This is a genomic window from Alkalihalobacillus sp. MEB130, assembly GCF_032335535.1.
GTDB lineage: Bacteria > Bacillota > Bacilli > Bacillales > Bacillaceae_D > Halalkalibacter.
Genome location: NZ_JAOANA010000003.1, coordinates 1 through 57,671 on the forward strand (window position 1 = coordinate 1; position 57,671 = coordinate 57,671).

Sequence of the window (57,671 nt, forward strand, 5' to 3'; positions counted from 1 at the left end):
TGGCAATGGCTCCACGCGCCGTGCGCCTTTTTGAGAAGAGCACTCAAAAAGGCTTAAAACATAACGGCGGCTCCGCCTATGCTTAAAAGCATGTACAAAAAAAGAAGGGCTATCTCTCGTAAAAAGAACGAACCAAGTGGCAATGGCTCCACGCGCCGTGCGCCTTTTTGAGAAGAGCACTCAAAAAGGCTTAAAACATAACGGCGGCTCCGCCTATGCTTCAAAGCATGTACAAAAAAGGAAGGGCTATATCTCGCAAAAAGAGTGAACCAAGTGGCAATGGCTCCACGCGCCGTGCGCCTTTTTGAGAAGAGCACTCAAAAAGGCTTAAAACATAACGGCGGCTCCGCCTATGCTTAAAAGCATGTACAAAAAAAGAAGGGCTATCTCTCGTAAAAAGAGCGAACCAAGTGGCAATGGCTCCACGCGCCGTGCGCCTTTTTGAGAAGAGCACTCAAAAAGGCTTAAAACATAACGGCGGCTCCGCTCATTGCTTAGAGCATATGCAAAAAGGGAAGTTCGCCTTTTTGCATATGCTCTAAAAGTGTTTCAATAGTTTTTGTTCGAGGTATTCAACCGCTTTGTACATAATCGTTGCGAGGATGGCGATAACGAGTAAGCTCATTAAAACAAGGGTGAAATTGAAAACTTGGAAACCGTAGATGATTAAATAACCAAGTCCTTGTTTGGATACTAAGAATTCACCTACAATGACCCCAACCCATGCTAAGCCGACATTGACTTTTAAAGTGGAGATAATCGTTGGTAAAGAAGCTGGAAAAATGACGTAGCGGAATGTTTGCCTTTTGGAAGCACCGAATGTGCTCATCACTTTTAAGTAGTTGCCATCTACTTCTCGGAAAGCAGTAAAGACAACCATGGTTGTGATGACGACCGACACAAGAGCGCCCATCGCAATAATGGAAGTGAAACCTGGACCAAGTCCTACAATTAATATGGGACCAAGGGCAACCTTTGGCATGGAATTTAAGACGACCAGATATGGATCTAGCACCTTTGAGATAAATCGTGACCACCATAAGATGGCGGCTAGCAACGTACCTATTCCAGTTCCTAATATAAAGCCAAATATTGTTTCAAACATGGTCACAGAAGCATGTGTAAACAAAGAACCATCACTTATTCGTGTGATCAGTAAATCCCATATTCTAGATGGCATACTAAAAAGTAAAGGATCAATCCAACGTTGTCTAGCAGCCACTTCCCAAAAAATGAAAAATGAGAGAAGAATGCCAAGCTGAACAACGAGGACCTGTCTATTTTCCCTTTTAAGGGAAGCGAGATACTTTTTGTGCAATGAGTCAAGATGTTGATGCAAGGCTCTCCATCTCCTTCCATATCATTTGAAATTGATCGTTATAATCCTGGTGTTGTCTCGCTGCAAAAGGTAAAGCTTTCGCTATATCACGTGGAATCGTAAATATCTGATGAATCCGACCGGGTCTTGGTGAAAGGAGTATAACCCTGTCTGACATCGCAATCGCTTCACCGATATCATGCGTTACAAGGATCGCCGTTTTGTTTTCGCTTTTTAACGTGTCAAATACCAAGTCCTCTAGTTTGAGTTTCGTTTGATAGTCAAGTGCGGAAAAAGGTTCATCCAATAGCATGAGAGACGGATTGGTTGCGAGCATCCTTACTAAAGCGACGCGTTGACGCATGCCTCCAGAGAGTTGATTTGGATATAAATGCTTTTTATCTGAAAGACCTAATTGTTGTAACCAATCTAACGTTGCAGCTCTTGTTTTTTCTGTATACACTCCTTTTATCTTTAAGCCTAATGTGATGTTATCTTCGATTGTACGCCAAGGAAAAAGATAATCTTGTTGCAGCATGTAACCGATCTGAATGGTTGAATCATTATTTTGTTTATTTCCTACTATCACTTGACCACTCGTTGGTTTGAGAAGTCCGGCTATAATTGAGAGCAATGTCGTTTTTCCACAGCCGCTAGGGCCGAGAATGGAGATGAACTCTCCATCCTCAACAGAAAAAGAAATCGACTCTAGAGCCAATGTTGCTTCACGTTTTGTCAAATAACCTAAGGAAACATCTTGTATTTGTAACGCCGACATTTGAATCAGCCTCCTAGTTAGTCGCGCTTTCTGCAATAGACGTATTCACTAACTCGTCGTAGTCGACTTGTTGAGGGAGTTCGCCTGCTTCATCCATAATTAATTGTAAATTGTCCCAAGCTTCAGGTTGAAGCAGTGGTGAAGTTGCATACGATCCTTGTGAGCGGTACCTTTCTACAACTTGAGCAATTAGTTCTACATCCGTATCTTCAAAAAAGGAAACAATCGCTTCTGCTACTACATCGACAGGTTGCTCATCTACCCAAGTTTGAGCTTTGTACAATGCGCGAGTGAAAGCTTCTAGTTTTTCTTTTTCCTCTCCCATATAACTTTGCTTAGCCATAAAAACCGTGTAAGGGACACTTCCTGATTCTGTTCCAAACGAGGCAACAATGTGCCCAATTCCTTCATTTTCAAATAACGAAGCTTGAGGTTCAAATAACTGTACGAAATCACCTGTTCCCGATGCGAAAGCACTAGGTATGTTACCAAAGTCAATATTCTGAATGAGTTGTAAGTCATTGTGCGGATCAATGCCATGTTGTCTCAAAACGTGTTCTCCTACCATTTGAGGCATCCCGCCTGTTCTTTGTCCAAGGAAGGTACTTCCTTTTAAGTCCTCCCACTCAAATGAATCAAGCTGTTCGCGTGAGACAAGAAATGTTCCATCCGATTGTGTTAGTTGTGCAAAGTTAATAGCTGGGTCTGTTGCTCCTTGTGCGTACACATAAATAGAAGTCTCTGCACCAACAAGTGCGATATCAGCGCCGTCCGAAAGCAGAGATGTCATCGTATTGTCGCCACCCCAAGTGGTTGTCAGTTCAAGGTCAATTCCTTCTTCTTCAAAGAAGCCTTGAGAAATGGCTGCATAAAAAGGGGCATAGAAGATGGAACGTGTAACTTCAGAAACGCGAATTGTATCTTTGCTACTACCGAAAGAGCAAGCTGAAATAGAAATGAGCAATACAACAGATAAGAGCAATAGAGCAGCCTTCTTAATGACGTTCATGACAGTCATCTCCTTAAAATGGAATCGTAATTGTGATAGTGTATGTGAAGAAGAGAAATTGTGTGTTTGCCCAAATTGAAATTTATTGTCACATTTTTTAACGGTGAAGATTGAAAGTGAACAGTGAATACAGTTTACCTAGAAAAGGAAGGAACATCCTATGATTGTAAACAAAACAAAAATTCCATCACCTCATCCTAAAATCACTCTTTATGTAATTACATATGTAAGCTCTGGGTTAAAGGTAAAAGGGTATTTGGCTATTCCGAAATGGAGTCATCAATTTCCAGGACTTTTGTATTTACGTGGAGGCATTAAAACAGTCGGCATGGTTCGAATTCAACGAGTGATTCAATGGGCTGCGGAAGGAATGGTTGTAGTTGCACCATTTTATCGTGGAAATAAGGGAGGCGAAGGGCAGGAGGACTTTTGTGGAGATGACCGAAATGATGCTTACTCTGCTTTTGATTTAATGAAAAGCCTCCCGGAAGTAAATTCGAACTCTCTTCATATTTTAGGTTTTTCAAGGGGGGGAGTGATGGCTTTGTTAACGGGTATCCATAGACCTGAAACAACATCGGTTACTTGTTGGAATGGGGTATCTGATATGGTGCTTACGTATGAAGAGCGAATCGATTTGCGAAAGATGATGAAACGCGTCATAGGAGGAACACCAAATAAATACCCGGAAAGATACGCTTGGCGTACACCGTTACATATGTTGAGAGAGCTACAGGCGAACGTATTAATTATTCATGGGGAAAAAGATGAACATGTATCAATTGAGCACGCCTATCGTTTAGAAGAAGGATGTCGATTAGCAAGAATCAACATGGAAACGTGGTATTACCCACTGTTTTCTCATCATTTTCCATCTGAATCGCAGCGTCAAATCTTATCTGAGGCAGCGAACTGGATGAAAAAACAATCGTAAAAGGTTTAACTACGTATGTCCGGAAAAGAGTTAACAAATAATACCTTTAAAAACATGTAATGGAGTGTTTAAAGGTGTCTATGGACGAAGTAATGAAGGATACAATTCCGATCGCTGGGTTAAAGGTTTACTGCGAGTATGTTCTAAATGGAAAACCACCGATTTTACTCATTCATGGTTTTGTTTCATCAACCTATACTTTTCATCGACTCATTCCACTCTTAAAGAAGAATTTCTCAGTAATAGCAATTGACTTACCTGGGTTTGGTAGAAGTGAGAAGTCGAAGACGTTTATATATTCATTTGAAAATTATGCAAATTTTGTTTCAGGTTGTATTGATTACTTCGATCTTGAGGGTGTTACACTCGTAGGTCACTCAATGGGAGGTCAAATTGCACTTTATACAGCAAAAAGGTTTCCAACAAAAATAACAAAACTTATATTAGTGTGTAGTTCAGGTTATTTAAAACCGGCAAAAAAGGCACACATTTATTGTTCCTATATCCCTTTTTTTCGATTGGCAGTAGAGAGATACATTCGAAGAAAAGATGTAAAGAAGAGTTTAGAGAATGTATTTTATAACCAATCTCTTATTAACGAGGAAATGATGGAGGAGTTTGCAAGGCCTTTATCGGAAAAAGATTTTTATGTGTCACTAATTAGGCTTTTACGCTATCGAGAGGGAGACCTATCTAGTAAGGAATTAAGGGAAATTGCGGTTCCAACATTAATCGTTTGGGGAGAAGAAGACAAGGTAGTCCCCTTAGCAATTGGGAAACGATTAGTTGAAGATCTACCCAATGCCAAACTAATTACGTATGAAAAGACAGGTCACTTAGTTACGGAAGAACGAACGGACGAGCTTTATCGACACATTCTTTCTTATACGTCGTAAATTGAAGACCGAAACCACAAGTACACTTATTCCCAAAGGTCCAATTTAGGGGGCACATCAAAGATGTTTACTTTTTCAGTGCCCTCTTTATTTGGTCCTTTGGGGTTTTACTAGTTATACCAATATGAAGAAAACAGCTAGAATGGAACTGATGGCACCGAGGAAGGCACCGATTAGACAGTCAGTTGGGTAATGTAACCCAACATACATGCGAGATAAAGCAACAATCATCGCTAAAGGGATGACAGTAAATGCGAGAATTGGGGAGTGAAGAGAGAAAACAATTGCAATAGAAAAGGCCGCTGCTGTATGACCCGACGGGAAAGAAAAATCTTTCAATGGGTTTGCAACCGTAATGACATTAGGTAAATTAAGATAAGGACGTTTTCGACCGAATATTTTCTTAATAATTTGCACCGCAATAAAACTTAAACTTAAAGAAATTAAGGCATCGATAGCCCAGTAGCGAACGTCATTAGAAAATATAAGCATCAAGGTCAATAGCACGGACAAAGTAAACGTAGCTCCACCTAGATGAGTGATTTTTGGTAAGAGAAGATCAAGAGGTTTACATCGCCACTGTTGATTGACAACTAGAAACATCTTAGTATCGTTTGTAGAGAGCCAGTCAAAAATTCGATTCATATGAACAACTCCATTTGAAAAATCTACATTCTTGTATTTATTATACTATCATTTTTTTTAGAGATTGTTAGATTTGTGTGTGGTTTTTTAACAAATCTTCAAAATGAATTTACTATATCTTTGTAAAGTAGAACTCATTTCTAGAGTAAAGTTAAAGTAACAACTTGACACTAGGAGGGGAAAGAATGGAAATGCGAATAGCCATTTTCACTGATACGTATACACCTGAAATAAACGGTGTAGCGAAAACGCTACAAAGGCTTACCATGTATTTAGAGGAAAATCGAATTCCTTTTAAAGTGTTTGCTCCCGAAAGCAAAACGTCGGTTCCTGTTGTACCGCAAATTGAGCGGTTTGCAAGCCTGCCTTTGCTATTTTATCCAGAGTGTAGAATAGCCCTTCCCAATCCTGTACAAATGAAACAAACGCTAGAGCAATTTAATCCAACCTTCATTCATATAGCCACTCCATTAAACTTAGGACTGTATGGTCTTCTCTACGGAAAGAAACATCGGATTCCGATGGTTGCCTCTTATCATACCCACTTTGATGATTACTTACAATATTATCACATTCCTTTTTTACAGAAATGGTTATGGAAATATATGGTGTGGTTTCATCGGTCTTTTGAGAGAGTATATGTTCCATCTCAAAGCACAATGGAGAAGCTAAAACAGCATACGTTTCATCATGATTTAGAAATATGGGGAAGAGGGATTGACCATTTATATTATACTCCACAAAATAAAACAGATGAAATTAAAAAAAAGTACCAAATTACACAACCGAAAATACTGCTTTATGTCGGCAGAATTGCACCTGAAAAGGAAATAGATATCGCATTGCAAACGTATCACTCTCTCCCGGTTCACATAAAAGAAGAGACTCATTTTTTAATTGTTGGTGATGGGCCGCAGTTTAAATTGTTATCTGAGATAAGTAATGACCACATTACATTTACCGGGTTTCTAGAAGGAGAAGAATTAGCAAACATTTATGCATCGAGTGATTTATTTCTATTTCCCTCTTCGACTGAAACATTTGGGAATGTTGTTCTAGAAGCAATGGCTTCCGGTTTACCAGTTGTTGGTGCAAACGCTGGAGGAGTTCAACATTTAATTCACCACGGTGAAACGGGCTTTTTATGCGAACCAAGAAATGTAAGGGATTTTGCGAATTATACATCTATGTTATTGGAGGATGGGAATTTACGTGGTCATTTTTCTCAAGAGGCACGTCAGATTGCTTTAACTAGGTCTTGGGATAAAATCTTCTCCAATCTATTTGATAGTTATCGTGAAATATTTAAAAGAAAATCACACCTATATTCTGCATGATCTCAATTGTTACTCAGTATGATTTTTCAAAAAACGCAAAAAGTAAGGAGGATTATAAAACAAAGGAGTACGGAATAAGTGAAGGCATGGAAAGTCTTGATATTTATTATTTCAACAATGGTCATTATTATCATTACGTTTTCTTTCGTCGAGTTTGAATATGGTTATGTACCAGATGATAATCAAGTAATAAATAAACATGTTGCTAATTTTAATGAACAAGTGGAATATGACGTAATTGGTCAATTCATTAGTCCGGAAGATGTAGAAAGGTTAAAAGTGGAGAAACGTCATGATGAAATACTTTCAGCTGACAATGGAGCAGTTAGAATAGACGATGAATTAATCAATTTGGGAAAGGAGCTCTTTTACACAGAGACATTTGGGAACGAAGTGTTTTTAACAGATATTCTTGGATTTATTGATGGACCATTAGGTATACCTAATATCATGAAAGCTATTTTATCTCTAAAGGGGGAACCTACAACCAATTTGCGCGTAGAGCTTTCAGAAGACGTGACCATTGGAAAAAAAAGCTGGAAAAAGGGAGAGAAGATTGATACAGGATTAGATGTGGCAAAGGGAGCAATTACACCTTTAGGAATCCCTATTTCTTATTCAAAGGGAAGAGTAAGAGCTGGATTAAGCTGTGCAGCTTGTCATGCAAGCGTTGATTTGGAAACAGGTAAAGTATTGCAAGGAGTGCCAAATGTTGATTTTGACAGTGGAATGCTTGTAGCTTTATCTACGAATTCTGCCGCTTTTTTCCCAACAGCGGAAATTGAGGGAATTCAAGATTATATTCGAGATACCAATCGTACAATAACGAACTCAAAAGGAGAAAAAGCAGTCCTTCCTGATCCGGTTGCTATAGAAGAAGTTGTAGATAAAACCTTTAGTAAATGGCCTAAAGGTAACTTTGATACAAGTGCAGACTTAACGCCCAACCCAACGCAAACACCTGATGTTTTTACATTAGGGGACCATCCATATAGCTGGAATGGTTTTTCGATTATTGGTCCGTTTAAAGGGTTAAGTACCTTTAATAATAAGGTGCATTCTTTTAATTCAGATACCCTTTCATTATCTGAACATAGCGAGGTTCTCTTAGATATAGATAAGGAGATATTTATCGGAACAATTTTACAAAATGCAGCTAATAAAAAATACCGATATAACACTGAGTCAGGGATGAAACCTTCAGAATTTCTAAAAACGGTTGATACGACCCCTAATGTACCAGGGATAAACGAAGGAGTTAAACCAGCTACATTTCCAAAATTATCGATGGTGGCACCGAATGGTTCGATTGTTACTTCAATTGGATCGGAAGTAGGGAAGGAAAACAATGCTCTTTCAGCCTTCCAAAATTCTTTAGTCCCACCTGTCTATAAACCAAAGGTTAATAGTGAAACAAAAGCCCAAGGACGCGAGGTGTTTTCTAGAGCAGGGTGTATTTCTTGTCATTCAGGAAGATCGTATACGAATAATAAAATTATTCCAGTTGAAGAGATCAAAACTGAACCCACGAGAGCTAAATCAATGAAAGGGATTGACAAAGCATTTGGTGATCCTCTAATGTATGCTCCGAACACGCCGACGCCACTGCCACCAAACCCAAAGGTCTTACGGGTACCTATTGAGCAGGTTGAAGAAGAGCAAAGAAATTTAGCTTTTGCGATAGATTCAAATGGGGGTTATAAAGTTAAAGGGTTAATTGGACTGGCTTTTACAGCACCTTATCTCCATGATGGTGGAGTCGCTGTAGGTAAAAATGGAGAACTGGGCATACCTGGTACAGTGATGAAAGGAATTCTTCCTGATCCTTATAATAGCTTAAAGGCTTTAATTGACAAGGATCTGAGACAGGACGTAATTGATGCCAACAAATCTGTTTCGGAATTAACAGATGTTCATGTTGAAGGAATTGGTCATGAATTTTGGGTTGATAGGTCGACCGGATTCACAGAAGAGGAACAAGCTGCTTTACTAGATTACTTACTCTCTAGCACGAGCCCGGAAGAATAAACAAAAAGGGATGTTTCCTATTCGATGGAGACATCCCTTTCTTACTATCTGTACTGATTTACTTAGGACCGGCTTCTTTTATTCGATCATTTATAGAATTAAATTTTTGAAAGTTTTTCTTGAAGTTCTCTGCAAGTTCTTTAGCTTTAGCATCATATGCCTTTTTATCCTGCCATGTCTCTCGTGGTTGTAGAACATGGTCTGGTACCCCTGGGCAATGAGCGGGACTATGGAGGCCAAAGATGCTATCTGTGATTGTTTCGGTAGAGCTCAATTCACCAGTCAATGCAGCTTGCACCATAGCGCGCGTATATTTTAATTTCATCCGTTCTCCGACCCCGTACTCACCGCCAGACCAGCCTGTGTTTACAAGGTATACATCTACATTATGTTGATCAATTTTATCGCCTAGCATTTCAGCATAACGAATCGCTGGTAATGGCAGGAAAGGAGCACCAAAGCATGTGGAGAAGGTCGCTTCAGGTGAAGTGATGCCTCGTTCTGTTCCAGCTAATTTGCTTGTGTAACCTGATAAAAAATGGTACATTGCTTGCTCTTTTGTTAATTTACTAATAGGAGGTAGGACACCGAACGCATCTGCTGTTAAGAAGATAATTGTATTAGGGTGACCTGCCACACTTGGAACAAGAGCATTGGGGATTGATTCAAGTGGATAAGCGGCTCTTGTGTTTTCGGTTAAAGACGTGTCATCGTAATCTGCTTTTCCAGTATGAGGGTGAACAACTACATTCTCAAGGACGGCTCCAAATCGAATGGCATCCCAAATTTGGGGCTCTTTTTCTTCAGATAAATGAATGCACTTAGCATAGCAACCACCTTCAATATTAAATACTCCATTATTAGACCATCCGTGTTCATCATCACCTATTAATGAACGGTGAGGGTCAGCAGATAAGGTGGTTTTTCCTGTTCCTGATAGACCGAAAAACAGTGCAACGTCTCCTTCATTTCCTGTATTAGCTGAACAATGCATAGATAATACATCTTGTTCAGGTAAAAGAAAGTTCATAATTGAGAAAATGGATTTTTTCATCTCACCCGCATATTCTGTACCACCAATTAACACAACGCGTTCTTCGAAAGAAATAAGAACAAAGGCTTCTGAGTTTGTGCCATCTAAGATCGGGTCAGCCTTAAAAGTTGGTGCTGAAATAACGGTGAATGCATCGTGTCCTGATGATTGGATTGGTTCCTGTTCTTCAGTAGGGCGAATAAATAGCTGTCTCGCAAAAACTTGATGCCATGCAAATTCGTTAATTACTTTTAAAGGAATTTGGTACTTCTGATCAGCACCGGCATATCCATCGGAGACAAACAATTCATCTTGCAAGCTTAAGTGCTCCATCACTTTGTGGTACAAAGAAGTGAAAACACATTTCTCAATTGGCTGATTAACAGTTCCCCATTCGATTACATTTTCGACACTAGGTTCTTTGACAATGAATTTGTCTTTAGGGGAACGGCCTGTGTAAGCACCTGTTTCAACAGTGAGTGCACCTGTAGACGATAATTTTCCTTCACCGCGCATAATTGATTTCTCAATCAAGGACGAAATAGGTAAATTAACGTGTACGTGATCTAAAGTTATTAATTTAGCTAATTCGGATTGTAGACTAATTGTGTTCATTGTCGCAAAACCCTTTCTATATGTTTTTAATTACCATTTACTACTAAACTTGTTTATTAGTATAACACATTAACTTTAATAGTCTATACTATTAATGATTTTTTTCAATTGTGATACATTTTCTTGAAAATGTGTCTTTTCTTTTATGGAATAGACAAGTTGAAAAGGTTCCTAAACAAAATTGGGCGGCATAGGATATAGGTAAAAGAGAAAAAGGAGGCGTTCTGCTTGCAAGAAGTTTCCATGATGGACCTGGCTACGGTTTCAGCAGTCGTAGCAGCACTTGTAACGGTGATTGGCAATGCATTTGGGGTTGAAAAGCAGTACCGTGCCCTTTTAGCAATTGGGATAGCGGGGATACTTTGGTTTATCCCAAGAGAGTGGGGAGAGCAAGTCCTTATGGCGCTAATAATTGGCTTAACGGCAAGTGGGGTATATAGCCAAGTGAAACCTCGAGATAATGAAAATGAATTGATGCGAATGCAATTAAGAGAGGAATTTCGGAGAGAACAGGAAATAGAAAGAGAACAAGAAGATAGACGACAGCGACTGACGCAGAATGAAGAACGTCAAGATAGACAAGAAAGAAGAGATGATACTCCTTATTAGAAAGGGGCTATGCGGGCACTGAGGGGCGTGTGCCTTTTCGGTGTCCTTTTCTGATTTGCTGCTTTTTATGAAATAGGGGTTGATTGTTATGTTCTTGCTAGCATAGTATTTGCTTATTGGAGCACAATAAAAACAAATAAAAAAGTTGAAAAGGTAGCTCTTCTAGGTGTTGCCCTAATTATAGATAGGTCGTATATGTTGACAGTATACAAGCATGTGCGATATGATATGCGTCGAACGGATACTCTTATCCTGAGTAGGCGGAGGGACAGGCCCGAAGAAGCCCAGCAACCAACACTCTAAAGCCATGAGTGAAAAGGTGCTAACCTGCAAGACATGATGTCTTGGACGATAAGAGGCTAAAGGTAAACACTCAACCCTTTTCCTCTATTTTGGAAAGGGTTTTTTTATCGTTTATACGTCTTTACAGGTAGGTATTTCCCATTCGGTGGGGGCATGAGTGCCGTCTCAAAGAAAAACACATGCTAAGGACAGCAGTGTTTAAAGGAGGAAATTAATAATGGCAGAAGTAAGAAGTAGACGTTTGTTTACGTCAGAATCAGTAACAGAAGGGCATCCAGACAAAATTTGTGATCAAATTTCTGATGCGATCCTTGATGCGATTTTAACAAATGATCCGAATGCACGTGTCGCTTGCGAAACATCCGTTACGACTGGATTAGTGTTAGTAGCGGGTGAAATTACAACGAGTACATATGTCGATATCCCCAAAATTGTTCGTGAAACAATCAAAGGAATTGGCTATACCCGAGCAAAGTACGGCTTTGATTATGAAACATGCGCGGTTCTAACATCGATTGATGAGCAGTCTGCTGATATTGCTCAAGGTGTAGATAAAGCACTAGAAGCTCGTGAAGGTCAAATGACAGATGAAGAAATTGAAGCAATTGGTGCGGGAGATCAAGGGTTAATGTTTGGGTATGCGAACAATGAAACGAAGGAATTAATGCCTCTTCCTATATCATTAAGCCACAAAATCGCTCGTCGTTTAACAGAAGTTCGAAAAGATGAAATCCTTCCTTACCTTCGTCCGGATGGGAAAACACAAGTAACTGTGGAATATGATGAAAATGGAAAACCAGCACGTATTGATACGATTGTTATTTCTACTCAACATCATCCAGAAGTTACACTTGAACAAATTCAACGTAACCTAAAAGAATACGTTATTAACCCGGTCGTTCCACAAGAATTAATTGATGAGGAAACGAAATACTTTATCAATCCAACAGGACGTTTCGTCATCGGTGGTCCTCAAGGTGACGCTGGTTTAACTGGACGTAAGATCATCGTTGATACATACGGTGGTTACGCGCGTCACGGTGGAGGAGCTTTCTCCGGAAAAGACGCAACAAAAGTAGATCGTTCTGGAGCATATGCAGCTCGTTATGTTGCTAAAAATATCGTTGCTGCTGGTCTAGCTGATAAATGTGAAGTTCAACTTGCTTATGCGATTGGAGTGGCTCAACCTGTTTCCATTTCTATTGATACATTTGGGACAGGGAAAGTGTCAGAGGAAGCATTAGTTACGCTCGTTCGTAATAACTTCGATCTTCGCCCAGCAGGAATTATTAAAATGCTTGATTTGCGTCGTCCGATCTACAAGCAAACAGCGGCATATGGACATTTTGGTCGTACAGACGTAGAACTACCTTGGGAACAAACAGATAAAGTAGCTGCTTTGAAAGAGCAAGCAGGAATATAATAAATGCTTAGAGATCGACTCCTTGTGAGGCGATCTTTTTCTTTTTTGCTTGTTTTTGATGATGGTAGTTGGTGGGATTCTTAAATTAAGTGGAATCGCCAAAGTTCAGGAAGCAAAGGGGATTATGGTTCCCGAAAAGAGAGGACCCGCGATAGTTCAGGAAGCAAAGGGGATTATGGTTCCCGAAACGAGAGGAACCACCAAAGTTTCAGGAAGCAAAAGGGATTATGATTCCCGAAAAGAGAGGAACTGCGAAAGTTCAGGAAGCAAAAGGGATTATGGTTCCCGAAACGAGAGGAACCACGAAAGTTCAGGAAGCAAAAGGGATTATGGTTCCCGAAAAGAGAGGAACCGCGAAAGTTCTGGAAGCAAAAGGGATTATGGTTCCCGAAAAGAGAGGAACCGCGATAGTTCAGGAAGCAAAAGGGAAGTTGATTCCCGAAAAGAGAGGACTCGCGAAAGTTCAGGAAGCAAAAGGGATTATGATTCCCGAAACGAGAGAAACCACCAAAGTTTTAGGAAGCAAAAGGGATTATGATTCCCGAAACGAGAGGAACCGCGAAAGTTCAGGAAGCAAAAGGGATTATGGTTCCCGAAACGAGAGGAACCACCAAAGTTTTAGGAAGCAAAAGGGATTATGATTCCCAAAACGAGAGGACTTGCGAAAGTTCAGGAAGCAAAAGGGATTATGGTTCCCAAAACAAAACGAACCACCAAAGTTCAGGAAGCAAAAGGGATTATGGTTCCTGAAACAAAACGAACCACCAAAGTTCAGGAAACAAAAGGGAAGATGCTACCCGAAACAAGAGAACTCCACCCCCAAAAAAAAACCAAACCCTCATTCTACACAAAAGAGCGTAATCGTAGTATTTCTTACAGTGATTTTGGTCAAAATGAAGGGTGAGGGGGGTGACGAAAATGGCACAAGATGTATTATGTGAAGTTAATAACTGTGTATACTGGGCTCATGGTAACCAGTGTGAAGCTGACAGAATTTATGTTGTAAGTCATACCGGTAAAGAAGCTGAAAAACAAGAGGAAACAGATTGCAAAACATTTGAACCACAACATTAATCGATTAGATGAAAAGAGCGATGGCCTTCGCTCTTTTCATTTTTTATTATTGATAATAATAATCAATCTTATTCACTTAAATCAAATTCATTTGTTTTTTTCTTCCTGTAGGACGATTTTGTAATGTTGACCTTTTTCAACATATTCACGCCGAATACGAGCCATATCAATAAGATCTTCTTCCACGAGTTCACGCACTACTTTAGCAGGTCTACCAAAAGCTAATGAATTCGGGGGGATCTTTTTTCCTGGAGGAACGAGACTTCCAGCGCCAATAAACGCACCTTCGCCTATTTCTGCGCCATCTAACACAATGGAGCCCATCCCGATTAGAGCATTTTTTCGAATCGTACAACTATGGAGCATAACCTGATGGCCAACTGTGACATCGTCTTCAATAATTAAAGGATATTTTGGGCTTTGATGGAGCATAGACTGATCTTGAATGTTTACCCTATTTCCGATGCGGGTAGGGGAGACATCGCCGCGGATTACCGTTTGGAACCAGATGCTTGTTTCCTCACCAACGGTTACATCACCTGTAATGGTCACGCCATCTGCAATAAAAGCACTTTCAGAAATTGTCGGAAATTTGTCTTGATATCGATAAATCATTAGCTCACATCCTTTTCGTTTTATAAAAAAATCGCTATACTTATTTTAACGTATAAACGAAAGGTCATGGTCCTTTTTTCAAATATCGTCGAGGAGGAGTGCATTATGTGGAAATGGGAAGTGGCAGACCCAAGAGGGGTTATCGTAATGGTTCACGGTGCAGGAGAGCATCATGGACGATATTTATGGCTTGCTAAAAAATGGAACGAACATGGATTTGATGTGATTATGGGCGATCTTCCAGGCCAGGGGAAAACAAGAGGAAAACGTGGACATATCCAATCATTTAACCAATACCTGGATTCAGTGGAGGAATGGTTGGATGAGGCTAGATTAAAGGGGGTTCCAATATTCTTGCTCGGCCATAGCATGGGGGGACTTGTGGTTATCAGAACGCTGATGGAACGAAGTACAGCTATGATTGAAGGAATTCTCTTATCCTCGCCGTGCTTAGGTTTAAGTGAACCACCAGCCAAGACAAAGGAATTTGCGACGAAAATCCTTCATCGGATTGCGCCTTCTTTCAGTCAAAATGCAGGAATTCGTTCTGAGTTAGCAACAAGAAATGAAGCGATTCGAGAAGAGTATATAAAAGATGAGCTTCGTGTAACGAAAGTATCTGCTAGGTGGTATCAAGAATTATCAAAAGCGATGAGATTGGCTCATCGGTATCCAGAAAAGTTCCCTAATTTACCGCTACTCGTTCTACAATCAGGTGAAGATTATATTGTAAATAAATATGATGTACGACAATGGTTTGACCAGCTGTCTTTATCAGAAAAATATTATAAAGAGTGGGAAGGCTTTTATCATGAAGTGTTTAATGAGCCTGAGCGCGACAACGTTTTCCGCCATGCTATTGGTTTTGTCAATTTGTTAACACCTTGAGCAATAAGGAGGTTCTTGATTGTGTGAACCCAATGATTGTGCTAAGGTTTTAGAAGGAAAATTGACAGGAGGAATCTCGGTTGACTGCACCAACAAAACCTATCCCGTTACTTATGAACATCTACAAAGAGGTTATTCCAACGGTTCATAAATACTTTGATCCCTGGATTGAAAAAGCTTCTGCTATCCCTGATCCTGAGCTGCGATCGCAAGCACTTGATGCACTGAAAAAGAAGAAATTTCATTGTGAAGGCGGCGGTGTTTACGGTTTAGTAGCTAAGGATCGCTTTGATGATTTGTTGCAATTTATCATCGCGTATCAAATTGCTTGTGATTATTTAGATAACTTATGTGACCAAAGTCCATCACTTGATCCCAATGATTTTCGTTCGCTACATCAGTCTTTATTAGATGCCTTAACACCAGGTGCGACGTTAAAGAACTATTATCAATACCGCCAAGAGCAAAATGATGGAGGATATTTACATTCCATTGTGAAAACATGCCAAGATATTCTCTCGACTTTTCCTTCTTTTGAAAAAGTCCAAGCTGGCATGCTAGAGTTAAGCGGCTATTATGGGGATTTACAAGTACATAAGCATGTTATTAAAGAAGAGCGAATTCCTCGTTTGGAAAAATGGTTTGATGAACATCGCCATAAAGTTCCGAAAATGACGTGGTATGAGTTTTCTGCTTGTGCAGGATCAACTTTAGGCATTTATACGCTTGCTACGTATGCAACGAAACCTGATTTAACCGAAGAAACAGCAACAGTATTAAAAGAAGGATATTACCCTTGGCTCCAAGGTGTACATATACTGTTAGATTATTTTATTGATCAAGAAGAGGACATCGCTGATGATGAGTTAAATTTTCTTTTTTATTATAAAGATGAGAAAGAGATGATTGAACGGTTTCGTCTCTTTGTGACGAAAGCAGAAGAGTACATTGCTAAATTACCAGACCCGAAGTTCCATCGAATGATTATTCGGGGCGTGATTGCCATCTATATTTCGGATGAAAAGGTCCAAAAAGACAAAGAGCTGAAAAAGAAATCAAAGAAAATGGTTAAAATGGGCGGGTTACCAACCTTTTTGTTTTTATTAAATAGCTGGATGTATAGAAGAGAGCGTTAACGGCATCATCGCTCCTTTTGTCATGAATAAAAAACAGGTCTGATTCCTTAATTGTAAGGATCAGACCTGTTCGCTTTCTGCTACCGTTTCAGGTGCTTCTTGATATCCGTCTATTATGATGTCTAACTTACCGGTATCAGGACAGATGACAAGTCCATGAACAGTGACGTCTTTTGGAAGCAGTGGGTGGTTTGTGATCATATGGACACTATTTTTTACATTGTCCTCTACTTTGTCAAAGCCGGTTAAAAATCCTTGAATGTCAACTCCAGAAAACTCAAGCATTTCGATTGTCTCTCGATTAACGCCTCGGTCTTGCGCTTTCTCTAAAATGCTTGCTGGAGTTAACCCTATCATGCCGCAGCCATGATGCCCGACAACCATCACCTCATCTGCGCCTAGTTCGTAGATTGCTACTAAAATACTTCTCATAATGCTACCAAAAGGATGAGAAATGACAGCTCCAGCATTTTTAATAATTTTGGCATCCCCATTTTTTATGTTCATCGCAAAAGGAAGCAGTTCCAATAGTCTTGTGTCCATGCACGTCACTATGACGACTTTTTTATTAGGAAATTTCGTCGTTTGAAACCGTTCATATTGCTTGCTTTGAACAAATTGCTCGTTATGAGCTAATACTGTTTCCAATAAGGTCATTTTTTTTCTCCTCAAAAACGCTCTATTATCTATATTTTCAAACTATTAGTTCGTTTTGTCAACAATTACCTTTTTTCAATAGCAACAACAAAAGGAGGATTGTTAGCTTGGTTAATAAATTCATATTTAAGAATATGAGCGAGGCGTTGGTCATATTGTTCTAAAAATGAAAGAATGGTTTCTTTTTCGACTTTTCCTTCTTCATGGCCGTGATAAATAACAAGAACAATCGTACCACCTAAAGGCATCATCTCTAGCAATGCACTGATTGCAGCCATGGTTGAAGTAGGTCGAGTTACAATAGTCTTGTCGCCACCAGGGAGGTAGCCAAGATTAAAAATAGCTCCCTTTAATTTGGAGTGAACGTCCTTGGGGATGAGAGAACGTACTTCTTCATGCCCTGTTTGAAACAAAGTAACTCTCTCATGAACTTCATGAGTGGTTAGTTTTTCTGTTGCTTTTTCAATGGCTTGCTCCTGGACATCAAAGCCGTAGACATGCCCGTTCTCTCCTACGACATTTGCTAAAAACAACGTATCGTGTCCATTGCCAACCGTACAGTCAACGGCAATATCGCCTTCAGATAACGCATTCTCTAATAATAATCGTGCGAAAGGTAAGACACCGAGTACTTTCATCCTAATGACATCCTTTCTTCTTGATAGTGTTTTCCTTGCCAGCTATTTCTACGTACAAGTTCTGCTTCAATTCCATTTAAGACACTCCACTTATTCATGCTCCACATCGGTCCAATCATAATATCAGCAGGTCCATCACCCGTTAATCGATGAATGACCATAGAAGGCGGCAAGATCTCAAGTTGATCAACTACAAGGTTAATGTAATCTTCTTGACTCATGAATTGAACGAGACCTTTTTCATACTGTTTCACCATCGCTGTTTTTTGTAATAAATGAAGAAGGTGAATCTTAATTCCTTGTACGTCTAGTTTTGCTACTTCTTTGGCTGTTTCCATCATCATGTCATATGATTCGAGTGGGAGGCCATTAATGATATGAGCGCAAACGTTAATTCCGTGTTTTCTTAGTTTCTCCACACCTTCTACGTAACAGCTATAATCATGCGCCCTGTTAATAAGCAATGCCGTTCGTTCATGAACGGTTTGTAAGCCTAATTCAACCCATAAAAATGTCCGCTTGTTTAGTTCAGCTAAATACTCTACCACATCATCTGGCAAGCAGTCTGGTCTTGTTGCGATGGAAAGGCCCACCACACCATCTTGATTCAAAATTTCTTCAAAATACTCACGTAACGTCTCTACTGGAGCGTACGTGTTTGTGTATGCTTGAAAGTATCCAATGTATTTTCCACTTTTCCATTTTTTGTGCATTTTTTCTTTAATGGTATGAAATTGAGTAACAAGGTCATCCTTGCGATCACCAGCAAAATCCCCTGAGCCACGTTCACTACAAAATGTGCAACCTCCGTGGGCTACATTTCCATCACGATTCGGACAGTCAAATCCAGCATCTAAAGGGATTTTAAACACTTTTTCACCAAAATGCTCTTTTAAATAGTAATTCCAAGAATAGTATCGTTTATCTCCGTAGTAATGAGTCGTCATTGTATCACCTTTCTTGTTCCTATACATTCTAACTCCTTCTATCCTATTTTAGCTGTAAAATTGCAATCACAGCAAATGCCAATTAAAAAAGATTGCATTTCCGAAGAAGATCACCTAAGATGGCTTAGGGATTAATGGAAGGAGGGGCTAAATATTATGCCAAAATCACTTTGGTTTTTAATTGTGGCGATGGCGATTAATGTAACTGGAGCCTCTTTTTTATGGCCGTTAAATGCGATTATCATCCATCAAGAGTTAGGAAAATCGTTAACAGCAGCAGGGTTTGTTCTTATGTTAAATGCTGGTGCGGGTGTGATAGGAAGCTTACTAGGTGGTAGACTATTCGATAAAATTGGTGCGTACCAAACGATGATATTTGGTCTTGTCGTAACAACAGTAAGTGCGGTGATATTAGTATTTTATCATAGTTATTATTTTTATATGATCTTACTTATTGGATTAGGTTTTGGGTCAGGTGTGATCTTCCCAGCGATGTATGCATTAGCAGGCAGTTTATGGCCTGAGGGTGGGCGCAAACCATTTAATGCGATGTACATTGCACAAAATGTAGGGGTCGCTCTCGGAACTGCTTTAGTTGGCGTAGTGGCGAGTATCCAACTTACTGCTGTATTTTCAGCTAACGCTATTATGTATGCATTTCTTACATTATTTGTAGCTTTTTTCTTTAAAGAGATTGGGGCAAAGGCTCATCATGCCAACACATCAAATGTTTTTGAACAAAAAACATCGATTCGAAGCAATTATCGGATGCACTCGCTAGTATTGTTATCTATTGCGTTTTTTATTTGTTGGGTAGCTTATACGCAATGGCAAGCAAATGTTTCGGTACATACACAATCCTTAGGAATTTCTCTTCAACATTATAGTTTTTTGTGGACGATTAATGGCTTAATGATTGTGTTTGCACAGCCACTTGTTTCGTGGATGATTAAAAAGTGGGTTCACACATTAAAACAGCAGATGATTGTGGGGGTCCTGATTTTTATTTTGTCATATACGGTCCTCTTACAAGCAAGTGTTTTCTCGATGTTTTTAGTTGCGATGATTGTTCTAACAATTGGAGAAATGTTTGTTTGGCCAGCTGTACCAACAATTGCGAGTCAGTTAGCGCCTAAAAATAAAGAAGGCTATTACCAGGGGATCATTAATAGTGTGGCGACAGGCGGAAGAATGATTGGGCCTTTGCTTGGTGGGTTGATGGTCGATTTCTTCTCCATGTCGATGCTTATTATGGTGTTGCTGTTTTTGTTTGTGATCGCTATTTTCATTTTGCTCGTGTATGACGTTCCGTTAAAACGAGTCATGGAGACGAAACAACAGGAAGTAGAGGCATCCAGTTAAAAAAAAGAGGCCAAGGAAAATGGAAGCCACTGAAAAAGTTCCTTTTAGCAGATTCGGGGGAGTGCAATGGCTTCGCACGTTGCGCGCCTGCTATGAGAAACCCACTCATAGCAGGCTTAAAAGAAGGCAACGGCTCCGCTCATTGCTTCAAGGGCACTGAAAAAGGTGAAAGTCATTACCTTTTTCAGTGCCCTTGAAAAACGCCCTTTTCCTTGGTCTCTTGCTTGACATGAGCGTTATGAATTCATACAATACATATAAGTTCATATGTTGACGTTGATAAGGAGTAGTAATCATAGTTGGGATGTTAGAGAGCTGACGGGTGGTGCAAGTCAGTCGAACAAGTATGATGAACTCGCCTTTGAGTTTTGAAAGCGAATAAAAGTAGCTTTTGACGGGTCACGACCGTTATTTGTGTAGAGCGAATGAAGGATGTATATTCATTAATGTGGGTGGTACCGCGGGAAGTATAAATAACTCTCGTCCCTAACAAATTGTTAGGGATGGGGGTTTTTTCTATATAGGCTCGGAAATCCCTTTTTGAACAATCTTAAAGCTCGAACCATCACACGTTTGAACAAGCTAATTTAGGAGGAAAATAGGATGTCGTTTTCACATGAGCAAATTGAGAAAAAGTGGCAAAAGTATTGGGAAGAAAACAAAACATTTAAAACAATAGAGGAGCCCGATAAACCAAAGTTTTATGCGTTAGATATGTTCCCTTATCCTTCAGGAGCTGGTCTTCATGTTGGTCACCCTGAAGGCTATACGGCTACCGATATTTTATCGAGAATGAAACGAATGCAAGGATATAACGTTCTTCATCCAATGGGATGGGATGCATTCGGTCTTCCTGCAGAGCAGTATGCTCTTGATACAGGGAATGACCCTGCGATTTTTACTGAACAAAACATTAATACATTTCGCCGTCAAATCAAATCATTAGGTTTTTCCTATGATTGGGATCGTGAAATCAATACGACGGACCCTGATTATTATAAATGGACACAATGGATTTTTACAAAACTTCATGAAAAAGGCTTAGCTTATATTGATGAAGTGGCTGTTAACTGGTGCCCTGCACTAGGGACGGTATTAGCGAATGAAGAGGTTATTGATGGCAAGAGTGAACGCGGTGATCATCCAGTCGAGCGTCGTCCGATGAAGCAGTGGATGCTGAAAATTACCGCTTACGCTGATCGCTTACTTGAAGACTTAGAAGAACTTGATTGGCCTGAGAGCATTAAAGATATGCAACGTAACTGGATCGGACGCTCTGAAGGAGCAGAAGTTACGTTTAATGTTGATGGACATGAAGGGGAAGAGGTCAAAGTCTTTACAACGCGTCCTGATACATTATTTGGAGCAACGTATATGGTGCTATCACCTGAGCATAAGCTTGTTGATGTTATTACAACTGCTGAGCAACAAGAACAAATTGACGCATACAAAGCAAAAGTAGCAGCCAAAAGTGATTTGGAACGCACAGAGCTTTCAAAGGAAAAGACCGGTGTCTTTACTGGGGCGTATGCTGTTAATCCTGTAAATGGTGAGCGTATTCCGATTTGGATTGCTGATTATGTATTAGTAAGTTACGGAACAGGAGCGATCATGGCGGTACCTGCTCATGACGAACGTGACTACGAGTTTGCTAAGACATTTGAGTTGCCGATTCGTGAAGTCGTTGCTGGTGGAAGTGTTGAGGAAGAGGCCTATACTGGCGATGGTGATCACGTAAATTCGGACTTCTTAAATGGCTTAGATAAGGAAACGGGCATTCGAACAATGATTGACTGGCTTGAAGCTAATCAATTTGGGAAAAAACAAGTGACGTACCGTCTGCGAGATTGGTTATTTAGCCGTCAGCGTTATTGGGGAGAACCAATTCCAGTCATTCATTGGGAAGATGGAACAATGACAACCGTTCCTGAGGATCAATTGCCGCTTGAATTGCCGAAGATGAAAGAAATTAGACCGTCTGGAACAGGCGAATCACCTTTAGCAAATGCGAAGGACTGGTTAGAAGTGGTTGACCCTGTAACAGGGAAAAAAGGTCGTCGTGAAACAAATACGATGCCTCAATGGGCAGGGAGCTGCTGGTATTACCTTCGTTATATTGATCCGACAAATACAGAGGCATTAGCTGATCCAGAGAAATTAAAGAGATGGCTCCCAGTCGACATTTACATTGGGGGAGCAGAGCATGCTGTGCTTCACTTGTTATATGCGCGCTTCTGGCACAAAGTTCTTTATGACATTGGTGTTGTTACAACGAAAGAACCGTTCCAAAAGCTCTTTAACCAAGGAATGATTCTTGGTGAAAATAATGAAAAAATGAGTAAGTCAAAAGGAAACGTGGTCAATCCAGATGACGTTGTTGACAGTCATGGTGCAGATACATTGCGTTTATACGAAATGTTCATGGGCCCATTAGACGGTTCGATTGCCTGGTCGACTAATGGCTTAGATGGCGCTCGTCGTTTCTTAGATCGTGTTTGGCGTTTATTCGTTGATGAAGCGACAGGTGAGATTAGCACGGCAATTCAAGACGTACCTGCATCTGAAAGCTTTGCTCGAGTGTATCATCAATCTGTTAAGAAAATAACAGAAGATATGACAGAGCTTCGTTTTAATGTAGCGATATCACAAATGATGGTGTTCATTAACGAAGGGTATAAGCAAGAAGTTCTGCCACGAGAATTGATGGAAGGATTTGTTAAAATGCTAGCGCCAATCGCTCCACATGTAGCAGAAGAGCTATGGGAAAAGCTAGGACATAATAACACAATTAGCTATGAACAATGGCCGACATTTGATGAGGCATTGCTTGTAGAAAATGAAGTGGAAGTGGTCGTTCAAATTAATGGGAAAGTAAAAGCAAAACTTATGATTCCGTCAGATGCGACGAAAGAGCAAATGGAAGACATTGCCAAAGGTGATGACAAAGTACAATCAGCAATTGGAGACAAAACCGTTCGAAAGATCATTGCTGTACCAGGAAAGCTTGTTAATATTGTAGTTGGATAATGAAAAACTCTAAGGGCTGTCTCAACGTATTCCTACCTAAACATGGTAGGGATGCTTATGAGATAGCCCTTTGTCTCTATTTACATGTGAACAAATGACCGTTCATTTAGGATAGAAAGAGCAATTATGAGCACGATAAAAGTGGGTATATAAGTACCTGACTACGATGAATCGGAGGCTTCATAATGGCTGAAAAAGATAAACAACAATTGCTACTTGAAATGGGTCAAGAAGACTTTGATAATCTAGATCTTCTAGAAACAAAATTATATCTACAACAAGCTGAACGAGAGCTTCAAACAGGAAATGAAGAGTTAGTTGTAGCAGAACAGCAGCTTCAACAAGTACAACAGCAAGTTCAGCAATTAGATCCATTGCAACAAGCTCAACAGAATTTACAAAAAGAAAATCAGGAGTTTCAAGCAGCACAACAAAAACTGCAACAAGCACAGCAGCAAGTTCAACAGCAAAAGTTGAATTTACAAAATTTACATCAACAAGTAGAGCAAGGTCAACAACAATTACAAGCTCTTCAAGGACAAGTTGAACAAGAAAAACAACATATTCAACAAGAAAAGCAACAAGTTCAACAAGCGCAACAAAATGTGTTTGATGCGATGAAACAGCAAAATAACCTTCAATAGTTTGCGATCTAAAAGACAAGGCACTGGAAAAGGAATTTCCTTTTTCAGTGCCATTTTTACCAACTCAAATGTTTAAACAAACGTTTATTTAACAATCGAATTATAGTTCTTTTAATTCAGAAATATCTACTTCAGAACGCTCTTCTAAAGGTCCACGTAAATGCACCGTAGCTGTCTTTTCATCATCATGTAATTGATCAATCCAGACAGATGTTCCGTTATAAGTCACATCGATATTTGCTGAAGAGGACAAAATTTGTTTTACTCGATTGGCATCCATGTTCATTCACTCCTCTAATGTATTCGTTTTATGATGTGTGAAAATACATTAGATTATTCTTCCTGTTTTGGAATGAAAGATTCAGTTCGCGAAGGTGAGTTTTCTATGTGAAAATAGAAACATTGGCAAACGAAGGAAAGGTACATATCGGTTCAAAATTGTGGATAACCATGTGAATACTCCAACATATTCACATGTGTATATGTTGGAGTTACAGTTTTTAGAGATGTTAACTAAAAAAAGAGGTAGGTTGTGGATAATGTGGATATTAGCTGTGAGCAAATTGCTCTGCTGCGGATTTCCCAGCTGTGTACCCTGTGGAAAAGGCTACAGTAATATTGTATCCTCCTGTGTATCCATGAATGTCTAATACTTCTCCACAGAAAAACAAGCCTTTTTTCTTTTTGGAATGCATCGTTTTTGGTTCAATTTCTTTAATGGATATTCCTCCGCCAGTAACAAATGCTTTTTCAATGGAAAGTGTTCCGTTTACTTCGATCTCAAAATGCTTGCACATCTTTACGAGAGAACGTAATTCATCATGTGAAATGGTAGAAGCTTGAGTTTGTGAATCTAGATCTAGTTGATCATATACAAATAGTAAAAATCGTTCTTGGGCAAATCCTTTTAGTATGTTTTTCAATGCCTTCTTCGGTTCAGCTTTTACTTTGGAAAGAACTTGCTGAAAAAGAGCCTCCTCTGATACAGCAGGAAAGAGGTCCACTTCCATCTTCACTGTTTTTGTTTGTGACTTTTTTAAGGCTTTTACAACGTATTGACTGCATCTTAGTGCGGCTGGTCCTGAAATACCGAAATGAGTAAAAATCATATCACCATCATGCGTTTTTATCTTTTTGCCTTTCGGATTGAAAACCGTAAGCTCAATATCTCTTAACGATAACCCTTGAAGAGTCTTCTGACGAATAAACGGTTCATTTGAGGTGATGGGTACTTCTGTAGGGTAAAGCTCTGTAATGGTATGCCCTGCCTTTTCCGCCCATGGATAGCCATCTCCAGTACTTCCGGTGTGAGGAACTGATTTTCCACCAGTTGCGACAATAACTGCTGAAGTAGAAATTTCCTCACCGCTGTAGAGAACCACTTCTGCTACAGCTTCCTCTGAATAATTGATGGTGTTTACCGTTGTATTTGTTCGAATATCGACCCCAAGCTCTCGAACACGACGTAACAAAGTCTCAACAACAGTTGTGGCTTTATCATTAACCGGGAACATTCTACCGCGGTCTTCTTCTTTCAATTGAATCCCTAATCCTTCAAAAAACTCAATAATGTTCTCATTATTAAATACAGAAAATGGACTATGCATAAAACGGCCATTTCCAGGTATGTGAGCAATTAAGTCTTGGATCTCCATTCTATTTGTTACATTGCAGCGACCACCACCAGAAATAGCAAGCTTACGACCAAGCTTATTTCCTTTGTCTAATAAAAGAACGGCAGCGCCATGTTCAGCTGCTGCAATGGAAGCCATTAAACCTGATGGTCCTCCTCCGATGACAATGACATCGTATTTCTTCATCGCTTTCACCTCATATATAAAATTATGTATTTACAATTATGTGTACGAATAGTATGTAGGCTGATGAGGACCCACGTGAAAAAGCCAAGAAAATAACCTTTCAGCTAACATATTGCTATACCGTATCATTTTTCCTCTTAAAAAGGAATGGATGTTAAACGAGCAACGCGTTCAAGACTATGGTAAAATGCAGAAGGAGTTTTATTTGCTTTTCTAATTAAGTATGTACTTGGAAAGTAGGTTCAATTATGTCTGATTCAAAATTATTGCGTGGCACAATGGTGTTAACAGCCGCTACATTTGTATCTAAAATATTAGGCCTTATTTATATATTCCCTTTTACAGCCATTGTAGGCCAAACGGGGATTGCCTTATACTCTTATGGTTATTTGCCCTATACCGTCTTGTTAAGTTTGGCGACATTAGGGGTTCCGTTAGCAGTCTCTAAATTTGTCTCAAGATATAATTCCTTAGGAGATTACCGAACGGGGCATCGCTTATTTAAATCAGGTTTGTTATTCATGTCTGTTACGGGATTAATCGCTTTTCTCATTTTGTTTTTTGCTGCACCGTATATCGTACCATGGATTATTGAAAACCCAACAGAAAAAGGAAATACATTTGAAGAAATCGTCTTTACGATTCGAATGGTAAGTGTGGCACTGTTAATTGTGCCCATCATGTCGATTATTCGTGGGTATTTTCAAGGGTTTCAGTCAATGGGTCCAACCGCTGTTTCACAAGTAATTGAACAAATTGTTCGGATTGTCTTTATTTTGGCCATTACTTTTTCAATTGTGAACATGATGGAAGGGAGTATTGGGGTAGCCGTTGGATTTGCGACGTTTGGTGCATTTGTTGGTGCCCTTGGAGGACTGGCTGTTTTGGTCACATATTGGTTCAAAAGAAAAACATTGATCCATGAGCAGCTTGAAAAGAGTACGGTTGATCATCAATTGTCGTTAAAAGACATGTATAAAGAGCTCATTTCCTATGCTCTGCCTTTATCATTCGTTGGTCTTGCGATTCCATTGTATCAATTAATCGATTTATTTACATTTAACAACACGTTAATTGGCACCCATTTGACGCAAGACGAATCAGAAATTGCGTTCGCGGTATTCTCCAATACAGCTCATAAAATCATCTTAATACCAATGGCATTAGCAACAGCTCTATCAATTACACTCATTCCAACGATTACAAAATCGTTTACAACAAATGATCATGCCTTGTTACAAAAACAAATTACACAAACGTATCAGGTCATTTTGTTTTTGACGATTCCCGCGGCTGTAGGTATGTCAGTCCTTGCTTATCCAGCATTTGGAGCTCTTTATGGGCTATCAGACTTTGAAGTGGGAGGATACATTTTGCGTTATTATGCTCCCATTACACTATTCTTCTCCCTTTTTGCTGTTACAGCAGCTATTTTACAAGGGATGAATAAACAAAACATCGCTGTTCTTGCTCTTTGTATTGGCTTGCTACTAAAACTTGCAACCAATAGTTGGTTCTTATCGATGCTTGGACCTGTTGGGGGAGTGTTAGCGACGTATTTGGGATATGCCGCTTCTATTTCCGTTACGGTTTGGGCTATTGGGAAGTATGCCAATTTTAGTTATAAATTAATTGTCAAACGCGCTTTGTTAATCGTTGTTTTTACAGCTGCGATGGCAGTGGCTGTTATCTTTGTCAACATGGGGATCCAAACGATCATTCCAATCACTTCTCAATTACGTGCCTTCCCAAGCTTATTTGGTGGAATTTTAGTTGGTGCTGGTATTTATCTCTATCTAAGCTATCGTTCTCATTTAGCAGGACAAGTACTTGGCGCGAGGTTTAACGTATTAAATAGAAGAAAACAAAGAGAAAGAGAAGAGGGATAGATCTTTTTAGTTGTTATTAGACGGACTTTCTTAACCCGATCTATACGTTATTTGGTAAGGGAAGACTTTAATTCGACATTCTTTACCAAGGAAAGCCTCTTTTGCTTATAAATACGGTTTGTTATAATAGAGAATGGTCTACAGGAAATTAATTAGTAAGGTGGAACAAACTTAGGTTTTTCTTTCTTGCTTTAAATACAGCCATTTCGTGGTAAATGAATGATTGCTAGAGCAGGAGGGGCGCGATGAAATATTCATTTCGAAAAGATAATGATTGGTTGTTAATCATCACTACGTTCCTTTTAGCTGCATTTGGATTGGTGATGGTCTTTAGTGCAAGTTATCCGATCGGGTTAGGACAAACTGTTCCAAACGCATACTCGTTTATTCAACGTCAGTTGCTTTGGTTTGTACTAGCTATCTTTGCTTTCTTAATTGTGATGCATTTCCCGTATCGGTTTTACAGAAAGTTATCTCCAATCATTATACTCCTATCAATCGTCTCGTTATTTCTCGTTTTGTTACCATGGCTTGGAGTGACGATTGGAGGAGCTCAGCGCTGGATTCAATTAGGTCCAATGAGGGTACAGCCATCTGAATTTGTTAAGATTGGTATGATCATCTATTTAGCTCAAGTATATTCACAAAAACAAGCCTATATTGATCAGTTTGTGAAAGGTGTTATGCCGCCACTAGTTGTCGTTGGATTTGTGTTTGGATTAATTATGATGCAACCAGACTTAGGGACTGCCACGTCCATTTTACTCGTTACTTTTTTTCTGGTCTTTTTTTCAGGAGCAAAGTGGAGGCATTTGATTGGACTTGGGGTAGTCGGTGTGACTCTTTTTGGTGTTTTTGCCATGTCAGCACCTTACCGTGTGAGACGTCTAACATCGTATCAAGATCCGTTTGCTGATCCAACAGGAGATGGTCATCAAGTCATTCAATCCTATATTGCTATGGCACATGGAGGCCTTAGTGGAACAGGACTAGGACAAAGCGTACAAAAGCTTTATTACTTACCTGAGGCTCATACCGATTTTATTTTAGCCATTGTAGCAGAAGAACTAGGACTGTTAGGAGTATTAATTGTTTTAGGTTTGCATACAATCATTTTGATTAAAGGTGTACGAATAGGAGCACGGTGCAAGAGTCCTTTTGGAAGCTTGCTAGCATTTGGAATTGTGTTTCAAATTGCCATTCAAATTATTTTTAATATTGGAGCTGTAACAGGCATGCTCCCAATAACGGGGATTCCGTTGCCGTTAGTTAGTAATGGTGGTTCATCTTTATTTTTTACACTCATTTCGTTGGCTATTTTAGCCAATATTTCGCGGAATAACATCCGTCAAAAAAGACTGAAAGATTTCAATGAAGAAACACAGCTTTCGGCTTCGTAGGAAAAGTCAGAGAGCTGTTTCTTATAGATGGAGGATACAATGGAAGAAAGGAAAACGGGCTTTCAACAGTTGGATTATACGTTGTTGTTTCTGCTGTTTGTGCTCATGTGCATTAGTTTGCTCGCTATTTATAGTGGGTCTGGTCAGTATTTTAGTGAGGATCCAACCTATTATGTAAAACGTCAAATCATTTGGTTTGTTGTGGGAATTGTAGTTATGGTTGGTGTGATGTTGGTTGATTACGATATGTTTAAAAACTTTTCGATTCCACTTTACGGAATTGGGATTACTTTATTATTGCTTGTTGCCTTTTCTCCACTCGGAGTTTTTCGAAATGGGTCCCAACGCTGGCTTGATTTAGGTCCAGCAGAAATTCAACCATCAGAGTTTATGAAAATATTTCTAATCATAGCCTTGGCGCATATGCTGTACCGAGTGACGGCGAATCGAGTAGAAAAAGATCTCAAATCTGATTTAATCATTGTTGCGAAAGTAATTGCGATTGGACTTCCGCCGTTTTTCTTAATACTAAGACAGCCAGACTTAGGAACGGCGCTCGTTATTGCGAGTATTATGGCGACCATGTTACTCATGTCTGGTGTAGCATGGAGAATTATTTCAGCCCTTGGATTAGCTGTATTTGGTGGCATTATCACGTTAGTTTGGCTTCATAATCATAATTTTGATCTGTTTACTAAATTTATTGCGTCCCACCAATTAGATCGAATTTATGGTTGGTTAGATCCATACGAACATCAAGGTTCATATGGGTATCAGCTAGTAAATGCAATGAGAGGAATTGGATCAGGTCAATTGCATGGAAGTGGCTTCATGCAAGGAATTCAAACACAAAGTGATCGAATTCCAGAGATTCATACTGATTTTATTTTTACCGTTATCGGTGAAGAGTTTGGTTTTATCGGTGCGACAATCTTGATTGTTACGTATTTTCTGTTGTTTTACCGAATGATTATTATTGCATTAACGTGTAATAATTTGTTTGGGACCTACTTAGTTTCTGGTGTTATTGGACTTCTTGTGTTCCAAGTATTTCAAAATATCGCCATGACCATTGGTTTGATGCCTATTACAGGTTTGGCCCTTCCGTTTATTAGTTATGGAGGGAGTGCTCTCTTAACCAATATGTTAGCGATGGGGATTATTCTTAATGTCAATATACGAACGAGGCACTATATGTTTGAAACGGAAGAAACGAGCATGTAAGAGTTGATAATCTTATGATTAACAGCTCTTTCTTTTTGTTCTTGTGCCATTATCTTGTACCATTAATGGAGGGGAAAGAATGAAGATCATTGTGGGTTCTGGTCGGCTTGCGAGTATGCTTTTAACCGTTTTAAAGAAGGGTGAGAACATGTATGTGTTTGGTCGAAATGAGCAAACTGTGGATAGCTTACTTCAACAATTTTCCTATGTGGAAAAAGCAACACCTCAGGATTTATCGAAGGCAACGGAGCTCTTTCTTTGTTTACCGAAAAGTGGCTATTCAGATTTTCTTCAACGATTTGCAAGGTCACTACGGAACGATGTAACGATCTTTCATATGGCTACCGTTGTAAATGAAGAGGAAGTAAAGAGCCTGTCAGACAACAAAAAAGTTGTACCGTTAAAGTTAGCCGGACACGCAAAGATAGTGAAACGAGAGGCACGGGGGTTATTCGTCCTTGCACCTCATCACAAGGAAGAACAAAGTCGGCTGAGAGAATGGTTCCCAACGATGCAAATTGAACTTGCTGAAGAAAGCACTGTCTTACTTGCCAATCAGCTAGCAACCGAAGCTGCGATTCAAATGAGTGTGTTATTATCAAAAGAGATGACGGCGCATCAGATTCCTACAGCCATTCAGAAACAAACATTTGATCAGACAGTTCACGGTGTCATTGACGCGTATCAATCAAATGATTTAGGAGGATTTGCTCGGAAGATTGCTGAACAATTGAAGGAGAAAGGGGGAGAACGAAATGAGAATGGATAAGTTACTGGCGAATATGGGATTTGGGACTCGAAAAGATGTGAAGAAATTGATGAAATCAGGAAGTGTACATGTCAATGGAGAAGTCGTAAAAGAAGGAAAGACCCATGTGAACCCAGACGAGGACTTAGTAACAGTTTTTGGTGAAGAAGTGAAATACAAACCATATATTTATTTAATGCTTAATAAGCCTCAAGGTGTGATCTCAGCAACAGAAGATGACGAGCATGAGACAGTCATTGATTTATTGGTGTATGAACATGCCATGTATGAGCCATTTCCTGTTGGAAGACTAGACAAAGATACGGAAGGGCTCCTTTTAATTACGAACGATGGACAGTTTTCACATGCGTTAATGTCTCCAAGAAAGCATGTTCCTAAAACCTATTTCGCAACTGTAAGTGGGATGGTGACGGAGGAAGATAAGGTGTTGTTTAAGGAAGGTGTAACGTTAGATGATGGCTATGTGACAAAGCCAGCTGAGTTACTAATTAAAAAGCAAGGAGCCATATCGGAAATAGAGCTAACCATCACTGAAGGGAAATACCATCAAGTAAAACGAATGTTTGAGGCGGTTGGAAAGAAAGTTCTCACATTAAAGCGTCTAAAGGTTGGAAATCTTGAATTAGATCAGAAGTTAGAGTTAGGAACATATCGAGAGCTAACAGAATCAGAAATTGACATGCTACTCTCTAAATAAAAAAGGTGTTCCAGTGGTTTATATAAACCTCGGACACCTTTTCTGCTCTACCTATTTACATATGGTTGTACACTAGTACACCACATTCATTACGAAACTCGAGTTTTCTTTTTTGTTGCACTCCACTTCCCACGCGTTGGACTTTCAACGAGGTTGTTGTACTCTAGCACATTGAGGTCACGTTGAATCGTCCGTTGGGTTATCCCGAATTCTTCAACTAATTCATTCGTTGTGACGGTCCCCCTTTGTTTAATGTAAAGGTAGATAGACTTAATACGAGTCAGCATACGATCAGTTGAAGTTTTCAAAAAACCACTCCTTATTCATAATCATGACTTGTTCTTAGGTAGAGTCTATGTAATAACATGGAAATTCATGCATGTTATTACGCTGTGTTCACGTTGTTTCTTTGCTTTTTAGTAGCTTAAAGGACCGCTTTCTCTCTATTGATTTTACAAAGTAAGAAAGGTAATGTTGTAAGTGGTCCAAATGAAGCATGGTTCATTCCTGATATATCTATTTTACAATAATTCAAACAACTATGCAAAATCGTTGTACGAAAATATACCGAATAATTAGAAAGGTGAGTGAAGATGACAACTATAAATTGGATGCATGAAGTTGAAAAAAGAAAAGAGAACTTGATTAAAGAAACACAGCAACTCCTACAAATTGCAAGCGTTTTAGACGATTCTACAATAGCAGAAGGTTCCCCGTTTGGAGAAGGTATAGCTGAAGCATTACAGTATTTGTTACAAAAAGGTGAAGAAAATCAATTTTTTGTAAAAAATCTTGATGGATATGCTGGAGTGATCGAATACGGAAGTGGAGAGGAAAGCGTTGGTATATTATGTCACTTAGATGTTGTGCCAGCAGGGAATGGTTGGACAAGCCCTCCATTTTCAGCGGAAATTCGTGATGAACGTATTTATGCACGGGGGGCAATAGACAATAAAGGACCTACGATGGCCGCATTTTTTGCCTTGCTTATTGTTAAAGAACTAGGTCTTACTATCGATAAAAGAGTAAGAATGATCCTAGGAACGGATGAAGAAAGCAATTGGAGGTGTGTGGAGCATTACTTTAAGCATGAAGAAATGCCAACAGTCGGTTTTGCTCCTGATGCTGATTTTCCGATCATTCATGCTGAAAAAGGTATAACAGATGTGAGTTTCAATTGGGAAAGTAATGAGGAAGAACCAGCAACCGATGTTGCTTTATCAAGCTTTTCAGCTGGAGAACGGTTCAATATGGTACCTGATCAAGCACACGCTATTATAAGAGGAGATTCTTCTATTTTTCATAACATGGAAACAGATTTTAAACAATTTCTCGCAAACAACCAGCATAACGGAGAAGCGAAGGTTGAGCAGGATGAATTGCATCTTACGTATTATGGCATTTCTGCTCATGGATCGACTCCGGAAAATGGCTTAAATGCAGGAACGTCTCTTGCACAATTTTTAGCGAAATGGACCTTTCAAAAATCGGCTAATGCCTTTTTAAGCTTTATTCAAACGTATTGTGACTTTGATGGGACAGGGTTGAAAATTGCAGTAAGTGATCAAGCATCAGGACCATTAACGATGAATGCAGGTTTGTTGAAGTTTCAAGAAAAGAAAGAAGCCAAAGTTGGCTTAAATATACGTTATCCAGTGACCGCTTCTGCTGAGGAATGCTTGAATCAACTCAAACGGGTCGCAAATAGTCAGCATGCCACTTTTACGATTCACGATCATATGGGACCTAATTATGTAGAGGAAAATCATCCTCTTATAAAAACTTTACAACAGGTATATCAGCGTCAAACAGGAGAAGAAGCGAATTTGTTAGCAATTGGTGGGGGAACGTATGCAAGGTCATTAAAAACAGGTGTGGCGTTTGGACCTATGTTTCCTGGAAGAGAAGATGTGGCTCATAAGAAGGATGAATACATTGCTATCGATGATTTGATGAAGATGACGGCGATTTATGCCGAAGCCATTTATGAATTAGCAAAAGCATAAGAAAAATAGGCTACTGAAAAAGGGAGTCTCACCTTCAGTAGCCTTATTTATGAGTAAAACGAGTATCGATTATTGGATATTATTATTTTTCAAATTGAAATAGATCCGTTGAAAGGTAGCGCTCTCCGGTGTCGCAAGCGATCGCTACAACAACGTCATCAGGTGAAAGTCGTTTCGCAACTTCCATTGCAGCAAAGCAAGCTGCGCCAGAAGACGGCCCGACTAAAATAGCTTCCAATCTTGCTAAATCACGGGTTACACGATACGCGTCTTCATCTTCAATCTTTAAAATTTCATTGTAGACTTCTTCATTTAAGATAGGAGGAATAAATCCTGGACTTGTTCCAACTAACTTGTGGGGACCGGGCTTTCCTCCGGATAAAACAGGAGATCCTGCTGGTTCGACAACATGAATAGAGGCTTCCGGATAATGTTTTCGTAATTCTTCACCAGTGCCTGTTATTGTTCCTCCCGTCCCAGAAGCAGCAACAAAGGCAGAAAGTTTTTTGCCAATGGAATCAAGCGATTGCTTAATTTCAAGCGCAGTTGTATAACGGTGAGCGTCAGGGTTTGCTGCGTTCTCAAATTGCATCGGAATAAAACTATTTGGTATTTCTTTTGCAAGTTCATGGGCTTTGTCAATCGCACCAGGCATCTTTTCATCACCAGGAGTGAGGACGACTTCAGCTCCGTATGCTTTTAAAATGTTAATACGCTCGGCTGACATCGTATCTGGCATCGTTAAAATAGCACGATAACCTCTTGCGGCCGCATTCATAGCAATACCAATTCCAGTATTGCCACTTGTTGGCTCGATAATCGTTGCACCTGGCTTTAGAAGGCCGTCTTTTTCAGCTTGAATCATCATATTATAAGCTGCTCGGTCCTTCACACTTCCACTGGGGTTTTGCATTTCCATTTTTAAATAAACAGTCGCCCCATTTGGATCAGGGATACGATTTAAACGGACTAAAGGAGTTCGTCCAATTAATTCTGCAATGTTTGTAACAACAGTCATGAATACACTTCCTCTTTCATATTTACTACATTCATTTTATCATAGAAAAAACGAGTTTTCCTAATAGATAGGGAAAGAGTAAAATGAATGTAGAAGGTCAACCTAATGAGGAAGGGGTGGAACATATGCAATCACATTATTTTATTGCCGTACCTTTGCCGGCAGATGTAAAAAGCAAAGTGAAGAATTCTTTTACGCAGAGGACGTATCCTTTTAAACGCTGGGTACACGAAGAAGACTTACATTTGACGCTTGTGTTTCTAGGGGCTTGTACAAACGAGCAATTGCAAAAAGTTCAAGCGAGTTGTCGTTCTTTGCTAAGCAATTGGGGAGAATTCTCATTAGAAACTTCTGCACTTGGAACATATGGGTCTAAAACAAATCCGAGGATTTTTTGGTTAGGGGTAAAAGACGAACCAAAGCTCTATCGTCTGCAACAAGATATTTTCACCATTTGTGTAGAAGCAGGTTTTTCACTTGATAAACGAGCTTTTTCTCCTCATATTACGTTAGCTCGGAAATGGGTGGGAGATGAACCATATGTCCCTGATCAAGAAGGGATAATGGCAAAAGAGCAGTGGCTTGTTAGTGACATTGTCCTTTATCAAAGTGTTCTAACTGAAACACCTAAATATAAAACGATAGAAAGGTTTCCACTTGGTGAAAAACAATGATAGTCATAAGGATCAGTATTCATATAGCCGTTTTAACTTGTTTTTATTTGTTAGGTGTTGGTATTCAACGTTATTTTGAACTGATGATACCCGGCAGCATTATCGGTATGCTGCTATTATTTTTAGCATTATCTATGAAACTATTTCCGCTTCGCTATATTGAGGAAGGCTCTTCGTTTATTCTAAGACATATGCCACTGCTTTTCTTGCCTGTGACAGTGGGGATATTACAATTTCTCGATGTGTTCTCTGGTGGTGGATTTCTATTAATCTTGATAACATTCGTGAGTACGTTGATTGTGATGGCTGTTTCTGGAATTGTGGGCCAAACTCTTGTGAAGAAAAAGGAGGTTGATAAACAATGAAAATTCTACTAGGTGTTATTTTTATAATGGTCACAATTGGCATTTATCTCGCTTCCAAAGTTTTGTATAAACGTTATCCTTTTCCGTATATGCTTCCATTGTTAACATCCACAATTGTACTGATCATCGTGTTAGTTGTATTTCAAATTCCATATGAAACGTATTCTCTAGGGGGACGTTGGTTAGAAATGCTCCTTGGACCGGCGGTTGTTGCACTAGCTTTGCCTTTGTATAAACAGTTCTCCATGCTTAAACAAAACTTTGCGCCCATTATGATTAGTGTGACTACAGGAGCCATTGTTGGAATCGTAAGCGGTCTGATGATGGCAAAGTGGTTAGGAATTGAGAAGGAACTTGTTTATTCAATCGTTCCTAAGTCTGTCACTACTCCTGTAGCTATGGACATCGCTACTACATTAGGGGGAATTGCTCCGATAGCCGCCATATTGGTCATGGTTGCAGGTGTTGGAGGTATTGTGATGGCTCCTTACTTGTTTAAATTGTGTAAGATTGATCATGCTATTGGCAAGGGTCTTGGTACAGGAAGTGGTGCACATGCTATTGGAACAGCAAAAGCAATCGAGAATAGTGAAAAAGAAGGGGCTGCCAGTTCCGTTGCGATGACTCTTAGTGCCATTATTGTTTCATTTATTGGTCCATTTATCGTCTTTCTTTTTTACTAATATACATGGTACGATTCTAAGGATATAGTTGATTTTTTGAATAGAAAAGTTGGAGGTACGAGTGTGGCCCATTTAGTCAAACTAGAAGATTATATTTCTCGTTACCAATTTGATTTAAACCGTTATCCGAGTCAATTCACAAGAATGAAAAAGGAACGGTGGTATTACATAAAATCTGAATGGGAACAGGCGAATTATGATTCACTTACTGATATAGAATTTGTTGATAATGAAAAAGAGACAGAGCAAAGTCGATTTTTAGGGATGTTTCATAAAGTGAAAAATTGGTCCAAACGTTCACAGAGGAAGCAAGACGTAGAAGTTGAAATAGAAAATCAAAATGAACACTTGAAACAAATGAGCATAGAAGAAGTAAAAGATGAGTTTTTACGTGATTTGTATCATTCACAATTGCAATGGGCAAGTTCATCTTTATTAGAAGAGTCATCGTTACATCCGAAGTATAGAAGAGATGAATGGCTTCGTTTTTTTTCGCAGAAAATGCCTGATAACTATTTTCTTATGTATATGCCTGTTTTTTCCGTTAAGCATGCCCCGATCCAACTAGAGATTTTATTAATAAGTCCGACTGAGATCTATTGTATTTCTTTATTAGAGGGGGAGGAGCATAGTGTTTTTGAAGCGAGTTCGGAGCGGTTTTGGATTGAATATGTGAATAAGACACGACAAAAGCGATTAAGCCCCCTTATATCATTGTCACGGATGACTGGAGTAGTGAAAGGGGTACTTGAAGAAGAAGGCCTTGTCTTTCCTGTAAGAAATGTTGTTGTCTCAAAAAATAGCATGATTGATAACAAAGTACAAGGTGCAAAAGTGGAATTTATTGATCGCAGAAATTTCTCGAGTTGGTATGAAAAACTGCGTAAACATCCTTCGCCGCTTAAAAGCCAACAAATGAAGGTGACAGCGGCACTGCTTACTCATTGTTATACCCATTCATTTAGAAGGCAAGTAGACGAGAATAAAGATATAGATGAGATGGAAAGTTGATCTAGAGAACTAGAGAAAGTATAATTACGAGTGCGTTTTTTTTGTGATACGGAAAATTTAAGTAAGAAAGGAGAGTTATGTTGACAACAAGAGAAAATCGCGAAGTAAGAGAATACAGGCCAGAAGATTTCACATGGAGAGTTAGAGAAGTGAAAGATTGGCAAGGTGGAATAGAAATGATGATTGAAATTGATCAATTAGATGGATGTGTGAGTTTTGGCGAAACGGTAAAAGATGCCAAAAGTGGGTTGCGAGAGTCATTATATCTATGGCTTCGTACATATGGAGAGTCCCAGCTTCCAGATGTTCAAGGAGGGGCTCAATTAATCTACCTAGATCCACCTATGGAAGAGGAAGAATTCGACTACATTAATCGTGAACTACAGCTCTTAAAAGGGTAAGTTCTTTAATGCAAATTACTCTAATATACTAAATTTGTATACAAACGACGATTTTTTAATGAAATATTGTTTTAAGGGCACTGAAAAAGGTGAAAATCGTACCTTTTTCAGTGCCCTCCTAATAGGGGATGTCTAAAATTAAAAAACAACCGTTTTATTTCCATGAACAATGATTTGATCATTGACATGCCAGCTTACCGCTCTTGCAAGGGCGATTCGTTCAACGTTTCTTCCAGCTATACGCAATCGTTCAGTAGTATAACGGTGATTTACTCTTAGGACATCTTGTTCAATAATAGGTCCTTCATCTAAATCATTCGTTACATAATGAGCAGTTGCTCCAATCAGTTTCACCCCACGCTCAAATGCCTTCGCATACGGATTGGCACCGATAAAAGCGGGTAAAAATGAATGATGTATATTGATGATTCTTTGTGGAAATGTTCCAACAAAGTCAGGAGATAGAATCTGCATATATCGAGCCAAGACGATAAAATCAATGTTATGTGCGTGAAGTTGTTGAATGGCTTCTTTTTCGGCCTCTGCTTTTGTTTCCTTGCTTACAGGAATATGCACGAAAGGAATACCGTACGCTTCTACCTGTTCTTTTAAGTCGGGATGGTTGCTTATGACAATAGGAATATCAACGTCAATTTCATGTGCGCGCCATTTCCATAAAAGTTCAAGCAAGCAATGGTCTTCTTTTGAAACAAAAATAGCCATTCTTTTCTTCCTTGAACCTAGCTCCATACGCCAGTCCATTTGAAAAGGGCTTGCAATCTCTGTGAATGCAGTACGAAGTAAATCGATATCAAAAGAGTTCTCTAGCATTTCAAATTCCACACGCATAAAAAACATTCCGCCAGAAGGATCTGTAGAGTATTGATCCGATTGAACGATGTTTGCTTTTGCCTCATGTAAAAACGTTGAAACAGCAGAGACAATTCCAGGTTGATCATGACAAGAAATAAGTAAACGTACACTTGAGTTTGTATTGTAATTCATTTTGGTCCTCCAAATTCAATCAATACCTTTTCAATATAAAAAGAGAAGAGATGATAACTAAGTGAATGGTTTAGATAAGCTATTCATAACGTTATATAATAGTCGTATATTTAAAACTCCACTCAACGACACTTTCTACATAGAAAAGGGGGCTTTCATCATTGAAGCAAAAGAAGGAGTCATTTGTCAATCATCAAATCAAATCAGCCATTCTTTTAACAATGGACACGATCAGGGTTACACTAGAACCTTCACAATCAGGAGATGCGAAAAATTGGAAAATAGCTAATGAAGGAGGAGAATGGCCTCTTACAATTATAGAAGTAGCTGATCATACAATAGATTTGCTTCTTTCAAAGCCGTATGATTTTGACCAAACTAACATCGTTGTTTGTGATAGCGATACTTGTTACGTTGAAGTGAGAGATGTTGTTAGGACAGATGAATTTGATGATTTTTTTTATTATAGTGGTAACGATCTAGGAGTGACCTATACGAAAGAACAGACGAAAGTCGCTGTCTGGGCTCCGATTGCAACAAAGGTCAATATCTTATTATATAAAAAGTGGCATGACGAAACAGGGGAAAGGTACACTTGTTCTCGAGATGGAAAAGGTGTTTGGCGAGCGGAGTTAGATGGTGATTATGAAAGCATTTGGTATTTATTTGAAGTGTATGTGAACCAAAGTTGGCGTAAAGTGATAGATCCATATGCGAAATTCTTATCCATTAATGGCCAAAAAGCAATGATAGGGGACCATGCAAAGACACAACTTGCTCAATGGCCGAAACTAGAGCCATTATCATCGCCGAATGATATGATTATTTATGAACTACATATTAGAGATTTTACAATTGGACGAAATAATGGCATTAAGCATAAGGGGCAATTTGTAGGAATGACAGAAGAAGGAACGATGGATCCCCATCACCTTATTACTGGAATTGATTATTTAGAGAGAATGGGGATAACTCATGTAGAATTGTTGCCGGTTCAGGAATTTGGGAGTATTGATGAGAGCAATAGGCAAGATCCTAACCATTACAATTGGGGATATGATACCACTCATTTCTTTGTACCAGAAGGCAGTTACGCAACGGACCCGTACGACGGTTATTCTCGTAATCGTGAATTAAAGTTACTTATTGCCAGCCTTCATAAAAAACAGATTAGAGTTATTATGGATGTTGTGTTTAATCATTTATATATATGGGAAGATTCCCCGTTAGAGCAAATAGTTCCAGGTTATTTTTTTCGTCATACTGATGAAAATGAAATGAGTAATGGCACAGGAGTTGGAAATGATTTTGCAGCAGAAAGAAACATGGCAAGGAAAATGATTGTCGATGCCATTTCTTATTGGATAGAAGAATTTCATGTTGATGGGTTTCGTTTTGATTTAATGGGAATCTTGGATACAGAGACGATGAAACAAGTAGCAAAAGAAACGAAAAAAGCTACTAAGGATATTTTTATCCTTGGTGAAGGATGGGACCTTCCTACTTCTTATCCACCGGAATTACGAGCGATTACCGATCAGGCAAGAGAATTGCCTCAGATTGCTTTTTTTCAAGATCGATTTCGTGATGGGATAAAGGGGAGTACATTTGAATCAATACAACCAGGATTCGTTAGTGGAAATGATTTCTCAATTGATGAGATTGTAAGTGGAGTAAGAGGTAGTATGGAGCTATTTTCTAGCCCTAAACAAGCGATTAACTATGTAGAGGCCCATGATAATCATACACTTTGGGATAAGTTAAAGGAAATTCATCCTCATGAAGAAACAGAGCTTTTGCAAAAAAGACACCGGTTAGCAACGTCCATTGTTATGCTCTCACAAGGAATACCATTTCTTCATGCTGGCCAAGAATGGTTCCGAACGAAATATGGGTGTGAAAATAGTTACAATCAACCAGACTGGGTGAATCAATTTGATTGGAATCAACGAGCGTACTTTGAAAAAACAGTTAATTATATTCGAGGTCTTATTAAAATTAGACGTGCACATCCTGCTTTTAGAATGGAAACATATAAAGCTATAAAAGAACATTTTCATTTGATGTTAGTGGAGTCTGATTGTATTGCTTATCATTTGCGAAACTTAGGAGAATTAGATCGTTGGGACGATATCATCGTGATTCATAATGCAAGCCTGTATAAAAAGCGGATTCCACTCCCGAAAAATACAGATTGGTACGTAGTCGTTGACGATCATGCAGCTTCTCTGATACCATTAAGCAAAATAGGGGAAGACTGTGTAAACGTGTCTCCCTTGTCTACATGGGTTTGTGTAAATTATAAGACAAAATAGACTAGAGAAGATCATATACAATTAAAAATGAATATATCGTTTCTTTTAAACAATTTCTCCAAGGGTGAAATTTGAAATAGGTAAAAGTGATGAAATACGATATAATAATATATGATGGATAGTTTATGAAATTGAGGGTGAATTGGGTGGAACAATTTTTAGGAGATGGCTGGAAAGTTCAACCAGCTGGTGGTGCAACAGGTGAAGCATATATAGCCCAGCAAGGTGAACAGACTGTTTTCTTGAAAAGGAATTCGTCACCTTTTCTGGCTGTCCTTTCAGCAGAAGGAATTGTTCCGAAATTACTCTGGACTAGGCGCCTAGAAAATGGAGATGTCGTAACGGCACAGAGATGGGTGCAAGGTCGTGAGTTGAAAGCGTATGAAATGAAAGAAAGTCGAGTTGCTACACTTCTGGCGAAAATTCATGGATCAAGTGAATTGCTGGACATGTTTAAGCGAATTGGCAATGAACCGTTAACACCTTATGTGATTGTCGAAAATTTAAGAAGGCAGTTGCAAGCATTTCAAATAGAAGATGAGACGATAGAACAAGGTATGGAGTACTTATTGAGAAAGCTTGAGTCTGTTCTTCATGAACACTTTGTTGTTTGCCACTGTGATATTAACCATAATAATTGGATGCTAGATGAGGACGAACACCTTTATTTAATTGACTGGGATGGGGCAACCGTGTCTGATCCAGCACTTGATTTAGGACTTTTGCTTTATTCTTATATTCCTGAACATGAATGGCAATATTGGTTAAGTCAGTATGGCGTTATGCTAGAAGATTCGTTACGGAATAGAATGCATTGGTATGTAGTCTCTCAATCGATTTCAGTTTTGTTGTGGCATTTTGGTCGTGGTCAGTTTGAGCAAGCTGAACAATTAAAAGATTATATTAAAAGCCTTCTTCAAGACTAGAAGACTCACCGTTCTTCCATTATGGTGAGTCTTTTGGTTTGTTTGATTCGTATTGAATTTCCTCATTTCATGTAGATATTTCCTGAGGAATAAAAATAGATGCTGTCGAATTATTCGATGGATAAGACATTTAACCATTGTTCGACATCATTCTGTTCAAACGGTTCATGATTTAACTGGTGCTTTTGTTGAATGTGACCTAATGTCTCTAAAACAGTTGGTTGAAGTGATGCGTCATCACTTAGTGAAGATACCAAGCGCTCAATTTGCGCTGCCTCGTCTGTAGACATGTAATGTTCTGCAGCTTGGTTTTCCAATAAGTCTTTTAAAAGCTGTAATTTATCGTGGTTTGTAATTGGCATCCATGACACCCCTTTTAGTTAGTTTCATTATGCATTAATTTGTACGATTCAAGTAAAAGCTATTCAAAAATAGATGAAACCCATTTAGTATTTGTGACCTTTAAAAACAAGTTATCTGGAAACATCATTAAATATTGAGGTGATTATTTTGCGTTTACGTAATATACCTGGTGCAAAGGAAAGTTTACAACAACATCCTTCCATCATCATTCCTAACCCAAGTGAGAATAAAGGAAACTGGAAAGCGGTATTTGGTAACGACAATCCGATCCATGTGGAAGTTGGTACGGGCAAAGGTCAATTTCTAATTGGAATGAGTAAGTTGCATCCTAACGTTAATTTTATTGGGATTGAGAAATATGATAGCGTCTTGGTCCGAGCATTAGAACAAGCAAAAGAAGAGGAAAGGCCCAATTTGAAATTTCTTAATGAAGATGTAGAGGACATTCTTACTTTTTTTGAAAAGGCAGAAATAGAGAGAATCTTCATCAATTTTACAGACCCGTGGCCAAAAAACCGTCATGAAAAACGTCGTCTTACTTACAAGGGCTTCTTAGATATGTATAAACAAATACTTGTGAAAAATGGCGAGATTCACTTTAAGACAGATAACCAAGGGTTGTTTGAGTATTCATTAGAAAGTTTTTCTGGATATGGCATGACATTGCATCACGTTAGTTTGGATTTGCATCGTAGTGGAATGGAAGGAAACGTCATGACTGAATATGAGCAAAAGTTTTCAAGAAAAGGGATGCGTATTTACCGTTGTGAGGCGAAGTTTAGGGCATAAGTAAGAGAAAGTAAGACTAATATTATTTTAGGGATGTCTCAAAAGGGGAATGGTAGACCGTTTTGGACATCCCTTTTTCTTTATAAAAAGCTAGCACAGGAAATCCTCTCATACTTATCGAAGTAAATACGGCAAAACAGGTGAATGAAAGGGGAAGACAAAGATGGAACAAATGGTACGAAATGGACTAACAATCACATGGCTAAATGGCGGAGTTACTCATATGGATGGGGGGGCCATGTTTGGTGTTGTTCCAAAACCGTTATGGAGCAAAGCATACCCACATAATGAAAAGAATCAAATTGAACTCAGGACAGACCCATTTCTTATTGAAAAAGATGGATATCGTATTTTAGTTGATGCAGGTATAGGGAACGATCGCTTAAGTGATAAAGAAAAGAGAAACTTTGGCGTACTTGAAGAGTCATCCATTGAACAATGTCTTTCTCAATTAAATTTAACATGTGCCGATATTGACTTTATTTTAATGACTCATCTACATTTTGATCACGCGACAGGGTTAGTGAAAGAGGAACGAGGGCAAGATGTATCCGTTTTTGAAAATGCTGTCATTGTCACGTCTGAAATCGAGTGGAATGAAATGAGACAGCCCAATATTCGATCTAGGAATACATACTGGGAAAGAAATTGGAAACCGATTCAAAATCAAGTGAAAACATTTCAGAAGGAATTCGAAGTGATACCAGGAATTCGACTCATCCATACAGGAGGTCATAGTGAAGGACACAGCATCGTTATCGTTGAGCATGAAGAAGATACGTTTATTCATTTAGCGGATATTATGCCAACACATGCTCATTCCAATGTACTCTGGGTATTAGCTTATGATGATTATCCCGTAACGTCGATCCATGAGAAAGAGGCTTGGCAAGCATTCGCAAAAGAAAGAGAGGCTTTCTTTTTATTTTATCATGACTATAAATTCCGAGCGATAAAGTGGAATTCACAAGGGCAAGTGGTAGAAGTTATTAAGAGAGAGAAATATCAATAAAAGGGCTTCTCGTCATGAGCAGCCCCCCAAAAAGCAAATTGATATTTGAAGAAAGTGGGTAGGTAATTCTTTAAAAAGGAATATCTAAACATTATGAGGATTGTAAATCTAATAAAGTACCTGATTTTGTGTCGACTAAAAACTCATATTGCGTTGTTCCTTCCTCCGTTGTTGTGGATAATCCGCCGCGATATACCGTGTACGAAATATTATTGCGTTCCAATTCTTCGGGAATCATATGGATCCATGAACCAGAAATCGCATATTTTTTTGAAACGGCTTTTTTCACTTCTTTTAATGCTTTCTCAGGAGAGATTTTATCATTTTTTAATGTAGGACCGAGTATATATCCAGCTGCTAAGCCTATTCCTAATCCAGCAAAGAAACGTTTCATCATCGTTATCATCCTTTCGCGCTTGTTTGTTCTCACCTATTTAGTATATCCAAAATAGAGAAACGGTTTCAATCTATATGTTAAAACGTTCATGTATGATGTTGAAGTGGAATTTAAAAAAGCTTTCAGCTAAAATAAAGAGTGATACATATTATTCGGGAATCGAAAGGAGTTTGATCTCGTGAACCAAGATACGATGCAATTATTTAAAACACTTACAGAGCTTCAAGGGGCTCCAGGATTTGAGCATGATGTACGTAAGTTTGTACGTTCTGAAATGGAAAAATATACAGAAGAGATTATCCAAGATCGCTTAGGTAGTATTTTTGGTGTAAAACGTGGATTAGAAAATGGACCAAAGGTTATGGTTGCTGGTCATATGGACGAAGTTGGGTTTATGGTCACGTCTATTAGCAAAAATGGTCTGATTCGTTTTCAAACGTTAGGAGGCTGGTGGAGCCAAGTTCTTCTAGCTCAGCGCGTACAAATTATGACAGACAATGGTCCGGTTGTTGGTGTGATTGGATCAACCCCTCCACATTTATTAGAAGAAGCTCAAAGAAAGAAACCAATGGATATAAAACAAATGTATATCGATATAGGTGCAGATGACAAAGCAGATGCAGAAAGCATCGGCGTCAAACCTGGTCAACAAATTGTTCCTATTTGTCCATTTACACCAATGGCAAACAAGAAAAAAATATTGGCCAAAGCTTGGGATAATCGCTATGGTGTAGGACTATCAATTGAGTTATTAAAAGAACTGCAACATGAAGAGATTCCAAACCTTTTATATTCCGGTGCAACGGTACAAGAAGAAGTAGGACTAAGAGGGGCTCAGACAGCGGCTAACATGATTAAACCTGATATCTTCTTTGCGTTAGATGCGAGTCCAGCCAATGACGCAACTGGAGGAAAAGATGCCTTCGGTCAACTTGGGAAAGGAGCTTTGCTCCGAATTTATGATCGCTCAATGATCACGCATCGCGGAATGCGCGAATTTGTTTTAGATACTGCCGAATCAAACGATATTCCTTATCAGTATTTCATTTCTCAAGGTGGAACCGATGCAGGCCGAGTTCATATGTCAGGAGATGGGGTTCCATCTGCGGTGGTAGGTATTTGTTCTAGATATATCCATACAGCTGCTTCGATTGTTCACATTGACGATTATGCTGCAGCAAAAGAATTAATCGTGAAACTTGTTAAGTCAACAGATACTAGTACGTTAAAATCCATTACAGAAGGCGTTTAAATTGAAAAACAACAAATGAGGTTGGCAACTAGGGTAATTCCTTGTAGGTCAGCCTTGTTTTTGTTGAGATTAGAAAAGAGGTCGATCAAATATGAGAGTTGCAATCGGAACGAAAAATCCAGCTAAAGTACATGCAGTTCAAGATACACTTATAAGAGAAGGACATTCTTTTGTTAGCGTAAGTGTTGAATCTGGGGTCTCTCCTCAACCATTTTCAGATATGGAAACATTAGAAGGTGCCAAAAATCGTGCAAAAAAAGCACTTGCTATTACAGACGCTGATTTGTCATTTGGATTAGAAGGAGGAGTTCAGGAATCGGAAACGGGGCTACTACTCTGTAATTGGGGTGTACTTCTTCATAAGGATGGAGGAGAATGGCTTGCAAGTGGGGCTAAATTCCCATTACCAAGTTATGTGGCAGATAGGCTACGACAAGGCGAAGAGTTAGGTGTAGTGATGGCAGATGTAACGGGAAATTTAGATATTAGAAAAAAGGAAGGAGCGATTGGAATTTACACAGGGGGATGGGTAAGTAGAAAAGAACTCTTTGCTCACCTCGTTAGGTTGTTATATGGGCAATATATTTCTTCACTCGAACCGTTTAGTCATTAGAGATTTGTTTGTTAGTTTAGCATAGTGATTACCTTAGTAATTTCCATAAAATGTAAAATAATTGACACAAATCATTTCGTCTGCCTTATTACTTTCTTATTACAATAAAAGTGGGAGTAATGATTATTGTAGTAAGAAGGGGGGGGCAGTCATGCCGGGAAGTCTTTTGTCAGTTGTCCTTGTTTTCACAGGAGCTATTTATGTAATAAGTATTGCCATGGCTATTGGAATGTTTAAATTAGCAGAAGGTACAAAATAAGAGGAACTCTCTACAATTGAATTCGAAGGTGCCCTACTTGGTCTGAGACAAGTAGGGCACCTATTATTATTCAAAAATATAGGTTAATGCTTGAAGCGCTTGTTCTGGCGTTTCAACGACTAGCTGAGCTTTATTAGCTAACTCTTTTAAAGGATGATGTAATTTTGGATCGCGAATAAGAATGACAGGCTTCTGTAACGTTATAGCTGTTGCCGCATCCATCGCAGAATTCCACTGTTTATATTGTTCTCCGAAATAAGCAATGACCACATCAGATTTTGATAGCAGAATTTGTGTACGTAAATTATTGATGCTAGAAGCTGCTTCATCCCTTAGAATTTTTGTTGGTTGCTTTCCTAAAATTTCTTCTCCGATTTGATCGGAGCGGTCATGGTCTTCCATCGGACCCGTGAAGGTAAGAGGGAGGTTGCGAACGCGAGCTTGTTCTCGTATCACCTCACGCCAAGGATTATGAATTTCTCCAGCTAAGTACACCGTTAGCTTCATATCAGTCTCTCCTTTGTTCTAGATTTGTGTTAATTGTAACGTAATAAGAGAAAGTTGTCTTGTCAGGTTGTGTCTGTACGGGTATTATTAGGTAGAATTGTGTAAGATAAGAAAAAAGGAGTGTAACAATTGAATAAGAAAGTTTGGCAAGTTAGCGTACTCATCTCTTTCCTAGTCTTCTTAGTTGGTTGCCAAGTCACAGAAGAAGAGGCGTTAGAGTTAGGCCAGTTAGCATTTCTTAACAACTTAGAAGAAGAGATTGAACCTAATACAGAATTATCCATGTCTGAGCTTTATTTACCTAGAGGCTTTGAAGTGATGGAAGATATAGAATACAATGCATTAATTCAGAGTGGTGAGCAATTATTTGTATTATTTCATCAGCCGACAGAACCGAGAACAAGCAATGTACACTTAGAACGTGATTTGCCAACTGCAGGAGGCGCACTTCTTTATGATCTTAGGGAAAGCGAAGATCAATTGGCTTACATAATTGTTACGGAAGAGGATGAAGACCAATTGTTTGTTATCGTTACAGTTGGTGGTGCAAAGATCTCAACACTGACTACATACAGGGAGTTAGAAGTTAGTATAGAAGCGATGACAGCCATCGTTCAATCATACGAAGCTAAATAATCAACTTATAAGGTGCAGGAGGAATTTCGTAGTGACTACTTTTCTTAAGAAAAAGGGAATAGACCTTTCCTGGCGTACGTATTTCGTTACAGCACTAAGCCACATGGCATTAGGACTGTTTGCTTCTCTTATTATTGGTTTAATCGTTCGAACAGCCGGGGAACAACTTGCTCTGCATACGGGATTAGAGACGACAGGCTTGTGGTTACAAGATGTTGGATCACTGGCAATGGGGCTAATGGGGCCAGCAATAGGCGTTGCTGTAGCCTACGGGTTAAAGGCTCCTAAACTAGTGGTTTTTGCAACGATCGTAAGTGGAGCAGCCGGAGCTCAGTTAGGTGGACCAGCTGGTGCTTTTGTAGCGGCTGTTATTTCAACAGAACTCGGGAAGCTAGTTTCAGGAGAAACCAAATTAGAAATTATTGTTACACCGCTTGTTACCATTTTATCGGGTTATTTATCTGCTTCTTTAATTGGTCCTTGGATTCAAGCTGGACTGCAGCAATTTGGTGCCCTCATCATGTGGGGAACAGAACAACAACCTATTTTAATGGGGATTATAGTTGCTACATTAATGGGACTAGCTTTAACCGCTCCGATTTCAAGTGCAGCTTTAGCGATTATGCTAGAATTAGAAGGGATCGCAGCCGGAGCTGCAACAGTAGGATGTGCAGCGCAAATGGTTGGATTTGCTGTAAGTAGTTATCGTGAAAATGGATGGTCTGGTCTAGTTTCATTAGGGATAGGAACATCGATGTTACAAGTGCCGAATATCGTAAAAAATCCATTTATTTTAATTCCGCCAACTGTAGCGGGAGCGATTTTGGCCCCAATAGCAACAGTAGGATTTGGAATGACTAATAATCCAGCAGGTGCAGGAATGGGGACAAGTGGTCTGGTCGGACCAATAATGACATTTACTCATATGGGCTTTTCGATGAATGTACTATTAGGTGTAGTGTTACTGTATTTTATTGGACCTGCTATAATTAGTTTACTCATAGCCGAATGGATGAGAAAAAAAGGAACCATTCGTTTAGGAGATATGAAAATCGATCAATAACAAGAGGAGTGTAAGTATGGAGAAACTACAAAGTGTCGAACAATTTAAAGAAATCGCTAGTAAAGAATCAGCTATTTTTATGTTTTCAGCTGACTGGTGCCCAGACTGCCGTGTAATTGAACCGGTACTACCAAGAATTGAAGCTGACTTTCCAAGCTTTTCATTTTACTATGTAGATCGAGATCAATTCATTGATCTATGTGGTGAATTAACTATCTTTGGAATACCAAGTTTCCTAGCATACGTAGATGGCAAAGAAGTAGAAAGATTCGTAAGCAAAGATCGCAAATCACAAGAAGAAATAGAAGAATTCCTAACAAAAGCAGAATCACATATTTAAGAAAAAATACCCAAAAGGTCGCTTTTTACCTTTTGGGTATTTTTTCGATGCGATGAGCGAAGCCGCCGTAATGTCTTAAGCCTGAAGGAGTGAACTTCTCCTTAAGGCGCACGGCGAGTGAAGCCATCGCAACATGTTCGCACAGATAAAGGCTACAAAAGGTCGCTTTTTACCTTTTGGGTATTTTTTCGATGCGATGAGCGAAGCCATCGCACAGCTGAAAGCTAAAAAAAGTCGTACTTTCCTATTAGGAGATACTTTTATTAGTTCAGGAATTTGGTTCGCCTTTTTCTTTCTGCTAAAATAAAGGAGATAGAAGGAGAGGATTATGAATGGAAATGAGACAATTTCGAAAAGAGATTGAGCAAAGGTTAACAAGAGATGGTTGGACCATTATCTATGATCATAAAGAGTCGACGTTACGAATTGAGGATGTTGAGATAAAAAAAGGAGTAACTTTATCATTAAAGCCTTTGCTGGCTAAATGGGAAAGAAAAGAGTTTGGATCTATTGATGAAGTAGTTCGTTATGTAGAAGTGGGGCTTGAAGCAATGAAAAACAAGCCTAGTTTAACAGGAAATGAAAAGCGAATCTTCCCAGTTATTAGATCTACTTCATTTCCGACAAAATCCAAGGAGGGAGAAGCACTTTTATATGATGAACATACGGCTGAGACGAGAGTTTATTATGTCGTTGATCAAGGAGAATCGTATACGTTAATTCTAGAGAGTATGTTAGAAGGAACATCATTTTCGAAAGCGAAAATAAGAGAAGTTGCGATGTTTAACGTTCGTTCATTGCCACAACCATTAAAAGAAGATACTGTAGCAGGCAATCGTTTCTTTTTCTTACGTGCAAAAGATGGATTTGATGCTAGTCGCATATTGGATCAATCGTTGTTAGAAAAAATGGAAAAACAGGCAACAGGTCAATTAGCTGTTGCGGTACCTCACCAAGATGTTCTGATTTTTGCTGATATTGTCAATGAACGTGGATATGATGTGCTAGCACAGTTGGCCTTGCAATTTTTTGGAGAAGGAAGAGTTCCTGTAACTGCGCTTCCTTTCCTATACGAAAATGGGGAATTAGAACCAACTTTCATTTTGGCGCAAAGAAAACCGAAATAGAATGGGAGATTCCGGTGACAAATACTCTTATTATGATACAATGGAACGGATAGGAACAAGACGAAGAGAAGCTTCATACGTACATGCTTTAAACTAATGTATGTAAAACGATTCATCTCTGAAATTGGTGCTGTGTTCAAATGAACGTGAAGATTAGGTTGTCTCAAACCAAAGCTTATGTGGTTGAGTCAACCTTTTTTCCATCATGCGTTAAAAAGAATTGAGTTAAGAAAGAGAGTGGTCACAATGCGAACATTGCATCGCTGGATGAGGAGACTCCAACAATTGATTAATGGGGAAACTGAAGAGGAAAAGAAAGTGGATACGCAAACAGGAGAGAAAAGGATAAGAAATACATATGAATCGTTTCCGATAGAGAGCAGAAAAAGTGAATCAAAGGTCGTTTACCAATATCCAAAGCAAGGCAACTTCCGCTTTCCCGTTATCGACGACGAGCCTAAAAAAAGAAGAGAGAAGAACAAAAGAGTTCCAGAAACTACGGAGAAACGGCAACCAAATCGCCCTGTTACAGCAACAAAACAGGAAAAAGAGCCGGAGCGGAAATGGAATCCAAACTCAGAATTTAAGCTTACTGCGATTCCTTCTCCTATTTATGGATTCAAAGAACGAGAGACGGCAAAAAGTAAATTAGGAGATAGCGTATCTGTCTTACCATTTGAGAAAAAAAAGCAACAAGACGAGCCAGTTCATGCTGTGAATACGCTAGAAGAGTTGACAAAAGAGCATGTAGAAGAAGCTAGTTTTATGAATGAAACACTTTCTACTGAGACACAAGAAGCTGTAATGAAGAACAAACCAACTGTTGAGATAAAAGAGCATATAGAAGAGATACAAGCAGCTGTAGTAGAAAAGAAATCGTATGGAGTTCCTTCTGTTCTAGAAGAAGCGTTAGCAAGAGCAACAACAGAAGAAAGTGTGTTTGGTGATATTCTTGAAAAGGCAGAAGTGGAAGAAGCCACGGAACAATTAGGTATGAAGCTAGAACAGCTAGAGAGTACGACAGAGCATCAAGAAGTAGAGACTGAAGAAGATAACCCAGTGTTATATGAAGAAGAACCACCAAAGCAAGTAGTGACGGATGTAAAAGAAGAGAAGATTGAAGAAGATAACCTAGTGTTATATGTGGAAGAAGAATTACCAGAACAAGCAGTAACAGATTTAAAAGAAGTAGAGATTGAAGAAGATAACCCCGTGTTATATGAGGAAGAAGAATTGCCAGAACAAGCAGTGACTGATCTAAAAAAAGTAGAGATGGAAGAAGTTACTCCAGTGTTATATGAGGAGGAAGAACCACCAAAGCAAGTAGTGACGGATTTAAAAGAAGTAGAGATTGAAGAAGATACTCCAGTGTTATATGAGGAAGAAGAATTGCCAGAACAAGCAGTACCTGATCTAAAAGCAATAGACAATGATTTTACAAAGGATGAAGAAAGAGAGAGCGATACAACACCTTCTCAAGAAGTTCATGCTGAAACAGTGGAAGCTGCTGCTCCTGCTCCTATGAAGGAAATTTTGCCTAAAGAAGAAATGAATCAAAAGGTTATTAAAAGCGAGGAGACAAGGTCTCAAGAACAAGACGAGAAATACATTGAATCTAGTAAACAAGCAGAAGCAAGTAAACGCGAGGGAAATAGCGAGTCAAGTCAGAAAAAATCGATTCCTTTTAATGTAATGATGCTTCCGCAAGATAAGGCAAAGAAGAAACAGGCGCCTGTTGAAGTCTTACCTAAACCAGAGTCACCTCTTTACTCTTATCCGAGTATTCAGCTGTTAAATTATCCAGAGTTACAGGAACAAGATGAGTCTCAGTGGCTTGAAGAACAAGGAGATATATTAGAAGAAACGTTACAAAGCTTTCATGTTGATGCGAAGGTGGTTCACGTTACAAAAGGTCCGTCTGTTACCCGCTTTGAGGTCCAGCCAGGCCGTGGTGTGAAGGTAACAAAAATTACAGGGTTAACCGATGATATGAAGCTAGCACTAGCTGCAAAAGATATTCGGATTGAAGCACCCATTCCAGGTAAAAATACAATCGGTATTGAAGTACCTAATCGAAATTCTACACCGGTATTTTTACGTGAAATTTTACGGAGAAAGGATTTTATTCGTTCTGAATCGCCTTTAACGGTTGCATTAGGTCTGGATATATCAGGTCAACCAATCGTTACAGACTTAAAGAAAATGCCTCATGGACTTGTTGCAGGAGCAACTGGTTCAGGAAAAAGTGTTTGCATTAATTCGGTTTTAATTAGTTTGTTGTTTAAAGCGACCCCAGACGAAGTAAAATTGCTTTTAATTGATCCGAAGATGGTTGAACTAGCTCCTTATAATGGATTGCCACATTTGGTTACTCCAGTGATTACAGATGCCAAGCAAGCAACAGCTGCTCTAAAGTGGGTAGTACTTGAAATGGAACGTAGATATGAATTATTCAGTCAGCAAGGTGTTCGTGATGTAGGTCGGTATAATGAAATTTACTCTGAATCACCTGAGAAACCAGCTCTTCCATTTATTTTAGTTGTTATTGATGAATTAGCTGACCTTATGATGGTCTCTCCACAAGAGGTAGAAGATTCAATCTGTCGTATCGCTCAAAAAGCACGTGCTTGTGGTATTCATCTCTTGTTAGCAACACAACGTCCATCCGTTGATGTTATTACTGGGTTGATAAAAGCCAATATTCCAACGAGAATAGCGTTTTCTGTTTCTTCTCAAACGGATTCTAGAACCATTCTAGATATGGGCGGTGCAGAACGTTTGTTAGGGAAAGGGGATATGCTGTTTCATGAAAATGGTTCTCCTAAACCAGTTCGTGTACAAGGTACCTTTGTTTCCGATCAAGAAATAGAAGATGTTGTTGCTCATGTGAAAAAACAAAGAGAACCAGAGTATTTATTGCAGATCGATCAATTAAAACATGTGGCACATGGAGAAGCGGATGATGAACACTTTGAGGAAGCATGTTACTTTGTCATTGACCAAGGATCTGCATCTGCATCTAGTTTACAAAGAAGATTCCGTGTGGGGTATAACCGTGCAGCTAGACTCATTGATATGATGGAGGAAAGAGGCATTGTATCTGAAGCAATGGGCAGTAAGCCTCGACATGTTCTTGTAGATGAGATCGGACTTGAAGAACTACTGTATCATAAAGAAGGGTAGAGATCGTTTACTAGATTTTGCCTTGTCTAAATGATAAAGGTTCTATATGATAGTAAGATAAAACGTTGCCTATTCTACTGTTGAAAGGTCGAAAGCAAGGGGTATAACTCGATGAAAGAAATTACACGGAAATTGAATGGAGAAATAAAACGTTTAACAAACGAAACTTTTAAATTTGATGAACGTGTTCAAGAGGGATGGTTCTCTGCCGTTTATTTTTTAAAAACACGAGAAATTGTGGAAAAGTATCGTCCCAATAACCTGGTTACTATGCAGTTTTTTCAAAGAGACCATGCTGTGTTATGTGGGACAGATGAAGTGATTGCTTTAATTAACACTTTTGCTAAAAATGCAAACGATCTTGAACTGAGGTCATTAGAAGATGGGGATAAAATTAAACCCTTTGAAACGGTTTTTACGATAACCGGAAGATATGAAGATTTTGGGTACCTAGAAGGAATCATTGATGGAATTTTTGCCAGACGAACGTCGGTTGCAACAAATGTGTACAATGTTGCCCAAGCAGCCAGTCATTCAGGTTTCCAAAAACCGATCATTTTCATGGGCGATCGTGATGATCATTTTACCCAACAAGCTGGAGATGGCTATGCGGCGTTTATTGGAGGATCAAAAGCTCAAGCTACTCATGCGATGAACGAATGGTGGGGCAAAAAGGGGATGGGCACGATGCCTCACGCGTTGATTCAATTGTTTCAGGGAGATGTCGTTGCTGCGACACGTGCTTATCAAGAGACATATCCTGATGATGATTTAATGGCTCTTGTAGATTACAACAATGATGTCATCACAGATGCACTAAAAGTAGCTAGGGAATTTGGTTCCGAATTAAAAGGGGTCCGTGTTGATACATCTCGTACGATGGTCGATCAGTATTTTTGCCGCAAGCCAGATGTAATGGGTTCTTTTGATCCACGTGGAGTTAATCCAACTTTGCTCTTTGCATTAAGAGAAGCATTAGATAAAGAAGGCTATCATCATGTGAAGATCATTGCTACTGGTGGGTTTACAGCCGAGCGTATTAAAGAGTATGAAGAAGCGGGTGTTCCCGTTGATATTTATGGTGTTGGCGGAAGCTTGTTAAAATTAAATATAGGATTTACTGGAGATAATGTTTTGTTAAACGGAGAGCATGAAGCAAAAGCTGGAAGGCGCTACCGCGACAACCCACGATTACAGGTCGTAGATTCATTTGTTGGAGTATAAGACTTTGTAATAGGGATAATAGGTGGACGTGCCTAACCTACTATATGAGTAACTAAGTAGGCTTTCTAAAGATAGAGGTTGTTCATAGAACAGCCTCGTCCTTTCGAGCGTTTATGTACGTTTATTATTGGAGTACATATGATAATTTAAAGTGTTTTAGGGACAGAAAGAAGTTTTAAAACAGTCCCTCTACTTAATTGGGTCTTTTCTTTGCGTTCTATCATATACTATGGGGTGAATGCAGAAGAACGGCTCGAATTGGTGCTAGCGTCGTTTTCTGATATAATGGAGCAATGCAAATGTTTAAAGGGTCTATTTATCGCGACGAATGAATCTTTTTTGAACAATTGTACTGCCACCATTGGACGCAAGAAAACCATGTGAATTTTGGAGGTCCAACTATGACAAATTACCATTTTATCGGTATAAAAGGTTCTGGAATGAGCGCACTAGCTCAAGTTTTACATGATATGAATGAACACGTTCAAGGGTCAGATGTGGAGAAGCAATTTTTTACGCAACGTCCTCTTGAACAAAAAGGAATTAATTTGTTACCGTTCGAGCGTAACAATATTAAAAGTGATCAGCAAGTTATTGTATCGGCTGCCTATGGCGATGATCACGAAGAAGTACAAAGAGCACACGAACTAGGAATTGAAGTAAAGCCATACCCAACGTTTCTTGGTGAATTTATTCAACGTTTTACAAGTATTGCGGTTACAGGTGCTCATGGTAAGACATCAACAACAGGCTTATTAGCACATGTCTTAGGCTCAGCGTTCCCAACATCTTACCTTATTGGTGATGGGACAGGTAAAGGGGAAGAAGATTCCACATATTTTGCCTTTGAGGCCTGTGAATATCGTCGTCACTTTTTAAATTACAAGCCTGATTATTGTATTATGACAAATATTGATTTTGATCACCCTGATTACTTCAAAGATGTTCAAGATGTCTTTTCTGCTTTTCAGGAAATGGCGATGCAAGTGAAGAAGGCAATCGTTGCTTGCGGAGATGATGAGCACTTACAAGGCATTCATGCTAATGTACCGGTTGTTTATTACGGCTATAATGATGATAACGACTTTCAAGCTCGTAACGTTGAAACGACACCGGAAGGAACTCATTTCGATGTGTTTGTGCGAAATAGTTTATACGGGTCATTTACGATTCCGGGATACGGGAAACATAATGTCCTAAATGCGTTGGCTGTTATTGCACTATGCCATTATGAAAATGTACCGGCTGAAGTCGTCGCAACTCATCTAAAAACATTTAAAGGTGTAAAGCGTCGTTTTACGGAAAAAGTAGTTGATAAGCAAGTTCTAATTGACGACTATGCTCACCATCCGACAGAAATTGCAGCAACGATTGAGGCTACGAAGCAAAAGTATCCTGATCACAATGTTGTAGCTATTTTTCAACCTCATACGTTTACGAGGACAAAAACATTTATCAATGAATTTGCCGAGTCTTTAAAGCAAGCTGACTTCGTGTATTTATGCGATATTTTTGGTTCAGCAAGAGAGCAAGCAGGCACTTTGACGATTAATGATTTAAAAGATTTAATCCCGAATGCGAAGCTCATAACGGAAGACTCGATTGAAGTACTTAAAAATCATGAAAATAGTGTTCTTCTCTTTATGGGGGCAGGAGATATTCAAAAGTTCCAGCAAGCATATGAGAGTACGCTTTAAAGATTTTTCAACGCAAAGAAGGGTGACTTGACGTAAATATAAGTCAAGTCACCCTTCTTTTTTTATTTTAAGTTCTCAGGATTTAATGCTTCTAATTCTGGCAGGACAAAACGGCCATCTTTTCTAATCAGTACGTCGTCAAAATATATTTCTCCTCCGCCATATTCAGGTCTTTGAATCATAACAATATCCCAATGAATGCTTGAGTTATTACCGTTGGAGGCTTCCTCATAGCATTGGCCTGGCGTAAAATGAAAACTGCCATCAATTTTTTCATCGAATAAAATGTCCTTCATTGGATGTTGAATGTATGGATTGACTCCTATAGCAAACTCCCCAATAAATCTAGCTCCCTCATCTGAATCGAGGATTTTGTTAATTCGTTCCGTGTCATTAGCAGTAGCTTCGACAATCTTACCATTTTCAAAAGTAAAGGAAATGTTTTCAAACGTGAATCCTTGATATGGGGAAGGTGTGTTGTATGTAATCGTTCCATTAATAGAATCGCGAACTGGCGCTGTATACACTTCTCCATCTGGAATGTTTCGTTTTCCTGCACATTTAATGGAAGGAATGTATTTGATAGAGAATGTTAAATCTGTACCAGGTCCTTTAAGTTGTACTTTATCGGTGCGGTCTAACAAGGAAACTAAGGAATCCATCGCTTGATCCATTTTACTATAATCTAAATTACAAACGTTAAAATAAAAATCTTCAAATGCTTCGGTACTAGTATTGGCTAACTGTGCCATAGATGAACTAGGGTAGCGTAAAACAACCCATTTTGTTTTAGGAACACGAATTTCTCGATGAACTTTTGTACCTACTGTTTTTCCATGTAACGCCATTTTATCACTAGGTACGTCTGCTAGTTCTGAAATATTATCTCCAGCACGTAGTCCTATATAGGCATCCATTTCACTCATCACTTGAGCTTCAAAAGTGGCCATCATCGCAAGTTGTTCCTCTTGTGCTCCCATTAATAATGAGCGATCTACCTGGTGGTCCTTTAATAAGACGAATGGAAATCCACCGGCATTATAAGCTTCTTGAACTAAGGCCGTAACTAGCTCGCGTTGAAGTCCGAAAT

The 57,671-nt window shown here is 39.1% G+C and carries 56 protein-coding genes, 1 riboswitch and 1 other annotated feature (1 of these 58 running past the window's edge); of the genes, 38 read left to right on the top strand and 18 right to left on the bottom strand.

Annotated elements, in window-relative coordinates; genetic code table 11:
* Positions 1–538: 538 nt before the first annotated feature.
* From N0O92_RS03605 to N0O92_RS03615, 3 genes are read right to left on the bottom strand one after another with little or no spacing between them, the layout of a single operon-like run.
* Positions 539–1,339: an ABC transporter permease gene (locus tag N0O92_RS03605; protein ID WP_315613255.1), complete on the bottom strand. Its 801-nt coding sequence runs from the start codon at positions 1,337–1,339 to the stop codon at positions 539–541.
* Positions 1,323–2,096, bottom strand: a complete 774-nt coding sequence (locus tag N0O92_RS03610) for an ABC transporter ATP-binding protein (RefSeq protein ID WP_315613256.1) — start codon at positions 2,094–2,096, stop codon at positions 1,323–1,325. Before N0O92_RS03610 ends, N0O92_RS03605 begins: the two co-directional genes overlap by 17 nt.
* Positions 2,097–2,109: 13 nt before the next feature.
* A complete protein-coding gene (locus tag N0O92_RS03615) occupies positions 2,110–3,105 on the bottom strand; it encodes an ABC transporter substrate-binding protein (RefSeq protein WP_315613257.1) in 996 nt (331 codons plus the stop codon).
* 160 nt (positions 3,106–3,265) lie between these two features.
* On the opposite strand from N0O92_RS03615, the gene N0O92_RS03620 reads away from it, so the two are divergent.
* Together N0O92_RS03620 and N0O92_RS03625 are read left to right on the top strand one after the other, a co-directional pair.
* The gene (locus N0O92_RS03620; RefSeq protein WP_315613258.1) at positions 3,266–4,039 is read left to right on the top strand and encodes an alpha/beta hydrolase family protein; all 774 of its coding nucleotides are present in this window, start codon (positions 3,266–3,268) and stop codon (positions 4,037–4,039) included.
* An 80-nt stretch (positions 4,040–4,119) separates the two neighbouring features.
* Positions 4,120–4,935, top strand: a complete 816-nt coding sequence (locus tag N0O92_RS03625) for an alpha/beta fold hydrolase (RefSeq protein ID WP_315613617.1) — start codon at positions 4,120–4,122, stop codon at positions 4,933–4,935.
* 114 nt (positions 4,936–5,049) lie between these two features.
* On the opposite strand, the gene N0O92_RS03630 is transcribed toward N0O92_RS03625, so the two are convergent.
* Positions 5,050–5,580, bottom strand: a complete 531-nt coding sequence (locus N0O92_RS03630; RefSeq protein WP_315613259.1) for a phosphatase PAP2 family protein — start codon at positions 5,578–5,580, stop codon at positions 5,050–5,052.
* Positions 5,581–5,765: 185 nt separating this feature from the next.
* Here N0O92_RS03630 and N0O92_RS03635 point away from each other — a divergent pair, with 185 nt between their 5' ends.
* Positions 5,766–6,917: a glycosyltransferase family 4 protein gene (locus N0O92_RS03635; RefSeq protein ID WP_315613260.1), complete on the top strand. Its 1,152-nt coding sequence runs from the start codon at positions 5,766–5,768 to the stop codon at positions 6,915–6,917.
* Between the two features lie 117 nt (positions 6,918–7,034).
* On the top strand, positions 7,035–8,945 hold the full coding sequence (locus N0O92_RS03640; RefSeq protein WP_396334468.1) for an electron transport protein: 1,911 nt from the start codon (positions 7,035–7,037) through the stop codon (positions 8,943–8,945).
* Positions 8,946–9,003: 58 nt separating this feature from the next.
* On the opposite strand, the gene pckA is transcribed toward N0O92_RS03640, so the two are convergent.
* Entirely contained in the window at positions 9,004–10,593 is a 1,590-nt protein-coding gene (gene pckA, locus N0O92_RS03645) for a phosphoenolpyruvate carboxykinase (ATP) (RefSeq protein WP_315613262.1), read from the bottom strand.
* Positions 10,594–10,821: 228 nt separating this feature from the next.
* Between pckA and N0O92_RS03650 the strand changes: the two genes are divergently transcribed.
* From N0O92_RS03650 to N0O92_RS03670, 5 genes are all read left to right on the top strand, one after another.
* Complete coding sequence (locus tag N0O92_RS03650) at positions 10,822–11,202, top strand: hypothetical protein (RefSeq protein WP_315613263.1); 381 nt, start codon at positions 10,822–10,824, stop codon at positions 11,200–11,202.
* A gap of 244 nt (positions 11,203–11,446) precedes the next feature.
* Positions 11,447–11,560: riboswitch (SAM riboswitch) on the top strand.
* A gap of 162 nt (positions 11,561–11,722) precedes the next feature.
* On the top strand, positions 11,723–12,928 hold the full coding sequence (gene metK, locus N0O92_RS03655; RefSeq protein WP_315613264.1) for a methionine adenosyltransferase: 1,206 nt from the start codon (positions 11,723–11,725) through the stop codon (positions 12,926–12,928).
* 58 nt (positions 12,929–12,986) lie between these two features.
* Positions 12,987–13,466 (top strand): hypothetical protein, encoded by a 480-nt coding sequence (locus N0O92_RS03660; RefSeq protein WP_315613265.1) that lies wholly within the window; start codon positions 12,987–12,989, stop codon positions 13,464–13,466.
* A 150-nt stretch (positions 13,467–13,616) separates the two neighbouring features.
* Positions 13,617–13,832 (top strand): hypothetical protein, encoded by a 216-nt coding sequence (locus N0O92_RS03665; RefSeq protein WP_315613266.1) that lies wholly within the window; start codon positions 13,617–13,619, stop codon positions 13,830–13,832.
* A gap of 14 nt (positions 13,833–13,846) precedes the next feature.
* On the top strand, positions 13,847–14,002 hold the full coding sequence (locus N0O92_RS03670; protein WP_250096769.1) for a DUF1540 domain-containing protein: 156 nt from the start codon (positions 13,847–13,849) through the stop codon (positions 14,000–14,002).
* Positions 14,003–14,089: 87 nt separating this feature from the next.
* Here the strand turns inward: N0O92_RS03670 and N0O92_RS03675 are convergent, their stop codons facing one another.
* Positions 14,090–14,617 carry a gamma carbonic anhydrase gene (locus N0O92_RS03675; protein WP_315613267.1) on the bottom strand — a complete coding sequence of 176 codons (528 nt, stop codon included), beginning with the start codon at positions 14,615–14,617 and terminating at the stop codon, positions 14,090–14,092.
* A gap of 105 nt (positions 14,618–14,722) precedes the next feature.
* On the opposite strand from N0O92_RS03675, the gene N0O92_RS03680 reads away from it, so the two are divergent.
* Complete coding sequence (locus tag N0O92_RS03680) at positions 14,723–15,505, top strand: alpha/beta hydrolase (protein ID WP_315613268.1); 783 nt, start codon at positions 14,723–14,725, stop codon at positions 15,503–15,505.
* Between the two features lie 80 nt (positions 15,506–15,585).
* Positions 15,586–16,641, top strand: a complete 1,056-nt coding sequence (locus tag N0O92_RS03685) for a tetraprenyl-beta-curcumene synthase family protein (RefSeq protein ID WP_315613269.1) — start codon at positions 15,586–15,588, stop codon at positions 16,639–16,641.
* A gap of 60 nt (positions 16,642–16,701) precedes the next feature.
* Here the strand turns inward: N0O92_RS03685 and N0O92_RS03690 are convergent, their stop codons facing one another.
* From N0O92_RS03690 to mnmL, 3 genes are all read right to left on the bottom strand, one after another.
* The gene (locus tag N0O92_RS03690) at positions 16,702–17,298 is read right to left on the bottom strand and encodes a beta-class carbonic anhydrase (RefSeq protein WP_315613270.1); all 597 of its coding nucleotides are present in this window, start codon (positions 17,296–17,298) and stop codon (positions 16,702–16,704) included.
* Between the two features lie 65 nt (positions 17,299–17,363).
* Positions 17,364–17,936, bottom strand: a complete 573-nt coding sequence (mnmM, locus tag N0O92_RS03695) for a tRNA 5-(aminomethyl)-2-thiouridylate-methyltransferase MnmM (RefSeq protein ID WP_315613271.1) — start codon at positions 17,934–17,936, stop codon at positions 17,364–17,366.
* On the bottom strand, positions 17,933–18,910 hold the full coding sequence (mnmL, locus tag N0O92_RS03700) for a tRNA modification radical SAM protein MnmL/YtqA (protein WP_315613272.1): 978 nt from the start codon (positions 18,908–18,910) through the stop codon (positions 17,933–17,935). Before mnmL ends, mnmM begins: the two co-directional genes overlap by 4 nt.
* 129 nt (positions 18,911–19,039) lie before the next feature.
* Between mnmL and N0O92_RS03705 the strand changes: the two genes are divergently transcribed.
* The 3 genes from N0O92_RS03705 to N0O92_RS03715 all read left to right on the top strand — a co-directional run bounded on the left by N0O92_RS03705 (position 19,040) and on the right by N0O92_RS03715 (position 23,916).
* A complete protein-coding gene (locus N0O92_RS03705; RefSeq protein ID WP_315613273.1) occupies positions 19,040–20,245 on the top strand; it encodes an MDR family MFS transporter in 1,206 nt (401 codons plus the stop codon).
* 267 nt (positions 20,246–20,512) lie between these two features.
* Positions 20,513–20,736: a binding site (T-box leader), on the top strand.
* 112 nt (positions 20,737–20,848) lie between these two features.
* Positions 20,849–23,272: a leucine--tRNA ligase gene (gene leuS, locus N0O92_RS03710; RefSeq protein WP_315613274.1), complete on the top strand. Its 2,424-nt coding sequence runs from the start codon at positions 20,849–20,851 to the stop codon at positions 23,270–23,272.
* A gap of 185 nt (positions 23,273–23,457) precedes the next feature.
* Positions 23,458–23,916 (top strand): hypothetical protein, encoded by a 459-nt coding sequence (locus N0O92_RS03715; RefSeq protein ID WP_315613275.1) that lies wholly within the window; start codon positions 23,458–23,460, stop codon positions 23,914–23,916.
* Positions 23,917–24,016: 100 nt separating this feature from the next.
* On the opposite strand, the gene N0O92_RS03720 is transcribed toward N0O92_RS03715, so the two are convergent.
* Positions 24,017–24,196, bottom strand: a complete 180-nt coding sequence (locus tag N0O92_RS03720; protein ID WP_315613276.1) for an H-type small acid-soluble spore protein — start codon at positions 24,194–24,196, stop codon at positions 24,017–24,019.
* A 268-nt stretch (positions 24,197–24,464) separates the two neighbouring features.
* Complete coding sequence (locus N0O92_RS03725; RefSeq protein ID WP_315613277.1) at positions 24,465–25,736, bottom strand: BaiN/RdsA family NAD(P)/FAD-dependent oxidoreductase; 1,272 nt, start codon at positions 25,734–25,736, stop codon at positions 24,465–24,467.
* 248 nt (positions 25,737–25,984) lie between these two features.
* Here N0O92_RS03725 and N0O92_RS03730 point away from each other — a divergent pair, with 248 nt between their 5' ends.
* From N0O92_RS03730 to N0O92_RS03750, 5 genes are all read left to right on the top strand, one after another.
* Positions 25,985–27,625 carry a putative polysaccharide biosynthesis protein gene (locus N0O92_RS03730; protein ID WP_315613278.1) on the top strand — a complete coding sequence of 547 codons (1,641 nt, stop codon included), beginning with the start codon at positions 25,985–25,987 and terminating at the stop codon, positions 27,623–27,625.
* A gap of 245 nt (positions 27,626–27,870) precedes the next feature.
* Positions 27,871–29,025 (top strand): putative lipid II flippase FtsW, encoded by a 1,155-nt coding sequence (gene ftsW / locus N0O92_RS03735; RefSeq protein WP_315613279.1) that lies wholly within the window; start codon positions 27,871–27,873, stop codon positions 29,023–29,025.
* A gap of 39 nt (positions 29,026–29,064) precedes the next feature.
* Complete coding sequence (gene rodA, locus N0O92_RS03740; RefSeq protein ID WP_315613280.1) at positions 29,065–30,249, top strand: rod shape-determining protein RodA; 1,185 nt, start codon at positions 29,065–29,067, stop codon at positions 30,247–30,249.
* Between the two features lie 79 nt (positions 30,250–30,328).
* Positions 30,329–31,018, top strand: a complete 690-nt coding sequence (locus tag N0O92_RS03745; protein ID WP_315613281.1) for an NAD(P)-binding domain-containing protein — start codon at positions 30,329–30,331, stop codon at positions 31,016–31,018.
* On the top strand, positions 31,005–31,715 hold the full coding sequence (locus tag N0O92_RS03750) for a pseudouridine synthase (protein WP_315613282.1): 711 nt from the start codon (positions 31,005–31,007) through the stop codon (positions 31,713–31,715). Before N0O92_RS03745 ends, N0O92_RS03750 begins: the two co-directional genes overlap by 14 nt.
* 89 nt (positions 31,716–31,804) lie before the next feature.
* On the opposite strand, the gene N0O92_RS03755 is transcribed toward N0O92_RS03750, so the two are convergent.
* Entirely contained in the window at positions 31,805–32,023 is a 219-nt protein-coding gene (locus N0O92_RS03755; protein WP_315613283.1) for a DeoR family transcriptional regulator, read from the bottom strand.
* Between the two features lie 285 nt (positions 32,024–32,308).
* On the opposite strand from N0O92_RS03755, the gene pepV reads away from it, so the two are divergent.
* Positions 32,309–33,721, top strand: a complete 1,413-nt coding sequence (gene pepV / locus N0O92_RS03760; RefSeq protein ID WP_315613284.1) for a dipeptidase PepV — start codon at positions 32,309–32,311, stop codon at positions 33,719–33,721.
* An 82-nt stretch (positions 33,722–33,803) separates the two neighbouring features.
* On the opposite strand, the gene cysK is transcribed toward pepV, so the two are convergent.
* Entirely contained in the window at positions 33,804–34,739 is a 936-nt protein-coding gene (cysK, locus tag N0O92_RS03765; RefSeq protein WP_315613285.1) for a cysteine synthase A, read from the bottom strand.
* A 125-nt stretch (positions 34,740–34,864) separates the two neighbouring features.
* On the opposite strand from cysK, the gene thpR reads away from it, so the two are divergent.
* The 5 genes from thpR (at position 34,865) to N0O92_RS03790 (ending at position 37,873) form a co-directional block, all read left to right on the top strand.
* Positions 34,865–35,413: an RNA 2',3'-cyclic phosphodiesterase gene (gene thpR / locus N0O92_RS03770; protein WP_315613286.1), complete on the top strand. Its 549-nt coding sequence runs from the start codon at positions 34,865–34,867 to the stop codon at positions 35,411–35,413.
* The gene (locus N0O92_RS03775; RefSeq protein WP_315613287.1) at positions 35,410–35,778 is read left to right on the top strand and encodes a CidA/LrgA family protein; all 369 of its coding nucleotides are present in this window, start codon (positions 35,410–35,412) and stop codon (positions 35,776–35,778) included. The genes thpR and N0O92_RS03775 overlap by 4 nt, the downstream gene beginning before the upstream one ends.
* A complete protein-coding gene (locus tag N0O92_RS03780) occupies positions 35,775–36,461 on the top strand; it encodes an LrgB family protein (RefSeq protein WP_315613288.1) in 687 nt (228 codons plus the stop codon). The genes N0O92_RS03775 and N0O92_RS03780 overlap by 4 nt, the downstream gene beginning before the upstream one ends.
* Positions 36,462–36,524: 63 nt before the next feature.
* Positions 36,525–37,472, top strand: a complete 948-nt coding sequence (locus tag N0O92_RS03785) for an NERD domain-containing protein (RefSeq protein WP_315613289.1) — start codon at positions 36,525–36,527, stop codon at positions 37,470–37,472.
* A gap of 80 nt (positions 37,473–37,552) precedes the next feature.
* Positions 37,553–37,873: a type II toxin-antitoxin system HicB family antitoxin gene (locus tag N0O92_RS03790; RefSeq protein ID WP_315613290.1), complete on the top strand. Its 321-nt coding sequence runs from the start codon at positions 37,553–37,555 to the stop codon at positions 37,871–37,873.
* A 138-nt stretch (positions 37,874–38,011) separates the two neighbouring features.
* Here the strand turns inward: N0O92_RS03790 and purU are convergent, their stop codons facing one another.
* Positions 38,012–38,878 (bottom strand): formyltetrahydrofolate deformylase, encoded by an 867-nt coding sequence (purU, locus tag N0O92_RS03795; protein ID WP_315613291.1) that lies wholly within the window; start codon positions 38,876–38,878, stop codon positions 38,012–38,014.
* A gap of 161 nt (positions 38,879–39,039) precedes the next feature.
* Here purU and pulA point away from each other — a divergent pair, with 161 nt between their 5' ends.
* Positions 39,040–41,193 (top strand): type I pullulanase, encoded by a 2,154-nt coding sequence (gene pulA / locus N0O92_RS03800; RefSeq protein WP_315613292.1) that lies wholly within the window; start codon positions 39,040–39,042, stop codon positions 41,191–41,193.
* A 131-nt stretch (positions 41,194–41,324) separates the two neighbouring features.
* Positions 41,325–42,119 carry a phosphotransferase family protein gene (locus N0O92_RS03805; protein WP_315613618.1) on the top strand — a complete coding sequence of 265 codons (795 nt, stop codon included), beginning with the start codon at positions 41,325–41,327 and terminating at the stop codon, positions 42,117–42,119.
* A gap of 110 nt (positions 42,120–42,229) precedes the next feature.
* Here the strand turns inward: N0O92_RS03805 and N0O92_RS03810 are convergent, their stop codons facing one another.
* A complete protein-coding gene (locus tag N0O92_RS03810; protein WP_315613293.1) occupies positions 42,230–42,481 on the bottom strand; it encodes a YtzH-like family protein in 252 nt (83 codons plus the stop codon).
* Positions 42,482–42,629: 148 nt separating this feature from the next.
* Between N0O92_RS03810 and trmB the strand changes: the two genes are divergently transcribed.
* Complete coding sequence (gene trmB, locus N0O92_RS03815) at positions 42,630–43,271, top strand: tRNA (guanosine(46)-N7)-methyltransferase TrmB (RefSeq protein ID WP_315613294.1); 642 nt, start codon at positions 42,630–42,632, stop codon at positions 43,269–43,271.
* 163 nt (positions 43,272–43,434) lie between these two features.
* Positions 43,435–44,283 (top strand): YtnP family quorum-quenching lactonase, encoded by an 849-nt coding sequence (locus N0O92_RS03820; RefSeq protein WP_315613295.1) that lies wholly within the window; start codon positions 43,435–43,437, stop codon positions 44,281–44,283.
* A gap of 91 nt (positions 44,284–44,374) precedes the next feature.
* Here N0O92_RS03820 and N0O92_RS03825 read toward each other — a convergent pair whose 3' ends face one another.
* Positions 44,375–44,680, bottom strand: coding sequence for a PepSY domain-containing protein (locus tag N0O92_RS03825; protein ID WP_315613296.1), 306 nt, complete (start codon positions 44,678–44,680; stop codon positions 44,375–44,377).
* 178 nt (positions 44,681–44,858) lie between these two features.
* Here N0O92_RS03825 and N0O92_RS03830 point away from each other — a divergent pair, with 178 nt between their 5' ends.
* Together N0O92_RS03830 and N0O92_RS03835 are read left to right on the top strand one after the other, a co-directional pair.
* Positions 44,859–45,932 carry a M42 family metallopeptidase gene (locus N0O92_RS03830; protein ID WP_315613297.1) on the top strand — a complete coding sequence of 358 codons (1,074 nt, stop codon included), beginning with the start codon at positions 44,859–44,861 and terminating at the stop codon, positions 45,930–45,932.
* Between the two features lie 91 nt (positions 45,933–46,023).
* Positions 46,024–46,545 carry a DUF84 family protein gene (locus tag N0O92_RS03835; protein WP_315613298.1) on the top strand — a complete coding sequence of 174 codons (522 nt, stop codon included), beginning with the start codon at positions 46,024–46,026 and terminating at the stop codon, positions 46,543–46,545.
* A gap of 325 nt (positions 46,546–46,870) precedes the next feature.
* Here N0O92_RS03835 and N0O92_RS03840 read toward each other — a convergent pair whose 3' ends face one another.
* Positions 46,871–47,311 (bottom strand): YtoQ family protein, encoded by a 441-nt coding sequence (locus N0O92_RS03840; protein ID WP_315613299.1) that lies wholly within the window; start codon positions 47,309–47,311, stop codon positions 46,871–46,873.
* A gap of 129 nt (positions 47,312–47,440) precedes the next feature.
* On the opposite strand from N0O92_RS03840, the gene N0O92_RS03845 reads away from it, so the two are divergent.
* The 7 genes from N0O92_RS03845 (at position 47,441) to murC (ending at position 56,581) form a co-directional block, all read left to right on the top strand.
* A complete protein-coding gene (locus N0O92_RS03845; RefSeq protein WP_315613300.1) occupies positions 47,441–47,947 on the top strand; it encodes a hypothetical protein in 507 nt (168 codons plus the stop codon).
* Positions 47,948–47,978: 31 nt separating this feature from the next.
* Entirely contained in the window at positions 47,979–49,010 is a 1,032-nt protein-coding gene (locus N0O92_RS03850; protein WP_315613301.1) for a PTS sugar transporter subunit IIC, read from the top strand.
* A 16-nt stretch (positions 49,011–49,026) separates the two neighbouring features.
* Positions 49,027–49,350: a thioredoxin family protein gene (locus tag N0O92_RS03855; protein ID WP_315613302.1), complete on the top strand. Its 324-nt coding sequence runs from the start codon at positions 49,027–49,029 to the stop codon at positions 49,348–49,350.
* A 332-nt stretch (positions 49,351–49,682) separates the two neighbouring features.
* The gene (locus N0O92_RS03860) at positions 49,683–50,477 is read left to right on the top strand and encodes a DUF1444 domain-containing protein (protein WP_315613303.1); all 795 of its coding nucleotides are present in this window, start codon (positions 49,683–49,685) and stop codon (positions 50,475–50,477) included.
* Between the two features lie 285 nt (positions 50,478–50,762).
* Entirely contained in the window at positions 50,763–53,660 is a 2,898-nt protein-coding gene (locus N0O92_RS03865; RefSeq protein WP_315613304.1) for a DNA translocase FtsK, read from the top strand.
* Positions 53,661–53,771: 111 nt separating this feature from the next.
* On the top strand, positions 53,772–54,884 hold the full coding sequence (locus N0O92_RS03870; protein WP_315613305.1) for a nicotinate phosphoribosyltransferase: 1,113 nt from the start codon (positions 53,772–53,774) through the stop codon (positions 54,882–54,884).
* Positions 54,885–55,285: 401 nt separating this feature from the next.
* Complete coding sequence (murC, locus tag N0O92_RS03875; protein WP_315613306.1) at positions 55,286–56,581, top strand: UDP-N-acetylmuramate--L-alanine ligase; 1,296 nt, start codon at positions 55,286–55,288, stop codon at positions 56,579–56,581.
* A 62-nt stretch (positions 56,582–56,643) separates the two neighbouring features.
* On the opposite strand, the gene N0O92_RS03880 is transcribed toward murC, so the two are convergent.
* Positions 56,644–57,671, bottom strand: partial view of an aminopeptidase gene (locus N0O92_RS03880; RefSeq protein WP_315613307.1) — the 3' portion only. It continues 88 nt past the right edge of the window; only the last 1,028 of its 1,116 coding nucleotides appear in the window; its start codon lies beyond the right edge, outside the window; its stop codon occupies positions 56,644–56,646.

What these genes read in the sequence shown, in the direction of transcription:
- N0O92_RS03610 (WP_315613256.1), bottom strand. Translation starts at nt 2,096, where the DNA reads ATGTCGGCGTTACAAATACAAGATGTTTCCTTAGGTTATTTGACAAAA.
- N0O92_RS03615 (WP_315613257.1), bottom strand. Translation starts at nt 3,105, where the DNA reads ATGAACGTCATTAAGAAGGCTGCTCTATTGCTCTTATCTGTTGTATTG.
- N0O92_RS03620 (WP_315613258.1), top strand. Translation starts at nt 3,266, where the DNA reads ATGATTGTAAACAAAACAAAAATTCCATCACCTCATCCTAAAATCACT.
- N0O92_RS03625 (WP_315613617.1), top strand. Translation starts at nt 4,120, where the DNA reads ATGGACGAAGTAATGAAGGATACAATTCCGATCGCTGGGTTAAAGGTT.
- N0O92_RS03630 (WP_315613259.1), bottom strand. Translation starts at nt 5,580, where the DNA reads ATGAATCGAATTTTTGACTGGCTCTCTACAAACGATACTAAGATGTTT.
- N0O92_RS03635 (WP_315613260.1), top strand. Translation starts at nt 5,766, where the DNA reads ATGGAAATGCGAATAGCCATTTTCACTGATACGTATACACCTGAAATA.
- N0O92_RS03640 (WP_396334468.1), top strand. Translation starts at nt 7,035, where the DNA reads ATGGTCATTATTATCATTACGTTTTCTTTCGTCGAGTTTGAATATGGT.
- pckA (WP_315613262.1), bottom strand. Translation starts at nt 10,593, where the DNA reads ATGAACACAATTAGTCTACAATCCGAATTAGCTAAATTAATAACTTTA.
- metK (WP_315613264.1), top strand. Translation starts at nt 11,723, where the DNA reads ATGGCAGAAGTAAGAAGTAGACGTTTGTTTACGTCAGAATCAGTAACA.
- N0O92_RS03660 (WP_315613265.1), top strand. Translation starts at nt 12,987, where the DNA reads ATGATGGTAGTTGGTGGGATTCTTAAATTAAGTGGAATCGCCAAAGTT.
- N0O92_RS03665 (WP_315613266.1), top strand. Translation starts at nt 13,617, where the DNA reads ATGGTTCCCAAAACAAAACGAACCACCAAAGTTCAGGAAGCAAAAGGG.
- N0O92_RS03670 (WP_250096769.1), top strand. Translation starts at nt 13,847, where the DNA reads ATGGCACAAGATGTATTATGTGAAGTTAATAACTGTGTATACTGGGCT.
- N0O92_RS03675 (WP_315613267.1), bottom strand. Translation starts at nt 14,617, where the DNA reads ATGATTTATCGATATCAAGACAAATTTCCGACAATTTCTGAAAGTGCT.
- N0O92_RS03680 (WP_315613268.1), top strand. Translation starts at nt 14,723, where the DNA reads ATGTGGAAATGGGAAGTGGCAGACCCAAGAGGGGTTATCGTAATGGTT.
- N0O92_RS03690 (WP_315613270.1), bottom strand. Translation starts at nt 17,298, where the DNA reads ATGACCTTATTGGAAACAGTATTAGCTCATAACGAGCAATTTGTTCAA.
- mnmM (WP_315613271.1), bottom strand. Translation starts at nt 17,936, where the DNA reads ATGAAAGTACTCGGTGTCTTACCTTTCGCACGATTATTATTAGAGAAT.
- mnmL (WP_315613272.1), bottom strand. Translation starts at nt 18,910, where the DNA reads ATGTATAGGAACAAGAAAGGTGATACAATGACGACTCATTACTACGGA.
- N0O92_RS03705 (WP_315613273.1), top strand. Translation starts at nt 19,040, where the DNA reads ATGCCAAAATCACTTTGGTTTTTAATTGTGGCGATGGCGATTAATGTA.
- leuS (WP_315613274.1), top strand. Translation starts at nt 20,849, where the DNA reads ATGTCGTTTTCACATGAGCAAATTGAGAAAAAGTGGCAAAAGTATTGG.
- N0O92_RS03715 (WP_315613275.1), top strand. Translation starts at nt 23,458, where the DNA reads ATGGCTGAAAAAGATAAACAACAATTGCTACTTGAAATGGGTCAAGAA.
- N0O92_RS03720 (WP_315613276.1), bottom strand. Translation starts at nt 24,196, where the DNA reads ATGGATGCCAATCGAGTAAAACAAATTTTGTCCTCTTCAGCAAATATC.
- N0O92_RS03725 (WP_315613277.1), bottom strand. Translation starts at nt 25,736, where the DNA reads ATGAAGAAATACGATGTCATTGTCATCGGAGGAGGACCATCAGGTTTA.
- N0O92_RS03730 (WP_315613278.1), top strand. Translation starts at nt 25,985, where the DNA reads ATGTCTGATTCAAAATTATTGCGTGGCACAATGGTGTTAACAGCCGCT.
- ftsW (WP_315613279.1), top strand. Translation starts at nt 27,871, where the DNA reads ATGAAATATTCATTTCGAAAAGATAATGATTGGTTGTTAATCATCACT.
- rodA (WP_315613280.1), top strand. Translation starts at nt 29,065, where the DNA reads ATGGAAGAAAGGAAAACGGGCTTTCAACAGTTGGATTATACGTTGTTG.
- N0O92_RS03745 (WP_315613281.1), top strand. Translation starts at nt 30,329, where the DNA reads ATGAAGATCATTGTGGGTTCTGGTCGGCTTGCGAGTATGCTTTTAACC.
- N0O92_RS03750 (WP_315613282.1), top strand. Translation starts at nt 31,005, where the DNA reads ATGAGAATGGATAAGTTACTGGCGAATATGGGATTTGGGACTCGAAAA.
- pepV (WP_315613284.1), top strand. Translation starts at nt 32,309, where the DNA reads ATGACAACTATAAATTGGATGCATGAAGTTGAAAAAAGAAAAGAGAAC.
- cysK (WP_315613285.1), bottom strand. Translation starts at nt 34,739, where the DNA reads ATGACTGTTGTTACAAACATTGCAGAATTAATTGGACGAACTCCTTTA.
- thpR (WP_315613286.1), top strand. Translation starts at nt 34,865, where the DNA reads ATGCAATCACATTATTTTATTGCCGTACCTTTGCCGGCAGATGTAAAA.
- N0O92_RS03775 (WP_315613287.1), top strand. Translation starts at nt 35,410, where the DNA reads ATGATAGTCATAAGGATCAGTATTCATATAGCCGTTTTAACTTGTTTT.
- N0O92_RS03780 (WP_315613288.1), top strand. Translation starts at nt 35,775, where the DNA reads ATGAAAATTCTACTAGGTGTTATTTTTATAATGGTCACAATTGGCATT.
- purU (WP_315613291.1), bottom strand. Translation starts at nt 38,878, where the DNA reads ATGAATTACAATACAAACTCAAGTGTACGTTTACTTATTTCTTGTCAT.
- N0O92_RS03810 (WP_315613293.1), bottom strand. Translation starts at nt 42,481, where the DNA reads ATGCCAATTACAAACCACGATAAATTACAGCTTTTAAAAGACTTATTG.
- N0O92_RS03820 (WP_315613295.1), top strand. Translation starts at nt 43,435, where the DNA reads ATGGAACAAATGGTACGAAATGGACTAACAATCACATGGCTAAATGGC.
- N0O92_RS03825 (WP_315613296.1), bottom strand. Translation starts at nt 44,680, where the DNA reads ATGATGAAACGTTTCTTTGCTGGATTAGGAATAGGCTTAGCAGCTGGA.
- N0O92_RS03835 (WP_315613298.1), top strand. Translation starts at nt 46,024, where the DNA reads ATGAGAGTTGCAATCGGAACGAAAAATCCAGCTAAAGTACATGCAGTT.
- N0O92_RS03840 (WP_315613299.1), bottom strand. Translation starts at nt 47,311, where the DNA reads ATGAAGCTAACGGTGTACTTAGCTGGAGAAATTCATAATCCTTGGCGT.
- N0O92_RS03855 (WP_315613302.1), top strand. Translation starts at nt 49,027, where the DNA reads ATGGAGAAACTACAAAGTGTCGAACAATTTAAAGAAATCGCTAGTAAA.
- N0O92_RS03860 (WP_315613303.1), top strand. Translation starts at nt 49,683, where the DNA reads ATGGAAATGAGACAATTTCGAAAAGAGATTGAGCAAAGGTTAACAAGA.
- N0O92_RS03870 (WP_315613305.1), top strand. Translation starts at nt 53,772, where the DNA reads ATGAAAGAAATTACACGGAAATTGAATGGAGAAATAAAACGTTTAACA.
- murC (WP_315613306.1), top strand. Translation starts at nt 55,286, where the DNA reads ATGACAAATTACCATTTTATCGGTATAAAAGGTTCTGGAATGAGCGCA.